General features: G+C 69.4%; 55 protein-coding genes and 1 tRNA gene (1 of these 56 only partly in view). 29 read left to right on the top strand and 27 right to left on the bottom strand.

What is annotated here, in order from left to right; all coding sequences use genetic code 11:
• Nucleotides 1-1,113, top strand: partial view of a C69 family dipeptidase gene (locus tag NXI30_15495; protein MCR9095625.1) — the 3' portion only. It extends 183 nt beyond the left edge of the window; 1,113 of the gene's 1,296 nt are visible here — the last part of the coding sequence; its start codon lies off the left edge, out of view; the stop codon is at nucleotides 1,111-1,113.
• Nucleotides 1,114-1,233: 120 nt separating this feature from the next.
• On the opposite strand, the gene NXI30_15490 is transcribed toward NXI30_15495, so the two are convergent.
• Nucleotides 1,234-1,473 carry a helix-turn-helix domain-containing protein gene (locus NXI30_15490; protein MCR9095624.1) on the bottom strand — a complete coding sequence of 80 codons (240 nt, stop codon included), beginning with the start codon at nucleotides 1,471-1,473 and terminating at the stop codon, nucleotides 1,234-1,236.
• A gap of 239 nt (nucleotides 1,474-1,712) precedes the next feature.
• Here NXI30_15490 and NXI30_15485 point away from each other — a divergent pair, with 239 nt between their 5' ends.
• Nucleotides 1,713-2,396: an alpha/beta fold hydrolase gene (locus NXI30_15485; GenBank protein ID MCR9095623.1), complete on the top strand. Its 684-nt coding sequence runs from the start codon at nucleotides 1,713-1,715 to the stop codon at nucleotides 2,394-2,396.
• Between the two features lie 49 nt (nucleotides 2,397-2,445).
• Here the strand turns inward: NXI30_15485 and NXI30_15480 are convergent, their stop codons facing one another.
• On the bottom strand, nucleotides 2,446-3,324 hold the full coding sequence (locus NXI30_15480; GenBank protein MCR9095622.1) for a hypothetical protein: 879 nt from the start codon (nucleotides 3,322-3,324) through the stop codon (nucleotides 2,446-2,448).
• Between the two features lie 14 nt (nucleotides 3,325-3,338).
• Nucleotides 3,339-4,256 carry a hypothetical protein gene (locus NXI30_15475; GenBank protein ID MCR9095621.1) on the bottom strand — a complete coding sequence of 306 codons (918 nt, stop codon included), beginning with the start codon at nucleotides 4,254-4,256 and terminating at the stop codon, nucleotides 3,339-3,341.
• A gap of 368 nt (nucleotides 4,257-4,624) precedes the next feature.
• Between NXI30_15475 and NXI30_15470 the strand changes: the two genes are divergently transcribed.
• Nucleotides 4,625-5,323, top strand: a complete 699-nt coding sequence (locus NXI30_15470; protein MCR9095620.1) for a class I SAM-dependent methyltransferase — start codon at nucleotides 4,625-4,627, stop codon at nucleotides 5,321-5,323.
• Here the strand turns inward: NXI30_15470 and NXI30_15465 are convergent.
• Complete coding sequence (locus NXI30_15465; protein ID MCR9095619.1) at nucleotides 5,320-6,429, bottom strand: mitochondrial fission ELM1 family protein; 1,110 nt, start codon at nucleotides 6,427-6,429, stop codon at nucleotides 5,320-5,322. The two genes, NXI30_15470 and NXI30_15465, sit on opposite strands and share 4 nt — an antisense overlap.
• Before the next feature lie 98 nt (nucleotides 6,430-6,527).
• Between NXI30_15465 and NXI30_15460 the strand changes: the two genes are divergently transcribed.
• Together NXI30_15460 and NXI30_15455 are read left to right on the top strand one after the other, a co-directional pair.
• The gene (locus tag NXI30_15460) at nucleotides 6,528-7,337 is read left to right on the top strand and encodes a sugar phosphate isomerase/epimerase (protein ID MCR9095618.1); all 810 of its coding nucleotides are present in this window, start codon (nucleotides 6,528-6,530) and stop codon (nucleotides 7,335-7,337) included.
• 52 nt (nucleotides 7,338-7,389) lie between these two features.
• Nucleotides 7,390-8,595: an amidohydrolase gene (locus tag NXI30_15455; GenBank protein ID MCR9095617.1), complete on the top strand. Its 1,206-nt coding sequence runs from the start codon at nucleotides 7,390-7,392 to the stop codon at nucleotides 8,593-8,595.
• 54 nt (nucleotides 8,596-8,649) lie between these two features.
• On the opposite strand, the gene NXI30_15450 is transcribed toward NXI30_15455, so the two are convergent.
• Entirely contained in the window at nucleotides 8,650-9,822 is a 1,173-nt protein-coding gene (locus NXI30_15450; protein MCR9095616.1) for a cytochrome P450, read from the bottom strand.
• Nucleotides 9,823-9,924: 102 nt separating this feature from the next.
• On the opposite strand from NXI30_15450, the gene NXI30_15445 reads away from it, so the two are divergent.
• Nucleotides 9,925-10,527, top strand: a complete 603-nt coding sequence (locus NXI30_15445; GenBank protein ID MCR9095615.1) for a class I SAM-dependent methyltransferase — start codon at nucleotides 9,925-9,927, stop codon at nucleotides 10,525-10,527.
• A gap of 47 nt (nucleotides 10,528-10,574) precedes the next feature.
• On the opposite strand, the gene NXI30_15440 is transcribed toward NXI30_15445, so the two are convergent.
• From NXI30_15440 to NXI30_15420, 5 genes are all read right to left on the bottom strand, one after another.
• A complete protein-coding gene (locus tag NXI30_15440; protein ID MCR9095614.1) occupies nucleotides 10,575-12,497 on the bottom strand; it encodes a TonB-dependent receptor in 1,923 nt (640 codons plus the stop codon).
• Nucleotides 12,498-12,632: 135 nt separating this feature from the next.
• A complete protein-coding gene (locus NXI30_15435; GenBank protein MCR9095613.1) occupies nucleotides 12,633-13,088 on the bottom strand; it encodes an MOSC domain-containing protein in 456 nt (151 codons plus the stop codon).
• The gene (locus tag NXI30_15430; protein ID MCR9095612.1) at nucleotides 13,085-14,308 is read right to left on the bottom strand and encodes a dipeptidase; all 1,224 of its coding nucleotides are present in this window, start codon (nucleotides 14,306-14,308) and stop codon (nucleotides 13,085-13,087) included. The genes NXI30_15435 and NXI30_15430 overlap by 4 nt, the downstream gene beginning before the upstream one ends.
• Before the next feature lie 24 nt (nucleotides 14,309-14,332).
• Nucleotides 14,333-14,500, bottom strand: a complete 168-nt coding sequence (locus NXI30_15425) for a hypothetical protein (GenBank protein MCR9095611.1) — start codon at nucleotides 14,498-14,500, stop codon at nucleotides 14,333-14,335.
• Nucleotides 14,497-15,375, bottom strand: a complete 879-nt coding sequence (locus NXI30_15420) for a TauD/TfdA family dioxygenase (protein ID MCR9095610.1) — start codon at nucleotides 15,373-15,375, stop codon at nucleotides 14,497-14,499. Before NXI30_15420 ends, NXI30_15425 begins: the two co-directional genes overlap by 4 nt.
• Nucleotides 15,376-15,539: 164 nt before the next feature.
• Between NXI30_15420 and NXI30_15415 the strand changes: the two genes are divergently transcribed.
• A tRNA-Arg gene (locus NXI30_15415) sits at nucleotides 15,540-15,616 on the top strand.
• A gap of 89 nt (nucleotides 15,617-15,705) precedes the next feature.
• On the opposite strand, the gene NXI30_15410 is transcribed toward NXI30_15415, so the two are convergent.
• The 5 genes from NXI30_15410 to NXI30_15390 all read right to left on the bottom strand — a co-directional run bounded on the left by NXI30_15410 (nucleotide 15,706) and on the right by NXI30_15390 (nucleotide 19,298).
• Nucleotides 15,706-16,320 carry a VOC family protein gene (locus tag NXI30_15410; protein ID MCR9095609.1) on the bottom strand — a complete coding sequence of 205 codons (615 nt, stop codon included), beginning with the start codon at nucleotides 16,318-16,320 and terminating at the stop codon, nucleotides 15,706-15,708.
• Between the two features lie 142 nt (nucleotides 16,321-16,462).
• A complete protein-coding gene (locus tag NXI30_15405) occupies nucleotides 16,463-16,996 on the bottom strand; it encodes a PilZ domain-containing protein (protein ID MCR9095608.1) in 534 nt (177 codons plus the stop codon).
• A gap of 137 nt (nucleotides 16,997-17,133) precedes the next feature.
• Nucleotides 17,134-17,823 carry a cupin domain-containing protein gene (locus tag NXI30_15400; GenBank protein MCR9095607.1) on the bottom strand — a complete coding sequence of 230 codons (690 nt, stop codon included), beginning with the start codon at nucleotides 17,821-17,823 and terminating at the stop codon, nucleotides 17,134-17,136.
• A 93-nt stretch (nucleotides 17,824-17,916) separates the two neighbouring features.
• Entirely contained in the window at nucleotides 17,917-18,261 is a 345-nt protein-coding gene (locus NXI30_15395; protein ID MCR9095606.1) for a nuclear transport factor 2 family protein, read from the bottom strand.
• 56 nt (nucleotides 18,262-18,317) lie between these two features.
• Entirely contained in the window at nucleotides 18,318-19,298 is a 981-nt protein-coding gene (locus NXI30_15390) for a glutathione S-transferase family protein (protein MCR9095605.1), read from the bottom strand.
• Nucleotides 19,299-19,438: 140 nt separating this feature from the next.
• Here NXI30_15390 and NXI30_15385 point away from each other — a divergent pair, with 140 nt between their 5' ends.
• Nucleotides 19,439-20,338, top strand: coding sequence for a LysR family transcriptional regulator (locus tag NXI30_15385; GenBank protein MCR9095604.1), 900 nt, complete (start codon nucleotides 19,439-19,441; stop codon nucleotides 20,336-20,338).
• Between the two features lie 25 nt (nucleotides 20,339-20,363).
• Here NXI30_15385 and NXI30_15380 read toward each other — a convergent pair whose 3' ends face one another.
• From NXI30_15380 to NXI30_15370, 3 genes are read right to left on the bottom strand one after another with little or no spacing between them, the layout of a single operon-like run.
• Entirely contained in the window at nucleotides 20,364-21,710 is a 1,347-nt protein-coding gene (locus tag NXI30_15380) for an NAD(P)-binding protein (GenBank protein MCR9095603.1), read from the bottom strand.
• Nucleotides 21,707-22,207: a hypothetical protein gene (locus tag NXI30_15375; GenBank protein ID MCR9095602.1), complete on the bottom strand. Its 501-nt coding sequence runs from the start codon at nucleotides 22,205-22,207 to the stop codon at nucleotides 21,707-21,709. The genes NXI30_15380 and NXI30_15375 overlap by 4 nt, the downstream gene beginning before the upstream one ends.
• Before the next feature lie 10 nt (nucleotides 22,208-22,217).
• Complete coding sequence (locus NXI30_15370; GenBank protein ID MCR9095601.1) at nucleotides 22,218-23,105, bottom strand: TauD/TfdA family dioxygenase; 888 nt, start codon at nucleotides 23,103-23,105, stop codon at nucleotides 22,218-22,220.
• Between the two features lie 221 nt (nucleotides 23,106-23,326).
• Here NXI30_15370 and NXI30_15365 point away from each other — a divergent pair, with 221 nt between their 5' ends.
• From NXI30_15365 to NXI30_15350, 4 genes are all read left to right on the top strand, one after another.
• Complete coding sequence (locus NXI30_15365; GenBank protein ID MCR9095600.1) at nucleotides 23,327-24,247, top strand: PEP-CTERM sorting domain-containing protein; 921 nt, start codon at nucleotides 23,327-23,329, stop codon at nucleotides 24,245-24,247.
• Between the two features lie 150 nt (nucleotides 24,248-24,397).
• Nucleotides 24,398-25,501, top strand: a complete 1,104-nt coding sequence (locus NXI30_15360; GenBank protein MCR9095599.1) for a Gfo/Idh/MocA family oxidoreductase — start codon at nucleotides 24,398-24,400, stop codon at nucleotides 25,499-25,501.
• Nucleotides 25,502-25,584: 83 nt separating this feature from the next.
• Complete coding sequence (locus NXI30_15355) at nucleotides 25,585-25,887, top strand: PilZ domain-containing protein (GenBank protein MCR9095598.1); 303 nt, start codon at nucleotides 25,585-25,587, stop codon at nucleotides 25,885-25,887.
• A 198-nt stretch (nucleotides 25,888-26,085) separates the two neighbouring features.
• Nucleotides 26,086-27,045, top strand: a complete 960-nt coding sequence (locus NXI30_15350; GenBank protein ID MCR9095597.1) for a DUF4394 domain-containing protein — start codon at nucleotides 26,086-26,088, stop codon at nucleotides 27,043-27,045.
• A 118-nt stretch (nucleotides 27,046-27,163) separates the two neighbouring features.
• On the opposite strand, the gene NXI30_15345 is transcribed toward NXI30_15350, so the two are convergent.
• Entirely contained in the window at nucleotides 27,164-28,408 is a 1,245-nt protein-coding gene (locus tag NXI30_15345; protein ID MCR9095596.1) for an alginate export family protein, read from the bottom strand.
• Nucleotides 28,409-28,706: 298 nt separating this feature from the next.
• Here NXI30_15345 and NXI30_15340 point away from each other — a divergent pair, with 298 nt between their 5' ends.
• Genes NXI30_15340 through NXI30_15330 form a run of 3 tightly spaced genes read left to right on the top strand, consistent with a single transcriptional unit; the run spans nucleotide 28,707 to nucleotide 31,053 of the window.
• Nucleotides 28,707-29,603 carry a DUF4394 domain-containing protein gene (locus tag NXI30_15340; protein MCR9095595.1) on the top strand — a complete coding sequence of 299 codons (897 nt, stop codon included), beginning with the start codon at nucleotides 28,707-28,709 and terminating at the stop codon, nucleotides 29,601-29,603.
• A gap of 47 nt (nucleotides 29,604-29,650) precedes the next feature.
• The gene (locus tag NXI30_15335; protein MCR9095594.1) at nucleotides 29,651-30,307 is read left to right on the top strand and encodes a sigma-70 family RNA polymerase sigma factor; all 657 of its coding nucleotides are present in this window, start codon (nucleotides 29,651-29,653) and stop codon (nucleotides 30,305-30,307) included.
• Between the two features lie 32 nt (nucleotides 30,308-30,339).
• On the top strand, nucleotides 30,340-31,053 hold the full coding sequence (locus NXI30_15330) for an anti-sigma factor (GenBank protein ID MCR9095593.1): 714 nt from the start codon (nucleotides 30,340-30,342) through the stop codon (nucleotides 31,051-31,053).
• A 31-nt stretch (nucleotides 31,054-31,084) separates the two neighbouring features.
• On the opposite strand, the gene NXI30_15325 is transcribed toward NXI30_15330, so the two are convergent.
• Complete coding sequence (locus tag NXI30_15325; protein MCR9095592.1) at nucleotides 31,085-31,927, bottom strand: tetratricopeptide repeat protein; 843 nt, start codon at nucleotides 31,925-31,927, stop codon at nucleotides 31,085-31,087.
• Between the two features lie 144 nt (nucleotides 31,928-32,071).
• Between NXI30_15325 and NXI30_15320 the strand changes: the two genes are divergently transcribed.
• Entirely contained in the window at nucleotides 32,072-32,836 is a 765-nt protein-coding gene (locus NXI30_15320) for a glucose 1-dehydrogenase (protein MCR9095591.1), read from the top strand.
• An 18-nt stretch (nucleotides 32,837-32,854) separates the two neighbouring features.
• Here the strand turns inward: NXI30_15320 and NXI30_15315 are convergent, their stop codons facing one another.
• Nucleotides 32,855-35,104 carry a molybdopterin-dependent oxidoreductase gene (locus NXI30_15315; protein ID MCR9095590.1) on the bottom strand — a complete coding sequence of 750 codons (2,250 nt, stop codon included), beginning with the start codon at nucleotides 35,102-35,104 and terminating at the stop codon, nucleotides 32,855-32,857.
• A gap of 106 nt (nucleotides 35,105-35,210) precedes the next feature.
• Between NXI30_15315 and NXI30_15310 the strand changes: the two genes are divergently transcribed.
• The 4 genes from NXI30_15310 (at nucleotide 35,211) to NXI30_15295 (ending at nucleotide 39,377) form a co-directional block, all read left to right on the top strand.
• Nucleotides 35,211-36,767, top strand: a complete 1,557-nt coding sequence (locus NXI30_15310; GenBank protein ID MCR9095589.1) for a PLP-dependent aminotransferase family protein — start codon at nucleotides 35,211-35,213, stop codon at nucleotides 36,765-36,767.
• A 180-nt stretch (nucleotides 36,768-36,947) separates the two neighbouring features.
• Nucleotides 36,948-37,250 (top strand): hypothetical protein, encoded by a 303-nt coding sequence (locus NXI30_15305; GenBank protein MCR9095588.1) that lies wholly within the window; start codon nucleotides 36,948-36,950, stop codon nucleotides 37,248-37,250.
• Between the two features lie 234 nt (nucleotides 37,251-37,484).
• Nucleotides 37,485-38,555 carry a 3-deoxy-7-phosphoheptulonate synthase gene (locus tag NXI30_15300; GenBank protein ID MCR9095587.1) on the top strand — a complete coding sequence of 357 codons (1,071 nt, stop codon included), beginning with the start codon at nucleotides 37,485-37,487 and terminating at the stop codon, nucleotides 38,553-38,555.
• A 24-nt stretch (nucleotides 38,556-38,579) separates the two neighbouring features.
• A complete protein-coding gene (locus tag NXI30_15295) occupies nucleotides 38,580-39,377 on the top strand; it encodes an enoyl-CoA hydratase-related protein (GenBank protein ID MCR9095586.1) in 798 nt (265 codons plus the stop codon).
• Here the strand turns inward: NXI30_15295 and NXI30_15290 are convergent.
• A complete protein-coding gene (locus tag NXI30_15290) occupies nucleotides 39,374-40,555 on the bottom strand; it encodes a sterol desaturase family protein (protein ID MCR9095585.1) in 1,182 nt (393 codons plus the stop codon). The genes NXI30_15295 and NXI30_15290 overlap by 4 nt on opposite strands.
• 293 nt (nucleotides 40,556-40,848) lie before the next feature.
• On the opposite strand from NXI30_15290, the gene NXI30_15285 reads away from it, so the two are divergent.
• The 3 genes from NXI30_15285 to NXI30_15275 are packed head-to-tail and all read left to right on the top strand — an operon-like array spanning nucleotide 40,849 to nucleotide 43,502.
• Nucleotides 40,849-41,523 (top strand): methyltransferase domain-containing protein, encoded by a 675-nt coding sequence (locus NXI30_15285; protein ID MCR9095584.1) that lies wholly within the window; start codon nucleotides 40,849-40,851, stop codon nucleotides 41,521-41,523.
• A complete protein-coding gene (locus tag NXI30_15280; protein ID MCR9095583.1) occupies nucleotides 41,524-42,213 on the top strand; it encodes a TetR/AcrR family transcriptional regulator in 690 nt (229 codons plus the stop codon).
• Nucleotides 42,210-43,502, top strand: coding sequence for an amino acid permease (locus NXI30_15275; GenBank protein MCR9095582.1), 1,293 nt, complete (start codon nucleotides 42,210-42,212; stop codon nucleotides 43,500-43,502). Before NXI30_15280 ends, NXI30_15275 begins: the two co-directional genes overlap by 4 nt.
• 74 nt (nucleotides 43,503-43,576) lie before the next feature.
• Here NXI30_15275 and NXI30_15270 read toward each other — a convergent pair whose 3' ends face one another.
• Complete coding sequence (locus NXI30_15270; protein ID MCR9095581.1) at nucleotides 43,577-44,773, bottom strand: aspartate aminotransferase family protein; 1,197 nt, start codon at nucleotides 44,771-44,773, stop codon at nucleotides 43,577-43,579.
• Nucleotides 44,774-44,907: 134 nt separating this feature from the next.
• Here NXI30_15270 and NXI30_15265 point away from each other — a divergent pair, with 134 nt between their 5' ends.
• Both NXI30_15265 and NXI30_15260 read left to right on the top strand, forming a co-directional pair.
• Nucleotides 44,908-45,585 (top strand): DUF4336 domain-containing protein, encoded by a 678-nt coding sequence (locus tag NXI30_15265; GenBank protein MCR9095580.1) that lies wholly within the window; start codon nucleotides 44,908-44,910, stop codon nucleotides 45,583-45,585.
• A 1-nt stretch (nucleotide 45,586) separates the two neighbouring features.
• Nucleotides 45,587-46,075: an SAM-dependent methyltransferase gene (locus tag NXI30_15260; protein MCR9095579.1), complete on the top strand. Its 489-nt coding sequence runs from the start codon at nucleotides 45,587-45,589 to the stop codon at nucleotides 46,073-46,075.
• Between the two features lie 16 nt (nucleotides 46,076-46,091).
• Here the strand turns inward: NXI30_15260 and NXI30_15255 are convergent, their stop codons facing one another.
• Together NXI30_15255 and NXI30_15250 are read right to left on the bottom strand one after the other, a co-directional pair.
• Nucleotides 46,092-47,804: an FHA domain-containing protein gene (locus NXI30_15255; protein MCR9095578.1), complete on the bottom strand. Its 1,713-nt coding sequence runs from the start codon at nucleotides 47,802-47,804 to the stop codon at nucleotides 46,092-46,094.
• Between the two features lie 96 nt (nucleotides 47,805-47,900).
• Nucleotides 47,901-49,664 (bottom strand): amidohydrolase, encoded by a 1,764-nt coding sequence (locus NXI30_15250; protein ID MCR9095577.1) that lies wholly within the window; start codon nucleotides 49,662-49,664, stop codon nucleotides 47,901-47,903.
• Nucleotides 49,665-49,672: 8 nt separating this feature from the next.
• On the opposite strand from NXI30_15250, the gene NXI30_15245 reads away from it, so the two are divergent.
• Nucleotides 49,673-50,326 carry a GNAT family N-acetyltransferase gene (locus NXI30_15245; protein ID MCR9095576.1) on the top strand — a complete coding sequence of 218 codons (654 nt, stop codon included), beginning with the start codon at nucleotides 49,673-49,675 and terminating at the stop codon, nucleotides 50,324-50,326.
• Nucleotides 50,327-50,523: 197 nt separating this feature from the next.
• Nucleotides 50,524-51,225 carry a TetR/AcrR family transcriptional regulator gene (locus NXI30_15240; GenBank protein ID MCR9095575.1) on the top strand — a complete coding sequence of 234 codons (702 nt, stop codon included), beginning with the start codon at nucleotides 50,524-50,526 and terminating at the stop codon, nucleotides 51,223-51,225.
• A gap of 523 nt (nucleotides 51,226-51,748) precedes the next feature.
• On the opposite strand, the gene NXI30_15235 is transcribed toward NXI30_15240, so the two are convergent.
• Together NXI30_15235 and NXI30_15230 are read right to left on the bottom strand one after the other, a co-directional pair.
• Nucleotides 51,749-52,339: a gamma carbonic anhydrase family protein gene (locus NXI30_15235; protein ID MCR9095574.1), complete on the bottom strand. Its 591-nt coding sequence runs from the start codon at nucleotides 52,337-52,339 to the stop codon at nucleotides 51,749-51,751.
• An 18-nt stretch (nucleotides 52,340-52,357) separates the two neighbouring features.
• Nucleotides 52,358-53,332 carry a TraB/GumN family protein gene (locus NXI30_15230; protein ID MCR9095573.1) on the bottom strand — a complete coding sequence of 325 codons (975 nt, stop codon included), beginning with the start codon at nucleotides 53,330-53,332 and terminating at the stop codon, nucleotides 52,358-52,360.
• A 108-nt stretch (nucleotides 53,333-53,440) separates the two neighbouring features.
• Between NXI30_15230 and NXI30_15225 the strand changes: the two genes are divergently transcribed.
• Both NXI30_15225 and NXI30_15220 read left to right on the top strand, forming a co-directional pair.
• The gene (locus NXI30_15225) at nucleotides 53,441-54,415 is read left to right on the top strand and encodes an NADPH:quinone oxidoreductase family protein (protein ID MCR9095572.1); all 975 of its coding nucleotides are present in this window, start codon (nucleotides 53,441-53,443) and stop codon (nucleotides 54,413-54,415) included.
• Between the two features lie 50 nt (nucleotides 54,416-54,465).
• Nucleotides 54,466-54,663 (top strand): hypothetical protein (locus tag NXI30_15220; GenBank protein ID MCR9095571.1); only part of this gene is annotated, 198 nt, incomplete at its 3' end.

Raw genomic sequence — 54,663 nt, 5'->3', positions numbered from 1 at the left:
CGCGTGATGGGCCACTCGCCGGCGTGGTGCTGGGGGTTCGAGCACGGCGTGAACGAGCATGGTGTCGCGATCGGCAACCACGCGACCTGGTCGCGCGAGCCGCTCGAACCCCAGGCCGGCCTGATCGGCATGGACCTGGTCCGGCTCGGCCTCGAGCGCGGCCGCGACGCGCGCGAGGCCCTCGAGGTGATCGCCGCGCTCCTCGAGACCCACGGCCAGGGTGGCTCGTCCTTCGGCGAGAGTGGCGACGACGGTTACCAGAACAGCTTCGTGATCGCCGACGGGCGCTCGGCCTGGGTGCTCGAGACGACCGCGCGGGGCTGGGCGGGTCGGGCGGTCGACGGCGCGGGGCTGACGAACGCGCTCACCCTCGGCACGGAATGGCAGATCGGCTCCCGGGATCTCGAGCGGAGCGCCCTGCAGCAGGGCTTCTGGGAGCACGACGGCCGCCTCGACTTCAAGGCAGCCTACGCGATCGAAGGCTGGCCCTCGTTCCTCACCGACCGACGACGGCGGGCGAGCGCGCGATCGCTCGCGGGGCCGGCGCTGACGCTCGGCGCCATGAAGAGCTGGCTGCGCGACCACGCGGGCCAATCGCTGCCGCCGGACGCGGGGCGCGCCACGGAGGACCCCGACCGCTACAGCGTCTGCATGCACGCGGATCCGATGTCCATGACGACGGCGAGCCTCGTCGCGCGTCTTCCCGAGGAGATCGGGCGGCGGCCGTGGCCGGTCTGGATCTCGTTCGCGACGCCCTGCACGGGAATCTTCGTGCCGGTCTACCTCGACGGGACGATCCCCGGTCGCTTCGCGCGGCCGCCGGCCGCCGAGGAATCGGAAGGCGTCGGGGTCGCGTGGTCGGCCTGGGAGGCGATGCGTCGTCTGCAGGAGCGGGCGACGACCGACTTCGAGCGCACGATGCCGATCCTTCACGAAGGCTGGAAGGAGCTCGAGCGCGCCGTGGAGCTCGACCGGCTTCGCGTCGAGCAGGAGGCCGCCGTCGCCTACGACGAGCAGCACTTCGAAGAAGGGGAGCGCGTGCTCACGCGTTTCATGGAAGAGACGGCGGACCGCCTGGTGGATCAGGCGAACGCGCTCACTGCTTCGCTCTGAACGCGATCCGGATCGAGAAGTCGGACCGCCTCACGGGTCATCGTCGCGCATTCGTCCACCGGTCGACGCGACGCGTTCGCGGGTGACGGCGGGGGCAAGGTGAACCCTCGCTTGCGGCGACTAGGCCGTGCGGATCTCGGATGCCGCAACGGCGGGACGAACGCTGCGTGCGCGAACGAAATACTCGTCGCGCAGCTCCCACGGCACGCCCAGCGCATTCAGGATGTGCCGCTTGGTCGCCTGTCGGCAGGGTCGTCCCTTCTCGACCGCATGGATCGTTCGGGGGGAGACGTTGGCCTTCTTGGCGAGATCGTTCTGGGTCCAGCCGAGGGCCTGGCGGGCGGCGCGAATGCGATTCATGGGGGTGCTTCTCTGCGTGGGATGCGAAGTCGGGTTCGCTTGGGGTCGCTGGAAGGAGAGAGTCAGGGTGGGGCGAGAATAGCGCCCGGCTCCCGATCCGGCGCCGGTGAATTCCTCCCAAGTGCCTGATTCCCATGGGGCTTTCGAGTCGATTCGCCACGGGATCGAGCTGGGTCCCCAGGGGGTCCAGGCGGGGTGCGCGGCCTGGCGGGGCGGCTCGACGGTGGCACCATCGCGTGATGCCCGACTTCGCGCTGGTCCACGGGGGCGCCCACGGCGCCTGGTGCTGGGAGCGGCTGGTGCCGCTTCTCGAGGCCGACGAGCGGGTGCGCCGCGTCGTCGCGATCGACCTCTGCGGTCACGGGGCCCGGCGAGACGCCAAGCCCCAGGAGGAGATCACGCTGGCCGACTACCACGCCAGCGCCCTCGAAGATCTCGAGCGCCACGATCTGCGGGACTGCGTGCTCGTGGGGCACTCGATGGCGGGGATCACGATTCCGGCCGTCGCCCACCGGGCACCGGATCGGATCCGCCATCTCGTCTACCTCGCGACGACCAATCCGCCGGCCGGGCGGAGCGCTCTGGATTCGATGGACGATCCGCGCTCGCCCGTCGCGTCGGGGATCGACATCGAGGCGGCCTTCTGCAGCGACCTCGACGCTCCGACCTCGGCGTGGCTCATCGGAAATCTGGGGCCCCAGCCCCCCGGCCCCATGGCCGCGCCGGTCGAGATCGTGCGCGGGCCCGAGGGCGTGCCCCAGACCTACGTCCTCTGCGAGGACGACCGGGTCCTTCCGGCGGACTACCAGCTCGACCAGGCGGCGACGATCGGCGCCGATCGGATCCTGCGGCTCCCGACCGGGCACAGCCCCTTCGCGTCGCAGCCCGCGGCGCTCGCCGACTGTCTGCTCGCTCTGCTCTAGTGCGGCGCTCGCCGACTGCCTGCTCGGCCTGCTCTTGCCGGGCGCGCGGCTAGATCCCGATCTCCGCGCGCAGGCGTCCGATCGGGCTGTCCCATTCCGAGAAGTGCGAGAAGAACGCGCTCGGCATCGCGCCGCCGAAGCACTCGCCGCTGACGGCGATGTAGCGCCGCGGGTAGGGCGTGATCGAGCGCGGCGCGACCGCGTGGACGGCGTCCGGGGTGTTCATCCACATCACGACCTGATTGCCGCGATAGGGCACCTTCTTCACCGTCTCGAGATAGCGGTCCGGCACCTTCTTCATCTTGCGCTTCGGGAAGGGGCCACCTCGCAGCCGGAAGAGCTCGTACTCGCCCCCGGTCGACTCGTCCTTCTCATCCCGGATGTAGAGGAGGGCCGAGAAGAGCTTGGCCCCGCGATCGACGTGGGGGCCACGCGGGGAGCCGACCGCCGTCACCGGCGTGTTCACGCCGAACTGGCAATCGATCATCACGTCCGCCCGCCGATTCTCGGGGGAATCTCCCTTTCCGGATCGGCGCGCCGTCGTGAAGTCTTCGAGGGGCTTGCCGAAGTTCGCCTCGAGGCCGGGGTGGCGATCGTGGATGTCGTCGCCCCAGATCCCGCAGGCGCTCTCGAAGACCGGACGGCCGGTGTTGGTCTCGATGAACGAACGCCAGAAATCGGGCAGATCGTGGTCTTCGAGGCTGGCGTCGCTCGACCGAAGGTACGTGCGGTTGTCTTCGGGGCTGTCGGTCTCGGCGACGTACGCCGTGGCCGGAAACTCGCGCTCGATCCTCGCGTAGAGATCCTCGGGCAGGACGTCTTCGACCACGAGATGGGGGAAGGGATCCCGCTCGATCGCGGCGTGGCCTTCGCGAATGGCGCACAGCACGTGATCGAGGACGTTCAGATTCATCGCAGTCTCGGACATGACCGGCTCCGTGGTCAGGAGGACGCGCCTTGCGCGACACCCTCGAGGCCGTATTCCGTCTGGAGCGACGTGTCCTCGACGTCCGCTTCGTAGATCCCCTGAATCGGCATCTGGAAGGGCGTGTCGCGCTCCTTTCGCAGGATCGCGAACGAGAGGAGCTTCGGGTTGGTTCGCTGGAGACGTCGGATCTCCGCGCCGAACTGTCGGGCCTCGGACTTGCCGGCGAATCGCTTCAGCCAGCCGCGCGGGCCGCGCGCGAGGGTCTTGGCCTCGGACATCAACACGTCGATCCCGACCCGGGTCTCCTTCGCGAGGATCGGCGGCGGGTTCGTGCCTGCGCCCGGACCGAAGCCGGTCAGGCCTTCGCCGTCGCGATTCGAAACGCCCATCGCCACGACCGAATAGCCGTTGGCGGCCGCGAGCGCCTGATAGAGGTTCGGGTGGATCGAGAAGAACCCGTGGTTCACGTAGTCGATGAAAGGCTGGGCGTGGATCATCAGCCCGCCCGGCTTCGTCAGCTGATGCGTGTTCTGGTAGATCGTGTGCTGGTTGAACACGTGCTCGCCCGTACCGTTGTTGGTCACGAGGGAGAACGTCTCTCGGTAGTCGTACGCGAGGGTCAGGTCCTTGTTCAGGTCCATCACGAGGCTGCCGTAGCGCTCGTTCACGTCGATCGCGCGATAGTCCGAGAAGCCCAGCAGCCGGTAGTAGTCCTCCGCGCGCTCGCCGCGGTTCGACTCGCCCTGGACGATCAGCTTCTCGAGCCCGGCCGCGTCCACGTCGTCGCGCTCGCCGATCCGCCCGAGCACGGTCCGGAGCGTACGGTCGTTGGCGCGCAGGGTCTGGTTGCCCAGCTCCAGCACGGTCGGCTTCGGGTCGAGACGATCGACCGTGGAGCAGACGAGGAGGGCCATCAGCGAGTTGAAGCTCATTCGGGTGTCCGGGGCAGCGGGCCGCGAGGGGCGCGGCCGAGCGGGTCGAAACGGGGAGTCCGACGGGGGCGGGCACACGAGGGGGCGAGCCCCCCGCGCTCGCGCGCAGGCTACCACACCCGGCTCGTGCGCCGGCATTTGGTCGGGGCCCGGCGGCGTGCTACTCGATCGCCAGCCCGGGCCGGGGGGACCGATCGCCCGAGGCGCCGATTTCCTTCACAGAATCAAAGACCTACGTGCTCTGTGCGGCGAGGCCCGGAACCGGGACGCCACCCCGGACGACGTAGTACCCTGTCGCGGTCCACCGCGGCGGCCCGGCCGGAACCACGCCGCGCCCGACCCGAATCTCCCCCCAGCAAGGACCCGAGATGGCCGAGTACACGCGAGAGAATCCCAGCCCCGAATACCGGGCGATGGTCGAGATGTACGAGACTCTCCACGAGCAGGGGGCCGACAAGGCGCCGGGCGCCGGCAGCGAGGACGAGCACCGGCCGCCGGAAGAGACGTTCGCCGGCAAGATGCTCGCGCAGCACGCGCCGACGATCCGAACCATGATCCAGCGGACCGGGGCGAAGACGCTCCTCGACTACGGCGCCGGCAAGGGCCAGTCCTACCGGACCAAGGACATCAAGATCGGCAACGAGGTCGCTCCGACGATCCAGGAGTACTGGGGCCTCGACGACATCCGATGCTACGACCCGGGCTACGAGCCCTTCAGCCAGCTACCGACCCAGCAATACGACGCGGTGATCTCGACGGACGTGCTCGAGCACATCACCGAGCCCGATCTGCCCTGGATCCTGGACGAGCTCTTCTCCTTCGCGCGCTGCTTCGTCTTCGCGAACATCGCCTGCTACCCGGCGAGGAAGAATCTTCCGAACGGCCAGAATGCCCACTGCACGGTCCAGCCTCCCGAGTGGTGGTGCGGGATGATCCACGCCGTGGCGATGCGACACACCGAAGTGTCGTATCACTTCAGTCTGGCGACCCGGACCGGACCGAAGAAGATCCTCGGTCTCGTCGGCAAGCGCGGGCTCGAGCACCACGTCTCGGAGCGCTGGGTCTAGCGCCCCGCCTGTTCGGGCGTCTCGAGGAGCGTCTTCGCGCGCCCCACGATCCGCGCGAAGTCGTCGTCCGGCAGGACCTCGCCGGGGCGTCCGCCGAAGGCCGGGAAGTCCGCCGCCCAGCCCTGCTCGATCATCTTCCGTGACACGCTCGCCAGATCGCGCCCGAATTTCAGGCCGAGGGCGGAGGCGAGATCGCTGATCGACTCGCCGAGTCCGGTACGCGGCGTTTCCGGCGAGCCGTGCAGAAGCCGCTTGGCCGCGGCGCGCAGGTCCTTCTCGACGGAGCGCACGCGGGTGTGCGGCGCGATCGCGAGGGGTCGCCCGAGCCGCGCGACCTCCACGAGCATCGAGATGCTGTCCGGCGTCACGACGAACTCGTCGCCCCCCGCCAGGAACGCGAGGTACGGGTTCTCCGTCGCCTCGGCGCTCCACGCGTAGAGGAAGACCCGTCCACCGGCTTCCCCGGTCGCCCGCCGCAGGACGTCGAGGGCGGGCTGCGGGGTCCTGCGACTGGTCGAGATGAGCAGGGAACCGCCGGCGTGGCTCGCGCGTTCGAGGGCGCCGTCGAAGAGCGTGCGCGCGTCCTCGGGGCCGAGCTCGAAGGGATGGGAGGATCCGCCCAGGAGGAGGACGGTCCACGGGCGGGGGAGGGAGCCCAGGCGCGCTTCCCACTCGCTGCCGGCCCGCGCCAGGGCCTCGACGTCGGGCGATGGCTGGAGTGGCCAGTCGAGGCGCACGATGTTGGGACGCGCCGGGACGTCGTACTGGGGCGGGGAGAGGACGAGGTCGAAATGGCGCGGACCGGGCGGACGATTCATCTGTACGAGGCGTGTGCGGCCGCCAGACTTCCAATGGACCCATCGCACCACCGGGACCTGGCGCCAGCCCGTCGAGATGACCATGTCCGGCCAGGGGGCCTCGAGGGCGGACGAGCGTTCGCGATCGACGGTGTCGACGCCCGGGCCGAGCATCAGGCGCCAGGTCGCGGCGCGCTCGTTGAAGACGATCTTCTTCTCTTCGAAGGGCTCGCCGAGCGCGGTCGCGAGGCGCAGCGACTGCTTGTCGTCGCCGGTTCGGCCGCTCGTCAGTACCCAGACCCTCGCCATCGGCGCAAGGCTAGCAGGGCGCGGCCGCCCGGCCGGAGCGCGGGGTCGTGGGCGGCGGCCGCGGCGGTCTTTCGCGAACGTAGGGACGAGGAGGCGCCATGAACGAACTCAGCTTCAACACGATGAATCGCTCGCCTTTCATGATCGGCGACGACGACCCCGACCTCCCCGGGCAGATCGAGGCGGCGGGCAAGGCGGGCTTCGCGGGCTTCGGGCCCGACGAGGCCTCGATCGCGAGATACGTCGCGCAGGGCGGGAGCGTCGAAGAGCTCGCCGACCGGATCGAGCGGGCCGGCATGCGGACCTTCGAGCTGCCGACGCTGATGGTGAGCGGAGACCTGGCGGCGACGAGCGCGTCGATCGAACGGCTGGTGGGCTACGCCGCCGTGCTGCGACCCGACTTCGTCCAGGTGAACGTCGAGGGGGAGGTCGACGCGAACGTGATCGAAGGCCTGCGCCACGCAGGGAGAGCGTTCGGCCCGATCGGGGCGCGCCTGGCCATCGAGTACCTGCCCTGGCTGCCCGCGATCAAGGACATGAAGTCGACCCGCGCGCTGCTCGACGAGGCGGGTGTCGAGGGCGCCGGCGTGCTCGTCGACACGTGGCACTTCACGGTCAGCGACGACACCTGGGAGGAGCTCGAAGCGATTCCCCTCGACGAGATCGCCTACGTGCAGTTCGACGACCATCCGGAGTTCGAGAGCGACGACCTCGTGCAGGAGACGATCATGCGCCGGGTGATGCCCGGCGAGGGCCGATTCGAGCTCGAACGCTTCTGCGCCGTTCTCGAGGCGAAGGGATATACCGCCCCGGTCAGCTGCGAGGTCCTCTCGCTCGAGACGCGAGCGATGGACCTCGACGCCTTCGCGCGCCGCGTCTTCGAGACGACGGCGCCCTACTGGCGATAGGCCCGCTCGACCTGCCCCGAGAATCGGGCACACTCGGTCCTGGAGGTCACCCATGTCCGACCGCATGCTTCTCATCTCGTCCGACTGTCACGCCGGGCTGCCGCCCGAGCGCTATCGCGAATATCTCGATCCGGAGTTCCGCGAGGCCTTCGACCACGCGCTTCCGATCCAGATCGCGAATACCCGCGAAGCCGAGAAGATGTTCCTCGTCCAGGAGATCAACGAGGAGTGGCGGCGGGGATGGGAGTACGAGCTGACCGGCGCCTGGGACCACGACGCCCGGACGAAGGTGCTCGACGGCGACGGGATCGCCGGCGAAGTGATCTTCCCGGACGGGATCACCGAGATGAACGCGCCGCCCTTCGGCGCAGGGCTCGGGCTTCCCGCCGGCGGCGTCGACCCGACGCTCCAGTGGGCCGGGGCGCGCGCCCACAACCGCTGGCTCGCCGAGCTCTGCCAGATGGCGCCGGAGCGGCGATGCGGCGTCGCCCTCGTGCTCGCGCTCTACGACGTGGACGAGGCGGTGGCCGAGGTGCGTTGGGCAAAGGAGAACGGGCTGCGCTCGATCATGATCCCGGTCATGTGGGGGCAGCATCCGCCCTACCACCATCCGCGCTACGAGCCGCTCTGGCGGGTCTGCGCCGAGCTCGACATGCCGATCCACTTCCACTCGGGGCCGGCGGAGAGCGAGCAGTACTTCGGGACCTGGCCGCCGGATCCCGAGGTCGGGACGCTGACCGGCGGGATGGGGATCTACGTCTCCGAGGTCGCCTTCTTCGTGAGCCGGCCGCTCACGTTCCTGATCTGGGGCGGCGTCTTCGAGCGGCACCCGACCCTCAAGGTCGCGGTCACGGAAGGTACCGCGGTCTGGGTCCCCGAGCTCCTCCAGCTCCTCGACCATCGCTTCGCCGAGCACGCCGGCAACGCGAAGCTCGGCGACTACCGGAGCCACATGTCGATGAAGCCGTCCGAGTACTTCGCGCGCAACGTGCGCGTCGGCTCGAACATCCATCGGCGCGAGATCGAGCTGCGCCAGGAGATCGGGCTCGGGACGATGATGTGGGGCAGCGACTATCCCCATCCCGAGGGCAGCTGGCCGGAGACGGCGTCGCGGCTCCAGGAGAGCTTCGAGGGCGTGCCGAGGGACGAGCTCGCCGCAATCCTCGGCGGGAACGCGGCGGACTTCTACGGCTTCGACCGGGAGAAGCTCGCTCCCGTCGTCGCCGAGATCGGACCGACCTACGACGCTTTCGCCTGAGTCCGCAGGGCGCGCCGGTGGCGGCGTGCCCTTCCACGGAGGTCGGCGTGCGCGTCAGAGTCGGATCGGCACCTTCGCATAGCCGCGCACGTTGTTGTTGTGGCTCCACGTGAGGTTGGGCTCGTCGACCTCGTAGTCGGGGAAGCGCGCGAGCAGCTCTTCGAACGCGACCCGGCATTCCTGGCGCGCGAGGCTCTTGCCCAGGCAGAAGTGGTGGCCCTGCCCGAAGTGGACGGTGCGGTCGATCTCGCGGTGGATGTCGAACCCGTTGGGATTCTCGAATCGGCGTTCGTCCCGGTGGGCGGCGCCGGTCAGGAGGAGCACTCGGACGTCCTCCGGGATCGTGATCCCGTGTCGGGTCCACGGCTTCGTCGTCCAGCGCCCCTGGACCTGGGAGGGCGGGTCGTAGCGGAGCATCTCCTCGACGGCATTCTCCCGGATCGCGGGATTCGCCGCGAACTCGGCGCGCTGGTCCGGGTGGCGGAAGAGGGTGACGGCGCTGTTGCAGATCAGGCGGGCCGTCGTCTCGTGTCCTGCGTTTCCGAGCAGGATGCAGAAGCCGAGCAGCTCCTCGAACGAGAGCTTCGTCATCTCGCCGGTCTCGACGTCGCGCAGCTCGCTCCCGATCAGCGCCGAGATCAGGTCGTCCTGCGGACGTGCCTGGCGCTCCTTGATGAAGCCGACGAAGTATTCGGCGACACGGCCCGACGCTTCCCGGGCGACCGGCGGGACCTCGAGCATCCCTGCCTCGCGGTGCATCGACGTGTTGGTGTCGTTCCGGACCTGCTCGCGATCGGACTCCGGGATCCCGAGCATCGTCGAGATCACGTCCATCGGCATGACCGACGCGAGCTGATCGAAGAGGTCGATCTGGTCGCCGGGCTCGAGGCCCGCGAGGCGTTCGGCGGTGATCCGGCGGACGGTCGGCTCGAGCTCACCGACGCGACGGGGCGTGAAGACCTTGCTCACGAGCTGACGGACGCGGGTGTGCTTCGGTGGGTCCATCGAGATCATGAGCGGCAGCGGCGTCATGGTCTTCTCGAGGGTCTGTCCCCAGGCCGAGCTGAACGTTGCGTAGTCGAGGTGGGCATCCCAGACGTCGTCGAAGCGCGAGAGGGCCCAGAACCCCATCTTCTCGTTCTGGTAGACCGGTACCTCGTCGCGCAGCCACGCGTAGGTGGGGTAGGGGTCGATCTGCGTGGTCCAATCGGTCGGATCGTATTCCATCGTCGTCGGGGCTCCGTGCGGGTCATGGGATGACCGCTGTCTCCCTGCCGAGTCTATGCGACGCTACCGGCGCTCGCTCCGTCTCTCTCCCGGTTCCGACTCATGCTTCTCTTCGACGATCCCGCGGCGGCGCTCGCCTGGACCCACGAGCGACAGCGCCTCCACCCGACCCTTTCCGACGTGCGCCGCCACGTGGCGGATCGGCTCGGCTACCTGGTCGGTCGCCGCGCGCGGCTGCTCGATCTGGGCGGCGGCGCCGCGCTCCTCGGTGAGGTCGTGTTGGCGCGACTCGCGGACGCGGCGTACGTCTGGATCGACGAGGCAGAGACCCTGCGCGACCTCGCCGAGGCGCGACTGGCCCATCGACCCGACTGCTTCTTCCGGACGGCGTCGCTCCTCGAAGGGCTGGCCACGGTCGAGGAGGGGGCGGCCTTCGATGCGGCCTGGGCGATCGACGTCTTCGCCGCCCGCGGGCCGAAGGACGCTCCGACCGACGTCCATCGCGCGGTCTTCGCCCGGATGGCGCCGGGCGGCCGCTACTTCGTGTGCGAGCCCTTCGCGGGCGGAGCGGGGCCGGACGACGAGACGCGGCTCGAGACCGTCGACGCCCAGGAGCGGGCACTCGCCGCCGCTGGCTTCGAGGTCGGCGCCTCGCTCACGCTGGTCGGCGCCCTCGCGATCCACGAGATGGTTCGACCCGGCTGATCTGGCGTGCCGTCGATCGCGACCCGACTGACGCCGAAGGCCGCGGCTCAGTGGCGCAGCACGAGGCCGGCGCGCGGGAAGATGCCCGGGGACTCGAAGCCGATCGCCTCGCGCGGCGTGGTGTTCGTCAGGTTCTCGACCTCGACGAAGAGCTCGAGCGCGTCGCACGGCGTCCACGCGACGCGGGCGTCGAGGCGCTCGTAGCCGTTGAGGGTCGTCTGGGCGAAGCCGGTCACGAAGCTCTCCGACTTGATCGACGAAACGCCGAGCACGCGCAGGGTGAGGGTCAGCTCGTCGATCGGCCGCCCGATGATCTCGGCGAAGCCGCGCAGACGCGGACGGCTGCGCGGTGCGTCCGGGCTGCCTTCGAAGTCGGTGTAGTTCCAGGTCCCGCCGGCGCGGAGGGAGAGCCAGTCGTTCGCGTCCCACGAGACCTCGGCCTCGATTCCCCGCGAGATCAGCCGCGAGCGGTTCACGAGCGTGGCACCGTCGAAGTCGATCAGGTCGCGCACCCGGAGATCGAAGTACGAGAGCTGGCCGCGCAGGGTCCCGTCCTCGTTGCGCCCGCGGATCCCGATCTCCCACCCGCGACTCCGCTCCTTGCGGAGCGTCGGCGAGCCGACGAGCGGATTGCCGAGGGCGTAGAACGACGGAAGCTTGAAGCCCTCGCCCCAGTTGCCGTAGAGGATCACGGGGGAATCCACATCGCCGATCGTCACTCCGACGGACGGCGAGAGCCGATCGTTCTCCCCCTGGATCGTGTCGTAGCGGAGGCTTCCACTCAGGGTCAGGTAGCGGAGGATCGATTGCTCGAGGGTGCCGAAAACGCCGACGGTTCGGCGGTGATCGTGGAAGGTCTCGTCGTTGGGAGGCGGGCCCGGCGGGCGGACGACGGTTCCTTCGCTCTCTCCGTCTTCCCAGATCACTTCGACGCCGGTCACGAGGCGGGTCTCGTAGGCGAGGCCACCCTCTCCGTCGGCCTTCTCCCAGAGGTCCAGGTCGAGGGTCGTGGCGAGGTCGGTCCGCTCGTATTCGTCCGAGAGTCGGGAGGCGCCGATGAAGATGAAGGGAGGGAAGACCGCGCTCTGGACTCCGGGAGACGTGCTCTCCTCCCGTCGCGTCGCGTGACCCACGCGATAGTGGATCGTCGCGAAGTCGAAGACCGGACGGACGAGGGTCGCGCCGACGAGGATCTCGCGCGCATTGCGATCCTCCATGCCCGGCAGGATCGCGAGCTCTCCGCCGCCGCTCGAGTCGGGGAAGCCGCGCGCGCTGCTCTGATGGATCCGGGTGAAGACTTCGAGCTCGCCGATCGCGGGGACGTCGCTCGTGAGCTTCGCCTTGAGCGACGCCCCGTCGAAGCCGCCGTTCGACTCGGGGTCGTCGAAGGTCTCGATCGCCGCGCCGAGGGAGAGGCCCGTTCGCCGACCGAGGCCGGTGCGCGCCTGCGCGACCGCGCTCCCGGACTCGAAACGCCCGCCCCGGACGCGGACGCTCGCCTCCGGCGGATCGCCGCCGCGGCCCTGCTTCGTGATGACGTTGATCGCCCCGGCCAGCGCGTCGGAGCCGTAGACCGTGGAGAGCGGGCCGCGCACGATCTCGACGCGCTCGATGTCGAGGAGGGCGAGGGTGGTGGGGTCGAAGGAGCCGCCGCGGGAGTTGGTCGGGTCGTTCAGGCGGACGCCGTCGACGAGGACGACGACGTGGTTCGGATCGAGACCGCGCAGCGACAGCTCGCTTCGACCGCCGCGCCCGCCCTGGCGTGTGACCTGGAGACCCGGGACGTAGCGCAGCGCATCGTCGAGGGAGAGTGAGAGGCTCGCTTCGAGGTCCTCGCCCTCGAGGATCGTCGTCGCGTTCGGGATCGTCGCGGCCGGGCGCGGCGCGGGCGTGCCCGACACGACCATCTCCTCCGCGCGCGCGAAGTCCGCCTCGTTCGCGCCGGCGCCGTCCTCGGCGGACGCCGCCATCGGCAGGATGGCGGCCAGGACGAGGCGCGGGAGGAGCCTTCGGGGTCGGACGGGGGAACGCAGGGGGGACTCCGGTTGGGGTGGGCGGGCGCGGCGCAGTGTCGACCATCCTGCGCGGCCTGCAAGGCGCTCGGCTCAGTCCCCCGGCGCGAACTCGACGGGATCGCCGATCCGGAGCGTGCCGCTCGACACGACCCGGCAGACCACGCCCGCGCGCCGCGACAGGGCCAGCCGCGCATCGCGCCCGAGCGCGTCCTCGAGCAGCTTGCAGGGTGCCGCGTCACGGACGACCTCGACGTCGATCCCGCCCACCCGGAACCGCGTTCCGGGCTTGCGCGGCACGGCGTCGGCCTCGACGGTGACGTTGCGGCGCGTCGCGCCGGGGTCGATCGGCCCGCCGTGTCGTCGCGCGGCCTCTGCGAGCTCCCCGGTCGCCTGGATCGTCACGTGGCGGTGGCGCGTTCCGTGGTAGCGGTCGCCGACGAGTCCACGTCCCGCTTCGACCTCGACCGCTTCGACCGCGCGCATCGGGAGCCGGCTGGCCTTCGCGACGTGGATCGCGATGACGCGCGGCTCGGCAGCGTCGCTCACTCCTGTGTCCTCGCTTCGGTCGCCATCTCCGCCGCCACCCGCTCCGCCGCTTCGAGCGCCCGGAGGACGTTCTCCCCGAGGACCTTGCGGACCGTCTCCGGCGGGTGCCCCCGCGCGAGGAGCCCCGCGGTCAGGTCCGGCAGCTTCGTGACGTCCTCCATGCCCGCCGGCATCGAGATCACGCCGTCCCAGTCCGCGCCGAGCCCCACGTGGTCCGGTCCGGCGACCTCGATCGCGCGGTCGAAGTGATCGAGCAGGACGTCGAGGTCGCAGACCGGGACGGGGTTCGCTTCGAAGAAGGCGGTGCGTTCCGCGGCGAGCCGTTCGGGGTCGTCGGCGAGCGCCTCGCGACGCTCCATCAGGGTCGGGCCGTGCGTCCGGAACCAGGCGCTCGTGGCCTGCGCCGTCTCCTCGTCGATGTAGGCGGGGTAGAAGTTGATCATGACGACTCCGCCGTTCTCGGCGAGGGCGCGGAGCATCTCGTCGCTCATGTTGCGCGTGTGGTCCGCGACGGCACGGACGGAGGAATGGGAGGCGATCACCGGGGCGCGGCTCGTCTCGATGGCGTCGAAGAAGGTCGCGTCCGACACGTGGGAGACGTCGACGAGCATGCCGAGGCGGTTCATCTCGCGGACCACGTCGCGACCGAAGTCGGTCAGGCCGCCGTGGGTCGGTTCCGGGATCGTCGTCGTGCCGGAAGAGTCGGCCCAGGTCGTGTTGAAGGAGTGGGTGAGCGTCAGGTAGCGGACGCCGAGGCGGTGGAAGAGGCGCAGGGCGGGGAGGCTCTCCTCGATGATGTGCCCGCCCTCGATCCCCATCAGGCTGACGAACTTGCCTTCGGCGACCGCCGCGCGTAGCTCCGCGACGGAGTGGGCGACGACGACGTCGTCGGGATTGCGACGCGCCATCTCGTGGACCGCGTCGATCCGCTCGAGAGCGATCCGCAGGCCGTCGCCCGGGGCACCGAGCTTCCCCGTGTAGACGGACCAGAACTGCACGTCGAGGCCGCCCTCGCGGATCCGCGGCAGGTCCATGTCGCCATCGCCGTCGTCGTGGCGCTCGGTGAAGCTCCATCTCGGGTCGGCGAAGCGCGGCGTCGTATCGGAGTGGCCGTCGACCACGATCGCGTCGAAGTGGAGCGCGACCGCCGGGTCACGCGTCCCGGTCGTGGCGCAGCCGGCGAGGCTCGCGATCAGGAAGAGGAAGAGCAGACGAGACATCGGAAGACCTCGGGGGCGTCGCGCTCAGGTTGCTTCCGGGCGCGAACGACCAAAGTCGGCGCCAGAGAGCGACAGGAGCGCGGGGAGGAGGAAGAGATCGGCGAGGACCGCGGTGCCGAAAGCGATCGCGATCAGGAAGCCGAAGTGGGCCATGCCCTGGTGGTGACGAAGTCGCGGGACACGATCCGTCACGCGGGGGGTTCGCCTTCGATCGTGCATCGCCGCAGGACCCGCGCGAGGCCGCGGTGGTCCGCGCTCCCCGAGTGCTGCGTCGAGCGCTCGTCCCACACGACGATCGCGCCCTTCGTCCAGTGGAAGCGACACTGGATGCTCACGTCGTCGACCCGGCTCGCCAGGAATTCGAGGAGGAAGCGGCCTTCTTCGTCGGGCAGGCCGTCGATCCTCGTGAGATACGACTGGTCGACGAAGAGGCTCTTCGCACCGGTCACGGGGTGGGTCCGGACGAGCGGATGATGGGCGCCGTCGCCCACGAGGTCCATGACCTTGTTCGCGAGCTCTTCCGGCAGGTGGCGTCGGATGTAGTCGACGAAGCCGCCGTCGGTCGCGTGATGTCCGGTCAGCCCTTCGAGCAGGGCCTTCATGGGCTCCGACAGCTTCTGATAGGCGAGCTGCATGTTCGCCCAGAGCGTGTCGCCTCCGGCCTCGGGCGTCGCTTCGCAGCGCAGGACTGCCGCCGCCGGCGGGCGCGGCTGGTAGGTGACGTCGGTGTGCCAGCCGTCGCGGTCGGGCACGCTGTCTTCGGTGTCGACGATGTCGGCGAGGACCTCCGGGTTGCCGAGCGCCGCCTTGATCGGATGGACCTCGGGCTCGCCGAAGACCCGCGCGAGCGCGAGATGGGCCTCGTCGTCGAGGAACTGGTCCCGGAAGGCGATCACGTGGAAGTGGTAGAGCGCGGCGCGAAGCTCCTCCTGGACGGCTTCGTCGAGGGGCGCGTTCAGGTCGAGCCCGTCGATCTCGGCGCCGATCGACGCGGTCATCGGCTCCGCGCGGAAATGCTCGAAGACGGGCATCGGGCGCGCGTAGGGAACGGTCGGGGCGGCGGACATGGTGGGACCTCGCGCCGTCACGGGCGCGGGACGGGCAGACGGATGGTGCTGCAAACGTCGGCGCTTCGCCCGCGGTGAGGCGGGTCGGACGAAGGGCCGCAGACGGCGCTTCGCTACACTGCGGCGCGATTCGCGTCCTCGCGGCGCCAACGTCGAGTCGCGCTGCCCCGATAGCTCAGTTGGATAGAGCAGCTGCCTTCTAAGCAGCAGGTCCCAGGTTCGAATCCTGGTCGGGGTGCCATTCCGCCGCAGATGCGGATCCCGGCCTCGTTCCCGGATCCGATGCCGCGCCCGAGAGCCGCCTCGCCTCGGAGCGCGGACGACGGAGGCCTACTCCTCCGCTCCTTCGTGGTAGAAGACCGTCCCCGAGTCGACGATCTGCACGAGGATTCCGTCCGGATCCGCCGTCAGCAGGTTGTCGTGGACGACGACCGCTTCGTGGCCCTCGGCGAGCAGCTCGTCCTTCGTCGTCTCCAGGTCGAAGTCGTCGACCTCGAGGCAGAAGTGTTCGAGGATGCCGGGGGGCTCGTTCGGAGTGCGCGCCCACTCCCGAGCCTCCGGGACGGTGCGGAAGGATTCGAGGTCGATGTCGGCCTTGGTCTGGAGACTCAGGAAGGTTCCGCCGCCACAGTCGAGGGCGTTGTAGGTCGGGGTCTCGACGAGGCCCAGGCCGAAGAAGCGCTGGTAGAAGGCGAAGCTCCGGTCGACGTCGGCGACGCGAAGGTTCACGTGGTTGAGATGCGCGCGACCCGCGCCGCGCGCTCGCAGGACCGGCGGGGGGATCTCGACGGTCGGTTCGGAAGGCGCCTCGGTCTGGGCTGGCGCTTCCCCGGCGCAGGCGAGGGCGCCGCCTCCGACGAAGCCCGCGATGGCGGCGAGGACGTCGCGGCGGGAGAGCTGGCCCCGTTCGTAGGCGTCGAAGATGCGGTCGATCCGGTCACTCATGGAGATCCTCCTCGTTCTGGAGGCTCCTCGATCGTCCCTCGACGCTCAACCCCGGACTGGCGGCCGGCCCTCCGCCGCGAGTCCTGCGGAGTCGTCGGATCGTCCGGTCGACGCGCGATCCGCGTGCGTCGTGCCGACCTCTTCAGGCCGCGGCCACGTCCACGATCGACCAGGAGTCGTCCAGATCGTTCAGCGTGAGCCGTCTGGCTTCGGCCTCGTCGCGCGCGGTCAGGCTGAGCAGCCGCGAGCGCGGCCCGTTCTTCTTCTTCACGCGCACCTTGAAAACGGTCAGGTCCCCGGCGTTCACGCCACCGACCGCGGCATCCTGATTGCCCTCGGACGCTTCGAGCAGGATCCCCTCCTCGCGGAGAAGCGAGGTGTAGCCGGGGTCGGCTTTCACGAGCGCCGCGCCGACCGCCCAGGCTCGTTTCCCGCTGCGGGCGCCCTGGACACGCCGGACGTGCCAGGCGAGTGCGCTGACCGTGACACGACCCAGGCCCGGGACGTCGATGTGAATCCGGAGCGAATCGTGCTGCTGGACGGCTTCGGGTGAGAGCAGGCAGAGGCCGCCCTCGGACACGTCGAGCAGGCAGCCGGTCAGCTGCTCGTCGCCGACGTGGACGGTGCAGCGAATCCGGCACCTCACACGCTCACTCTGACGGCGATCTTCTTCCACGCGACTCATTCTCCGTCGAGGACGCTCGGTCCACCCCCCTCGATCGCTTCGGCATCCCGGGGGTCCGAGTCGAGCGAATTCTCGCCGGCGAGTGCGCGCTCGCCGCGGTCGGGAACCGTCGAAGCAGGGGGACCTCGTCAGGCCGAACGCAGTGCCGCCACGCCGTCGGCCTTGAGATAGAGCTCGGTCTCCTCGCGCGCGGTCAGCGCGAGGGATTCGCCCGGCGGCACGCGGATCCAGCTGCCTTCGCCGTGGACGCGGTCCGCGTCCTCGAGCGAACCGCGGATCACGAAGACCTCGGCCCCGCCTTCGAAGACGCGGGCGCGGGTATCGGTCCCCGGCTGCCAGCGCTCGAGCGAGGTGCGATCCGGGAAGCCCGGCTCGTCGAAGAGGCGCTTCTCTTCGATCCCGGGGTGGGCGGTCGCGCTCCACGGCATTTCCAGTGTGTCGATCCGCTGGTACGGACGGCCGTCGCCGTCGTATTGCCGGAGCTTCACGAGAATCAAGCAGCCCTCCTCGGAGAAGGGCGCGTGTCGATGGCCCTCCGGGTTGAGCAGGTGCATGCCGCGCGTGCCGTGGCCCAGCTGGTCGGAGAACACGCCCTCGAGGACGAAGATCTCCTCGCCATCGGGATGGTCGTGCTCGGGAAAAGACGCGCCGGGCAGGTATCGGACCAGGCTCGTGACCTGTCCCGACTCCTGAGGGCCGACGCGGTGGAGTCGCTTGCGTTCGACCTGACCGGAGGGGCTCGCCGTCCAGTCGAGGCGATTCGTGTCGACGGCGACGCGCTCCCCGAGGTCGCCATGGAGCGGAGCGTCTTCGGACATGTCGTCCTCCGGTGGGCGCGCGGGGATCGGAAGCGTAGCCGGCGCCAGACCGCGTCGGGCAGGATTCCGCGACGCGGCCCACGGCCCGGCGGGCTAGCCGTGATAGAAGACCTCGCGGACGATCCGGCCATCACGCCAGGTCTGGACCGCCGCCTGCTTCTGGAGGACGCGGTCCCCGCCGTTCGGCGTCAGGTCGAAGACCCACTCGACGACCGAGCGGTCGCCATCGACCAGGACCTCGCCGACCTCGGCGCCGTGGAAGGTCACGCCGTTCACGAAGGCTTCCTCGTACTCGCGGTTCGAGGCCTTGCCGACGCGCTCGTCGACGCCGTTCTCGCTCATGACCACGTCGTCCGAATAGAAGCGGTCGAAGGTCTCCAGGATCTCGCCCTTCAGAATGCCGTCGATCACGGCCTGCACGTCGTTTCGAATGCTCATGTTCGTTCTCCTCGTTCTCTCTTCGTTTCGTTCGATGGTTTCGGGAGCAGTGGGAATCAGGAGAGCGCGGCTCGACCGTGCGGCCGGTCGAGGCCGGGATCCGCGCCGATCGGCACGACGCCGGTCGGGTTGATCGTCGGATGGCTCTCGTAGTAGTGCCGGGTGATGTGCTCGAGATTCACCGTCTCGGCGACGCCCGGCGTCTGGTAGAGATCGCGCAGGTACTCCGAGAGCGCGGGGTAGTCCTCGATCCGCCGCAGGTTGCACTTGAAGTGGCCGACGTAGACCGGGTCGAAGCGGACCAGCGTCGTGAAGAGGCGCCAGTCGGCTTCGGTCGGCGCGTCGCCGACCAGATAGCGCTGGCCCGCGAGCCGCGCGTCGAGCACGTCGAGGGCGGCGAAGACCTCGCGGACCGCTTCGTCGTAGGCTTCCTGCGTCGTGGCGAAGCCGGCGCGGTAGACGCCGTTGTTCACGTTCGGGTAGATGAACGCGTTGACCTCGTCGATCTCCTCGCGGAGCGCTTCGGGGTAGAGCTGCACGTCGTTGCCGGAGCCCTTCGCGAGTACGCCGAACTCCGAGTCGAACATGCGAAGGATCTCGGACGACTCGTTGTTCACGATCGTCCGATGCTCGCGGTCCCAGAGCACCGGGACGGTCACGCGGCCCGTGTACTTCGAATCCGCGTGGGTGTAGACCTCGTGGAGGAACGATGCGCCGTGGAGCGGGTCGGCGATCACGCCGGCGGTCGCGTCCTCGTTCACGAAGGTCCAGCCGTTCTCGCCCATGTACGGGTGGACGACCGACACGGTGATCGCGTCCTCGAGGCCCTTCAGCTTGCGGGCGATCAGGGTCCGGTGGGCCCAGGGGCAGGCCAGGGACACGTAGAGGTGGTAGCGGCCGGCCTCCGGGGCGAAGGGGGTCGAGCCGTCGGCGCGAACCGCGTCCCGGAAAGCGCTGTCCTTGCGCACGAAGCGGCCTCCGGTCGACTTCGTGTCGTACCAGTCCGTGCTCCACTTGCCTTCGATCAGCAGTCCCATCGTGTCTCTCCTCCGTGTGTCGCGCCGCGGGGGCGTCGATTCGTACTCTCTCGATGGAAAGAGGATCGTCCAGTCCCGTGGAAGAACAATTACGTCTGTGGGACAATTACTGTTTCCCTCATAGACACAGTGAGGCCAGCATGTCCTTCGTCGAGATCGAGGCGTTCGTGAAGGTGGTCGAGGTTCGCGGCTTCCGCGCCGCAGCCAAGGAGCTCGGCGTGACCGCCTCGGCGGTCAGCAAACGCGTCGGTGCGCTCGAGACGAGGCTCGGGGCACGGCTCTTGAACCGGACCACGCGCCAGGTCGCGCCGACCGAAGACGGCTTTGCCTTCTACGAGCGTGCGCGCGCCGCGATCGAGGATCTCGCCGAAGCCGAGTCGGCGGTCGGCGAGGCGCAGGGCGTCGCGCGCGGCCGCATCCGCATCAACTCCCCTGTCGATTTCGGCCGCCAGTTCCTCGTCGACCCCCTCGCCGAGTTCGCCCGCGCGCAGCCGGAGGTCGACCTCGACGTCTCGTTCAGCGATCGCTTCGTCGACGTCGTCGCCGAGGGCTACGACGTCGTCCTGCGGATCGGGGACCTCCCGGACAGCGGGCTCGTGGCCCGGCGACTCGCGCCGGTTCGCCGGGTCCTGCTCGCGTCGCCGGACTTACTCGAGCGCGAGGGCCGGCCGGCGTCCGCGGACGATCTCGCCCGATACGAGGCAATCCTCTATGCCTACGACCAGCGCGGGGCGGTCGACGTCGACGGGCGTCGCGTTGCGCTCAGCGGCCGCCACGTCTCCGACAACGGCGCGCTGATCGCGTCGATGGCCCGCGCCGGGCTCGGGATCGCCTTCCTGCCGACTTTCCTCGTCTGCGACGATCTCCGGAGCGGGGCGCTCGAGGTCCTGCTGCCGGGGCGAACGGGCGGAGACCTGAGCCTCCACGCGTTGACCGCCCATCGCAAGCTGTTGACCACGCGGGTCCGACTCCTGCTCGATCACCTTCGCGGCGCGTTCGGCCCGATGCCGCCCTGGGAAAGAGATCTCGCCGCGTCGTGACCGGGCGCGGCCTGATCGCCCGCGCCTAACCCGCTTCGATCAGGACGGCCAGACGTTCGTCGTCGGGCACGGGGTTCCGCCAGACGCGCCATACGAAGCGCAGGATCCCGAAGAAGCCCATGTGGTGGACCGCGGAGAGGCGCGCTCGGAAGGCCCAGAGGCCCAGCTTCGAGACGCTCCGCTCCTGGTTCTGGATCGTCGTCTGCGTACAGCGGAGAAAGTCCGGGGGCAGGAGCGGGTGGGGCACCGGCCGGAACGTCTCGTTCTTCCTCGTGTCGTCGGGCTCGGCGAGCTCGAGAGCGGCGATGGCGGCGGCGCTCATCACCTGCTGACACATGCTGACCGATTGCAGCGTGATCCGGTCGCCGTCCCAGATGGGCCTCGGCGGGCGCTGGGCGAGACCGTCGGCGCTGCAGTCCACGTAGAGAAGATCGTCGACGGCCTCGTCGAAGCTGCGCTCGCTCGAGGCAAAGACGATCTTCGAACCCTCGATCCGCTCGACCCGTCCGCTTCGGTCGACGTCCGCAATCCGCCGGAGATTCGCGAGTTCGGCCTCGTTCACCGTCGCGCAGCGGTATTTCGTCGGCCAGACGTCCCCGTCGAGGCGCAGCAGCCGTCCGGCGGCCTCGAGGCGTTGCATCACGTCGGTCAGGCTCTGTGCGTCCTGCAGGATCTCGAGCTGGGTGCCGAACTCGTCCGCGAGCCCGTCCGGGTAGAGCGCCTCCCGGTTCAGGAACCAGGCGTCGTTCGGCATGATCCAGGTGATCTTCGCGGGATCGACCCCGCGTTCGAGCAGATAGAGCGCCGCATCGATCCCGGTCTTGCCGGCGCCGATCACGACGTAGCGCGCGTAGCCGCGCTCGAGGTCGGCGAGCCCGTTGATCGGGACGAGGGTCGCGCCGCTGCTGGTCTCGTATTTCGGGGGCGTGGTCGACGGGACCCGGACGTCCATGTAGGTCGCGTCGACGGTCTTTTTCGCGCGGACGGCGATCTCGTCGCCACCGCTGGCGATCGCGCGGATCACGCTGTCTTCCCCGACCTCGCACTTCGGGAGGAAGGTGAAGCGCCCCGTCCGTTCGAGCTTCTTCAGGACCCGTTCGTAGTAGGCGAGGATCTGCGCCTGGGAGACGAGGTCGCGCTCGTCTTCGCCGAGGGGCTCCGAGTTCACGCCGTAGTAGAGCGCGGGCTGGTGGAGCGTGACGAAGCGGTAGGCGCTGTTCCAATGGCCGCCGGGCTTCGCGCGCCGTTCGACGACGACGACCCGAGCGGTCTTCGAGCGGTGGAGGATCTCGTCCGCGAAGGCGATGCCCATCGCGCCGCCGCCGATCACCAGATAGTCGGCTTCGAGGGGGGAGGAGGCCTCCGGGCTCACTCCGGGCCCGCCTCCAGACCGAGGCTCGCGCGGATCGTCGCGACGTCGCTCGCGTGCTCGACCCGCTCGATCCGGAGCGCGTCGAGGTGGATGAGCGTCGCCTGCCGGATCGCATCGGGCAGGCGTGCCGTCACGTCCCCCTCGCGGTCGAGGAGCAGGTCGTAGGGCCGCCGGCGCATCGCCGGGACCGCCATCAGGCGCGACACGAGGGCGGGCATGCCGCTGATGTCCGAGACGTAGACGGCGCCCCGCGCTTCGAGCGTTTCGGCCGCGACGTCCTCGAGGGCTTCCTTGAGGAGGTCTCCCCCCGGCATGTCCCGGCTGAACAGGATCACGCGCGTGGTCGCGTCGACCGCGCCGGCGTCGCCGTGCTGATCTTCCAGGGTGAACCCGGCGATCGTGTCGCCGACCGCATACGGCGTCGGCTCCGCTTCGGCGAGCGCCGGCGCGGCGACGAACGCGGAGAGGAGTCCGAGGAAGGCGAGGGCGCTTCGCATGTCGGTTCGCCTAACGCGTCTGAAGGAACTTCTTGAGGGGCTGGTCGCGCCACGTCGCGGCGCTGAACTTGTCGTCGAAGGGCGCATAGCGGAGATCGCCGCCGGCCTCGGGGTGGTCGCCCATGACCGTGACGCGCTGGATCACGCGCTCGCCTTCGAAGTCGTTCAGGACGTGGTGCTGCGTACACCGGTTGTCCCACATCGCGATCGTGCCCTCGGTCCACGAGTAGCGGACCGTGAAGCGGTCCTCGGTCGCGAAGCTCGTCAGGAAGGCGAGCAGGTTCTCGCTCTCGGCGTGGCTCATCTCGACGATGCGACGGGTGAAGTGGTGGTTCACGAAGAGTGACTTGCGGCCCGTGTCCGGGTGCCGTCGGACGACCGGGTGGATCGCCTTTCGCTCCGGCGTCATGTGGGGACTCGCGTCGTGGAGCGCGGTGAGGCCGTCGAGCATGTCCTTCATGGGCGGCGAGAGCGCTTCGTAGGCCTTGTACATGTTGGCCCACAAGGTGTCGCCGCCGAACTCGGGGCACTTCTTCATGTGGAGGATCGCGAAGATCGACGGCTCGGCTTCGCAGGTGAGATCGCTGTGCCACTCGTCGGCGACCGCGCCGGCGCCGCCGACCGCCTTCAGCTCGAAGAACTCGGGTCGCTCGGCGTCGAGGGCCAGGTTCGGATGGCCTTCGAGGCGACCGAAGAGACGCCCGAAGGCGATGTGCTCGTCGGGCGTGAGGTGCTGGTTCGGGAAGAACAGGACGAGGTGTTCGTGCAGCAGCGAGGTGATCGTCTGCGCCTCGTCCGGGCCCGCCGCCCGGAGGTCGAGGCCGGTCACCTCGGCGCCGAGGGAGCCTGCGAGGCGGCGGACGGCGAGGTCCTGGGTCTGATCGAGCGCAGTGGCCATGGGCGATTCCTCGTGAAGCGGGTTTGCGCCCAGAATACCCCGCACGCCGGCGACAGGGGCCTGCCCGGCTCGACCCGGGGTCGCGCCGCGGCGCCCCGGGAACGCGACGGGACCGCATGAACGAGGGGAATGCGCCGCGGTAGCCGCCCGGTTTTTCTGTGCTTTTCCGGACACATTCGCGCCGCGGTCGCCACGACACCCCAGCCGGAGGTGACCCCATCGTGACGCGACGTTCGTTCCCTGCTCGATCCTGGCGATCGCTCGCTCTGGCGGGGGTTTCGGCCCTGGCGTTCGCCGCCGGTGCGCCGGCGGACGCGCTCACCTTCGATTCGGACGCGATCGTCGAGGTGCTCTGCAACGGCGACTGCTCGACGCTCGCCGTGCCGGACGCGCCGAGCGACTTCGACTTCGCGTTCGGCGCCCGACTCGCCCGGGACGGCGCCCACGTCGAGCTGAACGCCGCCGGCAACATCTTCGTGCGTGGACCCGTCGACGCGACGGGCGACATCTTCATCGCCTCCGGCAACGCCGAGTTCGACGGCGGAACGATCGCCACGCGCCCGCCCGGGGCCGGGATCGACGCCGGCAACATCGAGCTCGTCACGAGCGGCACGATCACGATCGAGAGCGGTCGGCAGATCGTCACCGACTGGACACGCTTCGACCTCTCGTCGGCGGGGGAGATCACCCTGCGTCATCCGTCCTCGGTCCGCGTCGGCGCGGGTGTCTCGCTCGTGGCGGCGGGGGCGCGACTGGATCGGAGCGGGATCGTGCGAGGGGGCGGCGAAATCGTCCTCACGGGCGGAAACCTCGTGACGGCTGCGGTGCCGGTGTTCACGGGAGATCTCGTGAGCGCATCGGCGCTCCGGGCGATCGACGCGTCATCATCATCGGCATCGTCATCGGCATCGCCGCCGGCTCCGAAGAGCCCCGGCGGCTCCGACGACGCGCTGATCTGGCGCGTCACCCTCGGCGGTGACGTCTACCTCGACCTGTCGGACCATACGCTGGCTTCGCTTCGGCTGACGTCGAAGAAGACGATCGTGTTCACGGACGATCCGACGACGCCCGTCCCGGAGCCGGGGACCGCGCTCCTGCTCGGCCTCGGTCTCGCGGCGCTCGCGACCCCTCGGCGCGCCTAGCGCGGAGCGCTCGGAGCACAGCACCACGGAGCACCAGGGAGCGCCTTCGCGGGCGCGCTCCGTACGCGCTCCGACCCGCGAGCGCGCCTGAGGATCGCGCTAGCGTCTCGGCTCGCCGCGCATGCCGCGCGCGATCTCGCGGAGACCTCCATGTCCGATCCTTCCCTCGGTGCCGTCGTCGTCGGCACCGGCTTCGGTGTCCTGACCCACCTTCGCGCGCTGCGCGCCGCCGGCTTCGACGTGAAGGCGCTCGTCGGGCGCGACGCGGCCAAAGCCCAGAAGCGCGCCGACCTGATGGGGGTCCCGCTCGGGACGGGCTCGCTCGACGAAGCCCTCGCGCTCCCCGGTGTCGATGCGGTCGCGGTGTCGACCCCGCCGCACACCCACGCCGAGATCGTGCTCGCCGCGATCGCGGCGGGGAAGCACGTCGTCTGCGAGAAGCCGTTCGCGGCGAATGCCGAAGAGGGCCGGAAGATGCTCGCGGCCGCCGAAGCCGCGGGCGTCGTGCACGGGCTCGGCTGCGAGTTCCGCTGGGCGACCGGTCAGGCGACCGCCGCCCGAGCGATCGCCGAGGGTCTGATCGGCGAGCCGCGTCTCGCGACGTTCCTCTTTCACATGCCCGCGCTCGTCGAGCCGGACGCCGACGTTCCGGACTGGTGGCGCCGGGAGGAGGACGGCGGCGGCTGGCTCGGGGCCTACGGCTCCCACGTGATCGATCAGATCCGCGTCTCCGCCGGCGAGTTCATCGGGGTCTCCGCCTCCGTGCAGACCGTGGCGGAGCGCAGCCCCGAGCTGCCGTGGACCGCCGACGACACCTACACCGTCCACTTCCGGACCGAGTCGGGCCTCGAAGGCATCCTGCAGTCCTGCACCGCCGCCCGCGGCCCCTTCGCGGCGGCGAGTCGGTTCGTCGGGTCCAAGGGCACGCTCTGGTTGGAGGGGGACACCGTCGGCGTCGCCGATGCCGACGGCGAGCGCACGCTCGAGACGCCGAGCGACCTCGTGTACCCGGCGCCGATCCCGCCGCCGGCGGAGCTGCTGACGGCGTCCTCCGCGTACGACAACTTCCACGCGATGGGCATCGACCTGGCGCCCTACACCCGGCTCTACGAGGCCTTCGGATCGAGGATCCAGGGGCGCGAGATTCCGTCCGATCCGGTTCCGCCGACCTTCGCCGACGGTGTCGCCGTACAGGCAGTTCTGGACGCAATCCGCCGGTCTTCCAAGGAAAGGCGCTGGATCGAGATCGGCTGAGGGGCGGCGCCAGGCCTCCGTTCTCTCAAGCCATCCGGGCGTCTGCCCGATCCAGGGGTCAGCCACCGCCAGTGGGGAATCCCGTGGATCGACGCAATCACCCTCGTTTTCGCGCCAAGTTCGACGTGCTCTGTTCGGCTGGAGAGACCGAGGGGGCGGGGACGCTCGTGAACATCTCGCGTTCCGGTGCCCGCCTCGACAGCGCGAGCCACGTGCCCGAGATCGGAACGAAGGTCCGGCTCTACGTCTTCATCCAGCCGGTCTGCCCCTTCGAGCTGGCGGGCGAGGTCACCCGCGTCGACGGAACGACCTTCGCGATCCGCTACGGCAACCTCGATCCCGAGATCGGCCGCCTCGTCGACGACGTCGCGGCCCTGGTCGGCTAGGTGCGTCGCTGGCGATGAACTCGCGGCCGGTCCCGCCGGTTTCGGGCCCGCGCCCCTCACGGCCAGCCCCGTAGCTTTCAAGCGACTATTCGTGTCGGGACGGAAAAATCCCGAATGATCCACATCCGATCGCCTCGCTGATGCGTAGTTCCCGTATCGAGGGACACGCTCGTCCCGCGAATACGAGGAGAGATCGGAATGCTGTTGAAGCTGCTGAGGGGGCCACGAAACTGGCCCAACGTGGGAGTACTCGTCCTGGTCGGAGTCCTGGCCGGGAGCACGGCCCAGGCGGAGATCATCTACGGGGTGACCGAGGTGGGGAACCGCCTGGTCTCCTTCGACAGTGCCGCGCCGACGGCATTGCTCTCGGGAGCCGCGATCACCGGTCTCGCGCCCGGCGAGGACGTGATCGGCATCGACTTCCGCCCGAACGCGCTTTCCCCGGGCGGCGGGGGGCCGAACGTGCCCGCGCCGGGAACCGGAACGCTCTTCGGTCTCGGGAGTCAGAGCAACCTCTACACGATCGATCTCGCGACGGGCGCGGCGACGCGCGTTGGCGATGGATTCGACACGCCCTCACTGAACGGCGGCGCGTTCAGCTTCGATTTCAATCCGACGATCGATCGGATCCGCAACGTCGCGGATACCAACGTGAACATCGTCCTGAACCCGAACTCGGGCGACTCGGGTCGGTTCACCGACGTGTTCTATCAGGCCGGCGATGACAACGCGGGCGTCGACCCCAACATCGTGCATTCCGCGTACACGAACAGTTTCGTGGGATCGACGTCGACGCAGCTCTATGGAATCGACTCGGGGCTCGACGTGCTCGTGACGCAAGCGAACAACGCGGGCACGCTGGCGACCGTCGGGCCGCTCGGCGGCGACGTGACTTCGCTCGGAGGCTTCGACATCTCGGGGAGCACGGGCATCGCCTACCTCGTCGCCCTCGTCGACGGGGACAATGATTCCACGCTGTGGACCGTCGATCTGGCGACGGGCGGCGCGAGCTTCGTGAACTTCACGCCGGACGCCAGCGCGATCGGCGGAGGGACCACGCTCGCCGCGATCGCCGTGATTCCCGAGCCTTCGACCGCGCTGCTGTTGGGCCTTGGCCTGGGAGGTCTAGGTATCGCTCGAAGGACCCGCGAGGGCTGAGGGAAGGGGCCCGGACTTCGCGAGCGTGCTCGTGAAGTCCGGGGTCGGGGCGGCGCCAGTCGCCGCCCCGAAACCCGCCCGACGCGTCGCCTCGCGACTGCCTCCGTCGTGGATGTGCTCATCGCGAGTAGCGATAGGTGATCTCGGAGAAGAAGTAGCCGGCGTCGGCCCGGGCGAACGTGTTGCGCGGCACCGATCGGCCGAAGGCGTGTCCGTAGTAGACCGACCAGGTGAGTCCCTCCCATGGACCCAGGGTGAGTCCCACGTCTACGAGATGTGCAAGCGATCGCCCCCCGGCCGAGGACAGGCCGGCGAAGCCGAAGACACGCTGGTTCGTCGCGCCTCCGCCGGCGTACCAGAGATCCCGGGACTCGGTCAGGGAGAGCCAGTGATGCTCGACCTGGAGCCGAACGAGTCGATGCGGCTTCACCATCAGCTGGGTGAAGACGTCGTTGTTGTTCATCAGGTTGTAGAACGGCACCCGCGCGTAGATCCGCGCCGTAGGCAGCATCTGAAAGAAAGTGCGGTGATCCGAGTCGTTCGGATCGTCGTCCCCCGACGAACGATTCCAACCGATCCGGATCCAGGGTGCGCCCGGCACGCGCGCAAACCGAAATCCGAGTTCCGCGGCGAACGCCCATCCGAAGTGGTCCTGTCTCCCCCACTCGCCGGCCTGGATCGTGCCCCAGACGAGCGCGTCGAAGACCCCGGGTCCCCATTCGATCGCGGTGATCGCATGCCCACCGAGACTGTGGATCGCGATGTTGCCGTCGTCGGATTGACGCTCGGCGAGCGTTCGGTTGTCGACGCGCGTCGTCCGATCTCGCGCGTCGCGGTAGAACAGGTAGAACGCCTGGAGATCGAGCGGGGCCGCTCCCGGGATCGACTTGAGCGTCGCGGAGGCACCCGCCAGCTGGAGGTCTTCGATGCCGCGATTCGCGTCGACCTCGAACCCACCGCGGGTCGGTCGCCCCGCATAGGCCGTGAGGTTCCATCGAGGTCGGTCCCAGCTGATGCGGCCGGCGTCGAAGCTGCGTGACACGTGCGTGTAGCCGAAGGGGCCGACGAGTCGTTGACCGACGCGATTCTTCTTGAGCCAGGCGAGCGTCCGGTTCCCGGGCACGGACTCGACACCGCTGGCGATCTCCATCCGCCCCCCGCTCACTGCGACGCCGCTCCGCCGCAGGGTCAGGTAGGCCTGCTTGATGAAGAAGGCACCCTGATTGCTGCTGGGCGTATTCGCGTAGTACACGGCCCCGGGGCCCAACGCGCCAAAGGGGGCGCCCGGATTCGCGTCGGTCGGCAGATCGAAGAGGCGCGTGTCCTGGAGTTCCACCGCGGCTTGCCAGCTGGGGTACGTCAAGCTCGCGCCGAATCGAAAGCGGTTGGCCGCGAACAGGTAGCGCCCTGGGTCTCCGGAGCCTGCGCTTCCGGTCGGTTCGAACCAGTCGACGTGCTCAACGCGAAAGCGGTCGCTGAACCAGAGCTTGAGGTGCTCCTCCCATTCCAGTTCCGACGCACCCGCGGTGGTCGATCGAAGAAGGGCCCATGTGAAGAGCAGCGGCCGGGTCCACCCTCTCCTTCGCATGATCCGTCGCATGTGTAGGGGACTCCTGGTGCGCCTTGACTCGCTTCCGCGGAAACGCGAGCGTAGCGGGTGCATGAGGTCCGCAGCGATCATCTTCTTTCTTGCGGTCGCACTCTCTTTCTCGCACGCCGCTCAGGCGGAGAGGAGCGAGGACGAGGCTCGGGACGAGTGGGCGAATTCGAAGGTCTCGGCGGAAGGCGATCCCTCGGCTCGACTGGATACGCTGCTCGACGGCGCGTCGCTCTGGCTACTGACGGATCGCAATGCTCTGCTGATTCGCGGCGCGCCCTTCTCCCTGTCCACATGGGCGCGCCGGGCCGTCACGGGCGTCGGCGGTCGGCTCCTCGGCGTCGATTGGCGCCCGGCGGATGGCCGCGTATACGCGATCGACGACCGAAACGACCTCTACCGACTCGACGGGACGCAGGGTCGGGCGGAGCGGGTGAGCGCCCTCACGGCAGGCTTCGAAGGCACGCCGCGCTCCTGCTTCGACTTCAACCCCCAGGCCGACCGGCTTCGTCTCGTCGCCGAGAGCGGTCAGAATTTGCGCGTGCACGTCGGGTTGGGCGCCGTGGCGATCGATGGGCCCCTTTCCTATGCGCTCGGGGACGAGAACGCGGGCCGAAGCCCGCGCATCACGGCCTGTGCCTACACCGACAACGTTGCCGAGGCGCCGGTGACGCGTCTCTTCGACATCGATTGGATGCGTGACGTGCTCGTGCTCCAGGACCCGCCGAACGACGGCGAGCTTCAGACCGTGGGCCCGCTGCGGGTCGACTTCAGCGAGCACGGGGCGTTCGATATCCTGACGAAGGCAGGTGGCGAGGAACTCGCCCTTGCGGTGTCGGACGGGCAGATCCATCTGATCGACCTCGAGACCGGTGCTTCCACCGCGATGGGCGATCTCGGCCTCGAGAACACGCAGATCATCGGCATGTCGGTCGTTCCGTCGCGCGCCCCGGGCCGATGACGAAGATCGGCTGATCCAATCGCCGGGCCGTGTCGTACCCTTCGGGTGTGGCTCGAGACGAGAAGCAGACCGAACGGACGGGCGGCGAGGCGAACGCGGCGAGGACGACTTTGCGGTCGTCGATGACGCCGGACGACGACCCGACCGCGCTCTCGGACGTCGACCTCTTGCGTCGCCTGCACGCGGATCATGATGAGCCCGAAGTGGCCCTCGCCGCCCTCTACGACCGATACGCGGGCCTCGTCTTCGGCTTGAGCATGCGAATCCTGCGCGACCGCGCCGAGGCGGAAGACGTCACCCACGACGTTTTCCTCTCGCTCATCGAGCGTGATCGATACGACCCCAAGCGTGCGCAGTTTCGCACTTTTCTCACTCTGCTGACGCGCTCGCGGGCGATCGACCGCGTGCGGTCGCGGAGCCGAGCCGTCTCGACTCGAGCAGAAAGGCAGATCGACGAGGTTCTGAGCGCCCGCGGACCGTCGCCGTTCGACGACGCCGGCGTCCGGGAGAACGCGCGGCTGGTTTCCGATGCGATGTCCGAGCTCTCCGAACGCCAACGCACGGCACTGGAGATGGCCTACTACCGCGGAATGAGTCACAGCGAGATCGCCGGTGAGATGGAGGCGCCGCTCGGCACCGTCAAGGGGCTCTTGAGATCCGGTTTGGGCGTTCTGCGACGAGTGCTCAAGCGAGCGACGGGATGATTCAGGTGTCGGACGAACTCGTACAAGACGACATGAACGAGAGAGAAGATGCGATCATTCGCTTCGTGCTTGGCGATATGGCCGAGCACGAGGCGCGCCGATTCGCGCGCCGATTGCGCGTCGACGCTGCGCTCCGCGAGGAGGCACGCCAGGTTGCGGAGGCCTGGACAGCGATCGGCCATGCGAATCCGGAGATGCCCCCGGCGCGTCTGCGAGAGCGCGTTCTCGATGCCGCGATCGAGGGAACACTTCCGGCTCCGAACCGGGCACAGCCCCGGACTTCGTTCCGGTCCCTGGCGGCCGGCACGGCCGCAGCGGCTGCCGCGATCCTCCTCGTCGTGGTCGGTCTCGACGATCTTCGCCTCCGGCGAGAGATCGCCGTGATGGCGGAAGTGTCCGAGACGCTCAGTCAACCGAACGTCGTGCTCTCGTTCTCGCTCGCCGGTGAGGGTCCGTTCCAGTCCGCGGGGGGGCGTGCGAGCCTGGATCTCGACGCGAAGAAGGCAGCGATCGTCGTGAACGGACTCCCGCAGTTGGCGAACGGGATGGGGTATCGGCTGTGGGCGATCGTGGGAGACGAAGAGGTTTCCTGTGGGCACTTCCTGGCGGATGACGAGGAGCGCGTCGTCCGGCAGTTCGCGATCCCGGTGCGGGACTACCGCGACCGGGTGAGTGGACTCTTCATCACGATCGAAGCGGAGCGCGCGACTCGTCCCTCCGGCGAGATCGTGATGACGAGCATCTGATCCGCCGCTTCAGGGTCGCGTGGCTCGGGCGCTAGTTCAGCGCCGGCTTCCGCTGCGACAGCGCGTCGCGGCGAGCGCGGATCGGTCGGGCACTCTCGTCGTCCGGGGCGAGCTCGAGGAAGCGCGTGTAGTCGTCGATCGCGGCGTGCACGCAGTCCATTCGCTCGAGGAGCATCCCGCGGTCCCGGAACTCGTAGGCCGCTTCCGGGATCAGCACGACGATCCGGTCGAAGCAGCCGAGCGCGCCGAGCCCGTCGCCCTGGCGCAGGTAGCCCATCTTCAGGTTGTTGAGCATGCGCGTGTAGATCTCGACCGCGGTCACTGGGCGCAGCCAATCGGGGTCGAGATCCACGGGCTCGCCGGCGGCGGCGCGGATTCGCTCGGCGCAGTCGTCGAGGGAGAGGACCTTGCCGAAGAAGGGGTCGATGATCACTTCTCGATCGGGCACGTCGTTCACGCCGACGACCTTCGAGAGGAAGTGTCCGGGGAAGCCGATCCCATAGGCCTCGAGACCGAGCTGGCGCGCGATCTCCACGTAGAGGACCGAGAGGGTGATCGGCAGGCCGCGCCGGCGTTCGAGGACCTCGTCCAGGAAGCTGTTGCGCGGGTCGTCGTATTGCTCCTGGTTGCCGCGGAAGCGCTCGAGCTCGAAGAGCGCGTGATTGAGCGCATCGACCGCGGCGCTCGGCGTGGTCGCGTGCTCGACCAGGGGTCGCGATCGCTCAGCGATCTCGGCGACGGTCTCGAGTCCCGAAGCGATGTCGACCTCGGGGCGGACCTCGGCGGCGAGGATCAACGCCCCTTCGGCGAGGCCCTGCTGGCTCTCGGGAAGGAGCGCCAGCTCGTGGAATCGATCGGAGATCACGCTCTGCACGGCGGCCTAGCCTACTTCGCGGAGCGGGGAGCCGCACCAAGGGAATGCCCGAACCGTCGCCGTGGGGACGCGCGGCGGCGGCGCGGTGTCTACGCGATGCTCCGAAGACCGGTCGGAAGCCGGCGGAACGAAGGAGGAGCGGGCATGGGCAGACTCGACGAACGGGTGGCCGTCATCACCGGGGCCGGGCGGGGCGTGGGCCGAGGGGTCGCGCTCGCGATGGCCGAGGAGGGCGCACGCGTCGGTGTGATCGACATCGACGGGGCGACCGCGAAGGAGACCGCAGCACTCGTCGAGGCCGCGGGGGGCGAAGCGATCGCGATCCCGGGCGACGTCGCGGTTCGGGGCGATTGCCGACGCGGCATCGAGGAGACCGTCGCCGCGTTCGGGGGACTCGACATCCTGGTGAACAACGCCGCCTGGACGCCGACTCCGGGCCGGCTCCTGATGGACTTCGACGACGAGACCTTCGAGCGGGTCCTCGCGACGAACCTGTGGGCGACGTTCTTCTGCATGCAGATCGCGCAGCCCCATCTCCTCGAACGGGGCCGCGGCGCGATCATCAACTTCGCGAGCGGCTCGGGCACGATCGGCAACGAAGCGCAGGGCGCCTATGCGGCGGCCAAGGAGGGCATCCGCGGTCTGTCGCGGACGGCGGCCCGCGAGTGGGGCCCGCTCGGCATCCGCGTGAACATCGTCTGCCCCTTCGCGAACTCGCCGGGCATGATCGACTGGGCGGCGCTCGATCCCGAGGGCCACGAGGCCGCGATCCAGCAGATCCCGCTCCGTCGGGTCGGGGACTGCCGGGACGACGTGGGCCGGGTCTGCGTCTTCCTTGCGAGCGACGAGGCGGACTACGTCACGGGCCAGACGATGTGGGTCGACGGCGGTTCCGGATCCGTCCGCTAGGCGCGGGCGCACCCGTGATCAGACGCGGGTCACTTCGACGGGCACACCGTTCAAGACGCTCGTGCCGGACGGCACGTCGATCTCCGCGTCGTCGACCACGCGGTTGGCGTTCGCGCCGGGACGCGCGGTCGCGACCGAGAGCCGGACCCCGGGCAGGTCGTGTCCCCATCCGTGGGGCAGGCTGACGACGCCTTCGGCCATCGCGTCGGTCACTTCGACCGGGACGACGATCGCCCCCACGCGGCCCTTCAGCTCCGCGCGATCGCCCGTCGACAGTCCGAGTCGCTCCGCGTCCGGTGGGGCGACCTGGAGCGTGCAGCGTTCGCGCCCCTTGACCATGCTGGGCAGGTTGTGGAGCCAGGAGTTCATCGAGCGGATGTCGCGCCGCCCGATCAGGCTGAGCCGGGGGTCCGGGCCGGCGTCGACGAAGCGTTCGAGCCGGGGCAGGTCGCCGAGGATGCGATCGGGAGCGAGATCGATCCGCCCGCTCTTCGTTTCGAGGGCCTCCGGCAATCGCGGCGCCGGCGTCCCGAGCGAGAGTCCGTGGGGGGCCGCCTCGAGTCGATCCACCGACAGCCCGTCCGGCACGCGCCCGAAGCCGTCCCCGTAGGCACCGAGCCGGAGCAGGAGATCGATCAAGCGGCGTGGCCCGGGGGTGTCGCCGAGGCCTGAGACGATCTCTTCGACCTCGATCTCGCCGGCGAATCGGCTGCCTGCGAGGACGCGGCCCGCGAGCTGGGCGACCACGATCGCGTCCACCTCGTCGTCGGCCATCCCGCCCAGCCCCATCAATCGCTTCGACAGTCCCAGCAGCGTCCGCCACACCTCCTGCTCGCCTTCTTCCGGGGGGACCGCCGCCGGCGACCACTTGGCGACGTTCTCGACCGCGAAGTGGAGGAGCGCCACGTCGTAGGTCGCGTGGGAGAGCGGCGCCGTGGGCGGCAGGATCAGGTCGGCGTGCCGCGTCGTCTCGTTCACGTAGTAGTCGAAGGCGACCATGAACTCGAGACGCTCGAGGGCCGCATCCACGCGTTCCGCGTTGGGGGCCGAGGCGACGGGGTTGCCGGCGATGATCGCGAGGGCGCGGATCCGGTCTTCCCGGTCGCTCTCGATCTCCTCGGCGAAGGCGGCCATCGGCCACTCGCCCAGCACCTCGTCGTAGCCGGAGACGGGGCTCTTCGCGCGGCCGACCTCGAAGCCGGATGCCTTCGAGGGGCCCGCGAATGCGAGGCTCGCCGCCGGCAGGGGAAAGAGCACGCCGCCTTCGCGATCGAGGTTGCCGGTCAGGATGTTGAGCAGGTCGATCGCCCAGTGGGCGAGGGTGCCGAAGGTCTGGACGCTCGTGCCCATCCGGCCGTAGACGACGGCTCGGTCCGCCTCGGCGACCTCTCGCGCGATCCGGCGGATCGTCTCGGGCGCGACGCCGCAGGCCTCGGTGACGCGTTCCGGTGTATAGGGGCGGATCGCCGTCAGGGCGCGATCGAGTCCCTCGACGAGCCCTTCCGCGCGTCCGAGGTCGACGCGCTCCTCCTCGACGACGACCTGGACCATCGCCAGGACGAGCGCTGCGTCGCCGCCGGGGCGGACGAAGAGGTGCTCGTCGGCGATCGCCGCGGTCTCCGTCCGGCGCGGATCGACGACCACCAAGCGCCCGCCGCGCGCGCGGATCGCCTCGAGCCGCTTCTTGATTCCGGGGGCCGTCATCAGGCTGCCGTTCGACGCGAGCGGGTTCGCGCCGAGCATGAGCAGGTAGTCGCAGCGGGCGAGATCCGGGACCGGCGTGTTCAGGAAGCCGCCGTACATGAGCCCGGCCTGGACCCAGCGGGGCCAGGTGTCGACGGAGCCGGCGGAGAACTGGCTGCGCGTGGGAAGCGCCGTCTGGAGGACGTTCCAGTAGAGCAGCGATTGCGCGTCGTGGGTCGTGGGGTTGCCGCGGTAGAGCGCGATCGCGTCGGCCCCCGCCTCGGCCCGGATCGCCCCGAGCTTCTCGGCGGCGAGGTCGAGGGCCTCGTCCCAGCCGATCGGCTCGAAGCCCTTCGCCGTCTTGCGGACGGGCGTTCGCAGTCGGTCGGGATCCGCCTGGAGCTCGATCAGCGCGTGGGCCTTGGGACAGATGTGGCCCTTCGAGAAGGCGTCGTCGGGGTCGCCTTCGACCCGGGTGACGCGGCGCCCGCCGCCGTCGTCCGCGGCCGTGTGGACCCGGAGGCCGCAGGTGGCTTCGCAGAGCGTGCAGATGCGGTGGACGATCGACGGGTCGGCGGCAGCCATGGGCGGGGATCTCCTCGTTCGGGCGGGTCTCGCTGGACGGGAGCGAGGATAGATCCATTTGGTACTGTCACTGAGTCCAATTCGTACCAAGATCGAGGATCCAATCATGGTCAGTGTCCTCCCTCCGCGACCGGCCCTCCGAGAGCGCGCGACGCTCCTCCGCGACCTGCCCCTCGACGGACAAGGCGCGCTCTACGACCAGATCTACCGCTCGATCCGGGACGCGATCCTGTCCGGCCGCGTCGCCGCCGGCACGCGTCTGCCGACCACCCGCGCCCTCGCCGAGGAGCTCGGCGTCTCCCGGAACACCGTCGTGTCCGCCTTCGAGCCGCTCCAGGCGGAGGGCTACGTCGTCTCCCGGGTCGGCGCGGGCACCTTCGTCGCGCCGCAGCTCGATCCGGAGGGGCACGCTGGCCGCCAGACGAGCGGCGACCGGAAGGGCGAGCCGTCGAGACCTGCGCACCCGCCGGTTCGACTCTCGCGCTACGGACAGCGCCTCGCCGAGCGCTCTCCGCGCACGCCCTACGACCTGCTCGAGGCGCAGACCGACCTCGCGATCGACTTCCGTCCCTGTGTCCCGGACCTCGAACGGCTCTCGTACGAAGCGTGGCGGAGACATCTCGCGCGCACGGCCCACTACGCGCCTCCGCTCGCGTTCGACTACGCGGATCCGAGCGGCGTGCCCGAGCTGCGCGAAGCGATCGCCGGCTACCTGGCCCGCGCACGCGCCGTGTACTGCGAGCCCGACGAACTCGTCGTGGTCGGCGGCGTCGCCCAGGCCCTGGACCTCGCGACGAGGCTCTTCGTCGACCCGGGCGACGCGGTCCTCCTCGAGGATCCGCACTATCTCGGCGCGCGCCGCCACTTCGAGGCAGCGGGGGCCGAGATCGTCGGCGCGCCCGTCGACCGGGAAGGGCTCGATCTCGGCCGCGTCGATCGGGAGGCGCTCGCGCAGGCCCGGCTCGCGTACGTGACGCCCTCCCACCAGTACCCAACGGGCGTCGTGCTCTCCCTGCGTCGGCGACAGGCCCTGCTCGATTGGGCGGGCGCGAACGACGCCTACGTGGTCGAGGACGACTACGACTCGGAATTCCGGTACAAGGGTCGCGCGATCCCGTCGCTCAAGAGCCTCGACGAGGGCGGTCGCGTCCTCTACGTCGGGACGTTCTCGAAGACGCTCCTGCCCTCGATGCGGATCGCGTATCTGGTGGTCCCGCCGGCCCTTCGAAACGTCTTCCGCAATGCGAAGTGGCTGGCCGATTGGTCGACCCCGAGCTTCGAGCAGCACGCCCTTGCGCGCTTTCTCGAGAGCGGTGACTTCGAACGTCACCTTCGCCGGGCGCGCACGCTCTACGGGACGAGTCGGGAGGTGCTGGTCGAAGCACTGGGGGCGGCCTTCGGCGACGGTGCCGCGCGCTTCGACGACAGCGGGGCGGGGCTCCATCTGCTGGTTCGCTTTCCGGGGATTCCGGCGGCGCGGCTCCGGGCCATCGTCGAGCGCGCTTCGGCGCGGGGCGTGGGGGTCTATCCGGCGGCGCCGAGCTACCTGAAGCCCGACCCGGGCGCCGACCTCGAGCTCGTGATGGGGTTCGCGCGTCTCTCGCCCGAGTCGATTCGGGAGGGTGTCGGGATCCTCGCCGACGTGCTCGGCGAGGTGCGCTGATCGCCGGCGTCGCCGCGCTCCGACACTGCAGCTCATCGACTGCACTGCAGCGCGGCGGGTGTCGCGCGATCGCGACACTTCCCGCAGGCGGGCGGATGCAGGCGGTGCTCGTGCTCGGCACGCCCCTTGCTCTATCGGGGACGACGGCCGCGAACGCGGCGCGCCCGAGGAGGGCGGATCGTGGACGGAACAGCGGATCGACGACGGGGCTTCAGCCTGCGCGAGGAGCTCGAGGACCTGGAGCGACGGCTCGACGGGCCGGGGGAGGTGCGCGTGCGGCGCCTGCCGAGCCCGGGGATCGCGGCGGTGCTCTCGTTCTTCTGGCCCGGGCTCGGCCATCTCTACGCCGGGCGCCTGACCGCGTCGCTCGGATGGTTCGTGGGGACGGCGATCGCCTACTGGCTCTTCTTCGTGCCTGGCTTCGTGGTGCACGCGTTCTGCATCTGGTCTGCCTACCGCGCCGCGGAGGACGACGGCGGCTGAGCCGGGCGCGCCGGGGCCACCGAAAAATCACGTGATCTCGCGGGGTTGGCGCCGGGGCCGGGGTTGTCCGGACCCCGGCGTCCCGGTATACAACCTCGTCCGGGCGCCGGAGAGGGGTGCCCCGGATCTCCGAACGAGGCCGATTCGGACGCCTTCCCAGCCTCCGACGCGACCTTGAGGCCGCGCTCCCCAGATCGGGCAGAGCGCAGGCCGGAGAGCGAGGACCCGACCCAAATGGTTTTGCACGAGATCGATGACGTCCGGATCCAGAACATCCGGCCCCTGATGGCGCCGGAGATCCTGCTCGAGGATCTCCCCGTCTCCGATAGCCAGAACGAGACCATCTTCGCCGGTCGCCGCGAAATCGAGCGGGTCATCGACGGCGAGGACGATCGCCTCGTGGTGATCGTCGGCCCCTGCTCGATCCACGATCCCGAGGCCGGTCTCGAATACGCCCGGCGCCTCGCGCCACTCCGCGAGAAGTACCGGGACGATCTCGCGATCATCATGCGCGTCTATTTCGAGAAGCCGCGCACGACCGTCGGCTGGAAGGGACTGATCAACGACCCCGAGCTCGACGGGAGCTTCTCGATCCGGAACGGTCTGCGCACGGCGCGGCGCTTCCTGCTCGACGTGACGGACCTCGGGCTGCCGACCGGCAGCGAGTTCCTCGATCCGATCATGCCCCAGTTCTATGCCGACCTCGTCTCCTGGGGCGCGATCGGCGCGCGGACGAGCGAGAGCCAGGTCCACCGCGAGCTCGCCTCCGGTCTCTCGATGCCTGTCGGCTTCAAGAACGGGACCTACGGCACGGTCCAGATGGCGATCGACGCGATCGGCGCCGCCGCCGGCGAGCACCACTTCCTCTCGGTGACCAAGCAGGGCATCGCGGGGATCGTCGCCACGAACGGCAACCCCTACTGCCACGTCATCCTGCGCGGTGGGACCAGCGGGCCGAACTACGACGCGGAGTCGATCGAAGGTGTCTCGAAGCTGCTCGCCGCCGCGAGTCTTCCGAATCGGATCATGGTCGACTGCAGCCACGCCAACAGCGGCAAGGATCACGAGAAGCAGCCCGCCGTGGCTTCTGCTCTCGCCGCGCAGGTCGCCGACGGCAACCCGGCGCTCTTCGGGCTGATGATGGAGAGCTTCCTGCTCGACGGGAACCAGAAGCACTCGCAGTCCCAGGGGCGCGAGGGGCTCGTCTACGGCCAGAGCATCACGGACAAGTGCATGAGCTGGGAGCGGACGGAGCCGATCTTCGACGAGCTGGCCGAGGCGGTCAGGAAGCGACGCGCGCGTTAGGCGCGCGCCGGGAGGAGGGGCACGATGGCCGAGACGACGACGCGCGAGTTCTGCACGACCGAGGTGGACGGCCACGTCCTCACGGTGACGATCAATCGGCCCGAGCGGATGAACTCCCTCCATTGGATGGCGAACGAGGAGCTCGGGGCGGTCTTCGACGAGTTCGTCGCGGACCCGGAGCTCTGGGTCGCGATCATCACGGGCGCCGGCGATCGTGCCTTCTCCGCCGGCAACGATCTCAAGTACCAGGCCCAGGAAGCCGGCGGCGAGATGAAGTCCGGTCCCGCGAGTGGATTCGGTGGATTGACCGGGCGCTACGACAACACGAAGCCGGTGATCGCGGCGGTGAACGGCGTCGCGATGGGCGGGGGCTTCGAGATCGCGCTCGCCTGCGACCTGATCATCGCTTCGAGCAACGCCGTCTTCGCGCTTCCCGAGCCGAAGGTCGGACTCGCGGCCCTTGCCGGCGGCGTCCATCGGCTCCCGCGCCAGATCGGCCTCAAGCGCGCGATGGGCATGATGTTGACCGGCCGCCGCGTCTCCGCGGAGGAGGGCGAGCGCCTGGGCTTCGTGAACGAGGTGGTCGAGCCCGGCGAGTTGATGGCGGCGGCGCGACGCTGGGCCGATCAGATCGCCGAGTGCGCGCCGCTCTCGGTTCGCGCGACCAAGCAGGCAGCGATGGACGGGATGCGCCACGGCTCGGTCGAGGACGCGATGGCCGACAAGTACCCCGCGATCCGCGACATGGTGAAGAGCGAGGACTTCGTGGAAGGCCCGCTCGCCTTCGCCGAGAAGCGGGCGCCGAACTGGAAGGGGCGTTAGGCCGCTTCCGCGCCAGCCTGGCCTTCGCCTTCGACCGCCTCCGCCTGCCGCTTCGGCTTCGCGATGAACGGGTAGAGGTGCTGGCTGACGAAGCCGTGGGGCAGGGGCTTGCCGACGACGCCATAGGTCTCGGGCCAGCGATCCTGTGCGCCCGCGTGGTACGTGCCGAAGAGCATGTCGAGGAGCGGCAGGTTCGCGGCGTAGTTCTTGTCGATCGCCTCCGAGTCGGCGGCGTGATGCCAGTGGTGGAAGTGGGGCGTCGTGAAGACGTACTCGAGGAAGCCGAAGCGAAGGCCCGTATTCGAGTGGATCAGCACGCCCTGGATCCCGACCCAGACGACGTAGGCGTTGATCGCCGCCTCCGAGAAGCCCAGCAGGTAGATCGGGAGGAGGACCGTCGACCGGGTGAAGAGCACCTCCGCGAAATGGATCCGCGAGCCCGACAGCCAGTCCATGCGCGCGGGGCAGTGGTGCACGGCGTGGAAGTTCCACAGCCACTTGTTCTCGTGCATGAGGCGGTGGCCCCAGTACTGCGCGAAGTCCGCGACGAAGAGCACGAGGCCGAACTGGAGCAGGACGGGAAGGCTCCGCACTGCGCCCTGGACGCCGTCGTGGACGGCCCATCCGAAGAGTCCCTCGGAGAAGAACGTGGTGCAGATCAGGATCACGCTGATCATCACGTGGTTGAACGCGTAGTAGAGCAGGTCCAGCTTCCACTCCTTGCGCAGCGTCAGCTGGTCGGGATCGTGGGGCCAGACGCGCTCGATGAACACGAAGACGATCGTGTTCGCGAGGAGCGCCAGGACGAGCCAATCGAAGCCGAAGCTGACGACCGGCGCCGTCGTGTGCTCGATCTCGATGTTCGCGCCGCCGAGCCACTGGGCGGCCAGCGTGAGGCCGATCCCGGTCAGCCCGAGGCGCTTCGAGCGCGAGAGGAAGACCGAGAGCGCACCGCAGGCGACCGAGAGGAGCATGCCGCCCATCAGCAGGTCGCGGAGGAGTTCGAGGGGGTAGCCGGCGCGGAGCTCCGGGGTCGTCAGGTACTCGGGGAAGTGGAAGCAGAGCGCTGCGACGAGGGCGCAGGCGCCCAGGAAGATCGACGCGAGGCCGCTGATGCGGCCTTCGCCGAAACGGAGCGGGACGTCTTCGGTTCGGGACGGTCGGGTGTTCGGGCTCATCGGGGTCTCCTCGGAGGATCGGCCGCGTGGCTTGTCGGGATTCTCTGGCGGCCGACCTCCTCGACAGCAGCGATCGTGCCAGTTCACGGATTCGAATGATTCCAGGGACTTACGCGCGAATCTGCCGGTCGGACGCGGGCATGACCGGACACTGGATGTCCGTCTCTCGACATTCAGTGGCGTCCCTTGCCATCGCTTTCATCGAAACCTTTCCCCGATCGGCGGCCCTGCCGTTGTAAATGACCGAATGAGTCGGTTATATATGACCCGCCCGTTCGGGAAGGAGACCCATCATGCTCAAGCTCATCCCCCTCATCCTCTGGCTCACGATCGCCCTGTCCTCGGTCGGCTGTAGCGGCGGCCTCGCGAAGGTCGACGTCGGGAAGGTCCTCACGTCCGGCCGCGACGGCTGGCAACACCCCGATCGCGTGATCGAAACGCTCGACCTCCGACCCGGCGATCGGGTCGCGGAGATCGGCGCGGGGGACGGCTACTGGCTCGCCCGGCTCTCGGAGGCCGTCGGGCCGGAGGGGCGCGTCTACGCCGTCGAGGTCGAAGCCGAGCTCGTCGAGGCGCTCGAGGCCCGGGTCGCGCGCGACGGGTTCGACAACGTCGAGGTCGTGTACGGTGCCTACACGGATCCACGGCTGCCGGACGGAGGGATCGACGTGGCGCTCACCTGCTTGACCTATCACCACATCGAGGACCACGTCGCCTATTTCCGCGCCCTCCGGACCGACCTCGCGCCCGACGCCCGTGTCGTGCACCTCGACGACCGGCCGGACGCGCCGGCCCCGATCTCCTGGTTCCAGACGCGCGGCCATTGGACGGCGCCGGCGCGGATCGCCTCCGAGATGGACGAGGCCGGCTACACGCGCACCGGGAGCTTCGACTTCCTGCCCTCCCAGAGCTTCCAGGTCTTCGTCCCGCACGAGTCGTCGGTTGCCGGCGTCGCGTCGGGGCGTTAGGTGGCGCGGCGGATCCCCGAAGATCGCTTCGACGACCTCGTGCGCGGCGCGACGCAGGTCTTCATCGAGGCTGGCTATCGCCGGACCCAGATGGCGGACGTGGCGAACGCCGTGGGTGTCGCCAAGGGAACGCTCTACGGATACGTGGAGAGCAAGGATGCGCTCTTCCTGCTGTGTCTGGCCTCCGCCGATGCGACGAAGCCGATCGCGCTTCCGGAGCCGCTCCCGCTTCCGGCGCCGGCGCCGGGAGAGATCGCCCGACGCGTCACCGAGGCGATCGGGCAGGAGGTGCGGCTGCCGCGGCTCGAAGCGGCCATGGCGATGCGCGGCGTCGACGACGCCGCGGCGGAAGCGCGCGCGATCGTCGGCGAGCTCTTCGACCTGATGTACGCGAAGCGCTTCGGGATCAAGCTTCTCGACCGCTGCATGGACCACCCCGAAATCCAGGGGCTCTGGCAGACCCACGGCCGCGAGGACGTGCGGACCCGGATCCTCGCCTACCTCGAGGCCCGCGCCCGGTCCGGCGATTTCCGGACCTTCGAGGACGTGCGTCTGGCCGCGCGGATGGTGATCGAGATCTGTACGACCTGGGCGGTTCACATCCACTGGGATCGCGCGCCGGAGACCTACGACGAAGGGCTCGCTCGCGCCAACGCGATCGACTTCGCCGTGCGCGGACTCCTGGCATGAGCCGAGAACGATCCGGCGGCATCGGCCTCCGCGCCGCGGCGCTCCTCGTCGCGGGCAACATGATCGGTGTCGGCGCCTTCACGACTTCGGGCTTCGCGCTCGCGGACCTCGGGTCGCCGACGCAGGTGATCGTCGCCTGGGTGGTCGGGGGCGCGATCGCGCTCTGCGGCGCGCTCTCGTATGCGGGGATCGCGGCGCGCCTACCGGGGAACGGCGGCGAGTATCTCTTCCTCTCTCGCGCGGTTCATCCCCTGCTCGGCTTCCTGGCCGGTTGGGTCTCGCTCTTCGCGGGGTTCACGGCGCCGATCGCCGTCGCCGCCCACGGCCTCGAAGCCTATCTGGCGGCGGCGCTGGGGCTCGAGGGACTGCCCGCCGGGCTCGGCGCCCTGGCGATCCTCGCCTGCGGGCTCCTCCATGCGGCGAGTCGCGCCGGCGGCCTTCGGCTCCAGAGTGGCGCGGTCGCGGCGAAGCTCGTCGCGATCGTGCTCTTTCTCGTCCTGGGCGCTCTCGCCGTCGCGCGTCCGGAGTCGGGCACCGTCGCCTCGACTGCGTCGCCGCCGCCGTTCCAGCTCCCGGCCTTCGCCGTGACCCTCGTGTGGATCTCCTTCGCCTACTCCGGCTGGAACGCCGCCGTCTACGTGGCCGGCGAGCTCGACCGACCGACCTGGACCCTTCCGCGCGCGCTCGTCCTCGGGACGGTCGCCGTCTCGCTCTTCTACGTGGCGCTCAACGCCGTCTTCGTGCTGGCGGCGCCGGTCGAGGCTCTGGCCGGGCGCGCCGACGTGGGCGCCGTCGCGGCGGAGGCGATCGGGGGCGCATGGGCGCGAACCGCGCTGGCCGGGATCGTCGCCCTCGGTCTCTTCACGTCCATCTCGGCGATGGTCATGGTGGGCCCCCGCGTCTACGCGCAGATGGCGTCCGACGGTCTGCTTCCATCGGCCCTCGCCGGAGGCGACGAGAGTCCGCGCGCGGCGATCGCGCTCCAGGTCGCCCTGTCGGTGTTGGCCTACTTCGTTGCCGACCTGCGTGCGCTCCTCGACTATGCCGGCTTCATGCTGGGGCTCTCCGCCGCGGCGACGGTGGCGACGCTCTTCCTTCCGGCGGTCCGGCGGCTCGAGGGCCCGCCCGTCTGGGGGGCGCCTCTGGTTCCGCTCGTCTTCATCGGCGCGACCCTCGGCAGCAGCGCCTTCCTCGTGATGCGCGAGCCACGGGAGGCGGCGGTCGGCCTCGGCACGGTCGTCGTCGGCGCCGCGGTCTACGCGCTCATGCGTCGTGAAAGGTGGGACTGAAACCGCGAAGCGGAGAGCCCCGCGATCCGCGCCGATCGTGCGCGTCCCTCGGTCACATTGGCCGCGAGCGAACGCTAGGCGAGCTCGAGCAGGACGTCGCGCAGGACGCGGAGCCCGTGGTCCAGCTCGTCGGCCGCGATCGTGAGCGGCGGCGCGAGTCGGAGCACGTTTCCGCCCGCGGAGATGACGAGGACGCCGCGTTCGCGGCAGGCGTCGATGATCGCGCCGGGCGCCTCCTTCATGGCGAGGCCACGGAGCAGGCCACGTCCACGCGCCTCGAGGACCTTCTCGGGGCCGGCGGCCGCGGCGATCTCGGCGAGGCCGTCGCCGAGGCGCTCGCCCATCGCCTTCGCGTGGTCGAGTACGCCTCCGAAGAGCTCGTCGAAGACGGCGCAGGCCACCGCGCAGGCGAGCGGGTTGCCGCCGAAGGTCGACGCGTGCGTGCCGGGCACGAGCGCCTTCGAGAGCGTGCGCGTGGTCGCCATCGCACCGATCGGGATTCCGCCGCCGAGCGCCTTGGCGAGGGTCATCACGTCGGGCGTGACCCCTTCCTGCTCGTGGGCGAAGAGTGTCCCCGTCCGTCCCATGCCCACCTGCACCTCGTCGAACATCAGCAGGCAGCCGTTCTCGTCGGCCAGGTCCCGCAGGCCCTGCAGGAAGCCGGGCGGTGCGGTCCGGATTCCGCCCTCGCCCTGGATCGGCTCCACGAGGATCGCGGCGGTCTTCTCGGAGAGGAGCGCCCGGACGGAGTCGAGGTCGCCGAAGGTCGCATGATGGACGCCCGGGACCATCGGGCCGAAACCTTCCCAGTAGGCGGGCGTGCCCGTCGCCGTCACCGTGAAGAGCGTGCGTCCGTGGAAGGCGCCTTCGAAGGCGATGATCTCGTGACGCGGGTCGCCGCGGTCGTGGTGGTGGCGGCGGGCGAGCTTGAGTGCGGCCTCGTTCGCCTCCGCGCCCGAGTTGCAGAAGTAGACCGCTTCGGCGAAAGAGTTCGCGGTGATGCGCTCTGCGAGCTGGATCTGCGGCTCGGTCGTATAGAGGTTCGAGACGTGCCAGAGCTTGCCCGCCTGTTCCGCGAGCGCGGCCTGGAGCTTCGGGTTCGCGTGACCGAGGGTCGCGGTCGCGATTCCGCCCATCAGATCGAGAAACTTGTTGCCTTCGGCGTCGAAGAGCCAGGAGCCCTCGCCGCGCACGAGCGCGATGGGCTGCGGGGCGTAGTTGCCGACGAGGACGTCCTGTCCTCGCTTTTCGATTTCTTCGTTGGTGCTCATGGCCTGTTCTGCTCTCGGGGGAATCCGCGGGGATCCGGTGGCGGGCCTACTATACGGCGCGCATCGGAGCGCCGCGATTCGCGGCATCGGCCCCCGGGTCGCGTCGCGTAGACTCTCCGAGACGAGGAGACGGCATGCTCGAAGCGCTCGGCGAAGGAATCTGGACTGCAGACGCCCCTCTCTCGCTCGCAGGGGCGCGATTCGGTACGCGCATGACCGTCGTGCAGCTCGGTGACGGGGGCGTGGTGTTGATCTCGCCCATCCCGATCGACGACGCCGCGGCGGCCGAGATCGAAGCGATCGGCCCGGTCCGCGCGATCGTGGCCCCGAACGCCTTCCACCACTTCTACTTCGTCGCGGCGGCGAAGCGCTTTCCGGAGGCGGCTTGCTTCGTCGCTCCGGGGACGGAGCCCAAGCTGAAGGGCGACGTTCCGCCGCTCACGGTCCTCGGAGGAGAGACCGAGTCGCTCTGGACGGATGCGCTCCGACAGGTCGCGCTCGAGGGAACGCCGGCGACGAACGAGATCGTCTTCTTCCACGCCGCTTCCCGCACGCTGATCGTGACCGACCTCTGCTTCCACTTCGAGCCGGCGCCCGGCGGCTGGACGGGGATCTTCCTCTGGCTGGCGGGGGCTCGCGGGGGCCTCAAGGTCTCCCGACTGATGCGTTCGATGATGAAGGACCGCGTCGCCGTGCGTGCGTCGATCGGGAAGATGCTCGAGTACGACTTCGACGACCTGGTCGTCGCGCACGGCTCGGTCGTTCGGGGCGCCGCGAAAGAGAAATTCCGCGTCGCGACGGGGGACCTCTAGGGTGGCCGCGGAGATCACGCTGCGCCCGATCGGGATCGTCGCCTGTCCGCGGAGCGAGGCGATCGACGACGGTTGGGGAGCGATCGAATCGACGATCACCCTCGATGCCGAGCGCTTCGGGCCCGAGGTGCTCGCCGGCCTCGATGCCTTCTCGCACGTCGAAGTCGTGTTCCACTTCGATCGGGTCGACGAGTCGAAGGTGAACCTCGGGAGCCGTCATCCACGCGGCAACGAGGCATGGCCGAAGGTCGGGATCTTCGCCCAGCGCGCGAAGGGGCGACCGAATCGGCTCGGCATCACGACGTGCGAGCTGCTCGGCGTCGACGGTCTCACCCTCCGCGTGCGAGGTCTCGACGCGATCGACGGGACGCCGGTCCTCGACCTCAAGCCCTTCATGACGGAGTTCGCGCCACGCAGCGCGACGCGGCAGCCGGACTGGAGCTCCGAGCTGATGGCGGGATACTGGGCGCTCGCGGACGACGAGTCCTAGGCGGTTCCGGTCGCGCTCAGAGCGCCCGCGTCGGGCCGGTGTCGGCGCCGACCCTTCCCGTCACGAGATAGGGCCGCACGCTCTTGCGCTTGCCCTTGAGCAGGACCTCGTCGAGGGCTTCCGCCGTGTATGCGTGGCGCACGGCTTCCCAGGTCGACTCGCCGATCACCACCTGGCCGGGCCGGGCGACGGAGGACTCGAGGCGGCTGGCGATGTTCACCACGTCGCCGATGACCGTGTAGTCCTTGCGGGCGGGGGAGCCGATGTCGCCGACGACGACCGAGCCCGAGTTCACGCCGATGCGCATCTGGATCGGACGGACGCCTTCGCGCGCGTCGTTCAAGCGCGCGAGGGCCTCCTGCATCTGCAGCGCCGCTTCGACGGCGCGCTCCGCGTGGTCCGCCATCGGGAGCGGTGCGCCGAAGAAGGCCATCATGCCGTCGCCGCGGAACTTGTCGAGGGTGCCGTCGAGGGCGAAGACGGCGCTCGTGAGGCGCTCGAAGACCTGGTTGAGGATCAGCACGACCTCCGAGGGCGGGAGCCGTTCCGCCATCGTCGTGAAGCCCGTGAGATCGGCGAAGAGGATGGAGACGTCGCCTTCGTCGGCGACCATGCTGCCCATGCCGGCCTCGGGGTCGGCGATGATCCGTTCGACGACCGCCGGCGAGCTGTAGCGGGCGAGGCGCACGCGGCGTTCCTGCTCCCGACGTACGTCGTCCCGCAGTCCCGCCTGCTCCACCGCGATCGCGGCGAGGAGCGCGAGGATCGAGAGCGCCTGGAGCTGGGGCATGTCGAAGGGGTGGGCGCTCGACTGACGGTCGACGTAGATGTAGCCGCTGACCTTGTCGTCCCGGAGGAGCGGCGCGCACATCGCCGAGTGGATGTCCATCATGATCACGCTCTCGGCGCCGCCGAAGCGTTCGTCCATGGCGGTGTCCTTGATCAGGACCGCCTGCTTCTCCTCGATCGCGACGCCGGTGATGTTCGTGCTGATCTCGATCGGCGCGTCCGGGACTCCCTCGCGGTTGCGCATGGCCATCGGCTCGATCCCGCCGGAGGCCTCGTCGTACAGACAGATCACGCCGCGCTCGACGGGGATGTTCGCGAAGACGAGGGAGAGGATCCGGTCCAGGGTCTCGGGCAGCGTCGTACACGAGAGCAGGCTCTCGGCGGACTCGGAAACGAGGCGGAGCAGCTCCGGGCTCGTGCCGCCTTCGGGAATCGGCGTGCGGAGCAGATCGTCGTCGACGCCGGCGAGCACGTCCTTGTCGGTGAAGGGCGACGGCTGCGGGGCCAGTTTTCGCTCGCCTGCGGCCTGGAGCAGGTGATCGAGGCCCTGGAGATCGAGCACCTCGGTGTGCATCGCCGGTGCCTTGTCTTCGTCGAAGATCACGCGGGCGCGGGAGGCGGCGGACTCGGGGCCGATCTCGACGAACATGCGGATCGATCCGAGGTCGAGGCGGTCCCCGTTCCGGAGGACCTGCTCCTTCACGTGGAAGGTGTTCACCCGCGAGCCGTTCTTGCTCTCGAGGTCGGTGAGGAGCCAGCCATCGTCTTCGAAGGCGAGGCGCGCGTGCTGGCGCGAGATGCTGTCGTGGGCGAGCAGCAGATCGCACTCGGGCGCGCGCCCGATCACGACCGGTCGATCGCTCACGGTGAAGACCCGGTCGCGTCCCTCGTGCTGGAAGCGCAAGCGGCAGACGATGCGATCTCCCTGCTCCGTGGACATGCGTGCGCTCCGGGTTCGAGGATGGGACGGTCGGGGGAGATCCCCTGTTCTCAATCGGCGGAATGGGCCGGGAACTCAAGCCGCGGCCCGGCGGCCTCACGGCGCCTCGAAGACGCGCCCTTCGTAGACCGTGCCCCAGACGCCGATGTCCTTGATCCGGGCCGGTCGGACGTCGTAGGGATTCTTCTCGAGGACCACGAAATCGGCCTTCTTGCCCGGCGCGATGCTGCCCACCTCGTCGTCGAGGCGGAGGTTCCAGGCGGCGTCGATCGTGACGGCGCGAAGCGCCTCGTCGACGGTCACACGCTGCTCCGGGGCCATGATCCGACCTTCCTGGGTCCGTCGCGTGACCGCGGTCGTGACGGCGAGCAGGGGTTCGAGCGGCCCCATCGGGCAGTCCGAATGCATCGTGAAGGGAATTCCTGCCCGGGACAGGGAGCCCAGGCGGGTCATCTGCGACGCGCGCGCGTAGCCGAGTCCGTGGCGCGCGTACTTGTCGGCGAAGTAGTGGGCATAGTAGCCGTTGATCGAGACCGAACCGCCGCCGAGTCGGGCGAAGCGCTCGACCTGATCGTCCCGGGACATGCCGAAGTGTTCGAGGCTGAAGCGGAAGTCGCTGCGCGGATGCTCGGCCTTCAGCCGTTCGAAGACATCGAGGACGACGTCGAGGCCCTCGTCTCCGTTCACGTGGTAGTAGACGTCGAAGCCCTGCTTCCACCACGGCTCGACGACGCCGTACTGGAGCTCCGGCGGGATCATCCACTCGCCTTCGTGCCCGTCGAGGTAGCCGGGCGGTCCCATCCGCATGAGCTGCGAGATGAAGGCGCCATCGGCCAGCGACTTGATCGCCTTCGGCCAGCGCAGCTGGTCGTTGGCTTCCGCGCGGATCGACTGGAACTTCGTGACCGCCGCTTCGCCCGCGGCGATCTGCCAGCCGGCGGGGGCGTGGATGAAGAGCGTGCGGAAAGGGACGTCCTCGCCCTGGAGATGGGCCTTCGACGCATCCCATTCGACGTCGATCCCGATCGTGCTGCCCGCGACCATGTCCGCTGCCGTCGTGAGGCCGCCACGCTGCATGAGCACGCGAAACGTCTCGAGCCCTTGCTCGATCTTCTCGGGGGTCTCCGTGATCGGCGCGATCGCCATGTTCGCGACGCCCATGCCCATTTCGGCGAAGTGCCCGCGCTCGAGGTCGATCTGGTTCCCGAAGCGCTCGAGGGCCTCGTCGGGAATCGGGATCATCGCCATCGCCTTCGAGTTGGCGACGATCTCGTGATACGACCGGTGCCAGAGGAGCAGCGGCTTGTCCGGTGCGATCGCGTCGAGATCGTCGCGTCCGAAGTCGCCGTGCCAGAGCCGGTGCCAACCCCAGACGATCTGCGGCACGTCGTCGTGGGGCCACGCGGCCGAGAGCGTCTTCAGACGCGCGACGAAGTCCTCGCGGTTCGTGACCGACTCGACCCGGCCGCTCGGCAGGTTCCAGGCTTCCGGCGCCGCGATGTCTACGGTCAGGAGCTTTCCGGCCAGGAAGGGGTGGACGTGGGGGTCGACGAAGCCCGGGAGGAGGACCTGCTTCCGAAACTGGCGATCGATTGTGTGGGGCACGTCCTCGAGCCAGGGCGCCATCGTGTCGAGGCTGCCGACGTCGATGATCCGACCGGTCTCGCCGTCGACGGCGACCGCGGTGGCCTCGGGCTGTCCCGGCTCCATCGTGACGATCTGCTTCGCGACGAAGACCGTCACGTCCTCGAAGGGCGGTGCCGTCGGGGCGTTCGCGCGGGCGAGGGCCGAGGTGGGCGCCGCGAGTACGAAGAGGAGGACGAGAACGGACACGCAGGCGTGCGAGCGAGCGAGTAGCATGGCGGCGCATGATACTCGAAGGCGATGTGCCCCCTGCGCTGGAGCCGAGCCGTCTGGCGATCGGGGCGCCCGACCGCGCCGCGCGACGGTCGCTGGTCGACGTGCTCGCGCGTGCTTTCCGGGACAATCCGATGAACGCGCGGATCCACGGACCGGATCCGCCGCGGCGCGTGCGGGCCAACGCCGCCGGCCTGCGGTCCCTGGTGCTCGACCATTCCGACACGGTCGTTTCGAGGGTGATCACCTACGACTCGGGCGTCATCGGCGGCTTCATCGTGGCGCCGCCCGGTACTTTCCCCCTGCCGCGGCCGTCGATCCGGCGGCAATTCGAGTGCTTCTGGCTACAGGGTGCGGGGGCGATGGGCGCATGGTCGGCGGTGACGGCTTCGCTCGCTCAGTACCGACCCCGGGAGCCCCATTGGTACCTCTCGGTCCTTGGGGTCGAGCCGGTGTGGCAGGGGCGCGGGATCGGCGCGGCGCTGCTCGGATCGATCGAAGACCTCGTCGCGGCCTCGCCCGCCCCGCTCTGCCTCGAATGCGATCGGCCGGAGAGCGTGCGCTTCTACCGCGCCCACGGCTTCGAGGTGCGCGCCGAGGACGTCGTGCACGGCGTGCCGTGCTGGTGCCTCGGCCGCGGCTTCCCGTCGGGAGATTCCGCCTGAGGCGGGCGATCGGGGCCCACTTCGCTGACGAAACAGCGCTTCTATGCGATCCTGTTCGCCAAGCCCGTGGCCTGTGGCCTCCCTCGGTCGCATGCCGGGCTGATCCCCCCACAGCATTTCGGGGCCTCTGCGGCCCCGAATTCGGAACGATCGGAAGTCGCGCCATGAGCACGGGTCTTTCGTCTCCTCATCCGGCTGTGTCGGGAACCCAGGATCGCGGTGCGCCGACGGTCGCGCGCACGCCGCGAACCGGTCAGGCCGCGCCGCCGCGGTCCGCGAGCGGTGAACGCACGCGTCTGCGGGCCGATGACGGCCGACTCGTCCGCGGTCGGCGAAGCCGCGCGCGCATCCGCGAGGCGGCTCGCGAACTGTTCCGGGAACGGGGCTTCGATGGCGCCACGCTCCGGGCGATCGCCGAGCGCGCCGGGATGGGCGCGAGCTCGATCTACCGCCACGTCCAGTCGAAGGAAGAGCTCCTGATCGACGAGCTCACCGAGATGCAGGAGGAGGCCTGGACGCGCTTCCGCGCCGTCGACGATCGCGACCGGCCGACCGACGTGCGGCTGCGCGAGTTCTTCGATGTCCAGCACGAGCTGCTCGTCGCCGACCGCGACCTGACGACGATCGCCCTGCGCGCGACGACCAAGACCGAGGCGCGCGTCGCGAAGCGCGTGCTCCAGCTCTACGACCGCACGATCGGCCTCCTGATGGAGATCCTCCAGCGAGGTCGCCAGAAGCAGCACCTCGCCCGCGAGGTCGACGTCCTCGAGACCGCTCGCGTCCTCTTCCACGTGTCGAACGGCGCGCGGATCCCGTGGGCGAACGGGCTGGTCACCGATGACGCCCTCCGGAAGTCGATGCACCAGGCGGTGGATCTCCTGTTCAGAGGCGTGTCGTAGGTTCGACGTGCGCATCCGGTGGAGGCCCAGCCATGGTCGCGAGACGGTGCGCCCCGCGGCGAATGGCTCGGCCTTCGTAGGCGGGGCGTCTTCGATTCCGTGGTTCACGCTGGCCGTACGACCCGCTAGCGGGTACGGGGCGCGGGCCTGCGCTTTATTTCGCCGCGAGACACCCCGCCTCGCTCCCGCGGATCGTGTTGCTCGCTGGGGATGCGCGCGTGCTCGGTTTTCTCGATCGAACGCGGAGCTGGGGCGTGTCGTCTTGCTTCGGCGGGAGTGAGCGGCTCGGGGGCGGCCGCAGTGGAATCAAGCGCAGCCCAGCCGACGGGGTATTCAGTGGGTCGTATGGTCAGCTCGAAGCGCGGGATGCGGACACGCCCCGCCTATGGGGCGAGCCATCCACTGCGGACGTCCACGGGCCGCGAACGGCGGACGAGCGACCGCGGCGCGTTCATTGGCGAAGCGAGCCATCCACTGCGGACGTCCACGGGCCGCGAACGGCGGACGAGCGACCGCGGCGCGTTCAGCGGCGGATCCCTTCGAGGTCCTCGTCGTTCTCGATCTTGACGAGGAGCTCGCGCATCCAGGTCTTGTACTCGTCGCTGTCCCAGGCGCGGTGGTCGCCGCGGCGGTAGGCCTGGGCGTTCCAGTGGTACTGCCAGGCGTTCTGGCGGTTGGGGCGGGCGGAGTCGCGTTCGGCGATCTGCTTGGCGGGGACGCCGGCGATGATCGAGCCGGCGGGGAAGACGTCGCCTTCCTTGATCATGGCGCCGCCCGCGACGATCGAGCCGCGGCCGATCCGGGCGCCGTCCATCACGACGGCGTTGATGCCGATCAGGCAGTCGTCTTCGATCGTGCAGCCGTGGATCGTCGCGTGATGGGTGATCGAGCAGAAGTCGCCGATCACGGTCGGGAAGTCGTACCCGATGTGGATCATCACGAAATCCTGGAGATTCGTGTAGCGACCGACCTTCACGTGGTGCGACTCCGAGCGGACGACGACGTTCGGCCAGACCGACGACTCGGCACCGATCTCGACGCGTCCGTAGAGCTGCGCGGTCGGGTGGACGAAGACGCTCGCGTCGATGTTCTGGAGATCGTCCTGGCTCATCATCGGGGTCTCGATCGGGCGCTAGTGGATGCGGTTGACGGTATAGCCGGCTTTCCGGAGGAGGGCGGGGACGCCGACGTCGCCGACGACGTGGAGCGCACCGACGGCGACGAGCACCGTCTGCCCCTTGCGTGCCGGATCCCTGGCGATCGCTTCGAGGGGCACGAGCCACCTCTCGTTGCGATCGTCGAGCAGGAGCGTGTACACGGCTTCGAGCTCCGGGAGTTCGTCGACGCCTGCACGCGCCTGATCGAGGAGCGTCGCGCGATCGGCCTCGCGCCACGCTTCGACCAGCAGGGCCAGCTCCGCATCGGCCTCGTCCAGTCGGGAGAGCGCGTCCCGGAGCATCAGGTCCTGGAGCGGCAGGGGGAGTCCGTCGAGCATGTCGAGTTGCTCGACGTAGGTCTCGAGCGCGAGCATCTCGTCGCCGCCGAAGCGCTCGAGGAGGGCACTCTCGACCGATTTCGAGAGGCTCAGGTCGGAACGCTGCGCGGACAGCTCGCCCAGCCCGACGAAGAGGAACCAGGGCTCGTAGAGGCTTCGTGCACGGGCCGTCAGTCCGATCTCGGAGAGCTCGGCGTCGCGCGCCTCGAGGACCGCGTTCGTCTCCGGCGAAAGGACGTCGGGTAGACGTCGTCCGCCCTGAAGGATCACCCGTTCTGCGGTCGCCGTCGCGACTTCGTCGGCGTCGAGACCGGCGACGTCGATCTCGAGGACGAGGGTGTCGGCTTCGGCGACGACGCGTTCGATTTCCGGGGAGAAGCGCCAGCCGTCGGGCGGCCCGAGATGGATCGTGCCGAGAAGGAAGAGTGTCGGCCCCGTTTCGGTTTCGACCCGGACGAAGGGCGGACGGGCGAGGCCGTCGGGCTCGGGGGGCGACGCGTGGTCGGCGGTCCGGCCGCAGGCGGCGCCGAGCAGGACGACGAGCGCGAGGACGAGACCGCGTCGGAGCCGGCCGAGACCGACGTCGAAGATCGTGTGCTGGCATCGAGCCACGAGAACCCCCCTTGGCCGGCAGTCTACTCGTCGCCCGCGGGTTTCTGCTACCGATGGGCCGCGTCGCAGCTGGAACGTTGGCGGCGAAGGACCCAGGAGACGCCCCCCATGCGCGCCGTCGTCGTCGATCGACTCATGACTCCCGAAGAGCTGTCCGTGCGGGAGATCGATCCCCCGAGCCTCGGAGAGGGCGAGCTGCGAATCGAGGTTCGCGCGGCGGGCTGCAACTTCTCCGACGTGTTGATGCTGAAGGGCGAGTACCAGGTGAAGCCGCCGCTGCCCTTCGTGCCCGGCGGTGAGGTCGGGGGGCTCGTCAAGGAGGTCGGGCCCGGCGTGAGCGGGTTCGCGGTGGGCGATCGCGTGCTGTCGCGTTGCGCGCTCGGCGGGTTCGCGGAAGAGGTCGCTGCTCCGGCTTCGCAGACCTATGCGCTTCCGGACGCGCTCCCCTTCGAAGCGGGGGCGGCGCTGCCCACCGTCTATCCGACGTCCTACGCGGCGCTCGTCTGGCGCGCGCCGGTCGCCACCGGGGAGACGCTCCTGGTGCACGCGGCAGCGGGGGGCGTCGGCCTCTCCGCCGTGCAGATCGGCAAGGCCCTCGGCGCCCGGGTGATCGCCACCGCCGGCGGGCCCGAGAAGCTCGAGATCGCGCGCCGGGCCGGGGCGGACGTATTGATCGACTATCGAAAGGACGACTTCGTCCCGATCGTGATGGAGGAGACCGGAGGGCGCGGGGCCGACGTGATCTACGACTCCGTCGGCGGGGACACGACCGACCGCTCCCTCAAGTGCATCGCCTGGAACGGTCGCCTGCTCGTGATCGGCTTCGCGGGGGGCGACATCCCCAGCATCAAGATGAACCGGGTGCTGCTCAAGAACATCTCCCTCGTCGGACTCCATTGGAGTGCGTATCCCGAGAAGGAGCCCGAGGCGATCGATGCGTGCATGGAAGGGCTCTTCGAGATGGCAGCAGTCGGCGGGATCGATCCGCTGATCGGTGCGCGGCACCCGCTCGAGGAGGCCGGTGAGGCGCTGACCGCGCTCGCCTCTCGCAAGACCGTCGGCAAGGTCGTCCTCGTTCCCTGAGACGTGGACCGTAGTCTGCACCCGGCACGCATCCTGCGATGTCGGCCTGCATGCCGACTCCGCCCTTCCTGCGTCGCCCACCCCACTGCCCCAACCCCGACTGCGATTTCCATGCAGATCCAACCGGTTGGCGCTTTCAGAAGAAGGGCTTCTACGAACGAGAGGCCCGGCCCCGCCGGATCCAGCGGTATCGCTGTACTCATTGCGGCAGCTACTTCAGTTCACAGACCTTCTCCCCGTCCTACTGG

It is taken from the genome of bacterium (assembly GCA_024742285.1).
Taxonomy (GTDB): domain Bacteria; phylum Myxococcota_A; class UBA9160; order UBA9160; family UBA4427; genus UBA4427.
Note: the sequence above shows the minus strand (reverse complement) of the source record. Positions and strands in the feature narration are given on the sequence as shown.

What these genes read in the sequence shown, in the direction of transcription:
- NXI30_15490 (MCR9095624.1), bottom strand. Translation starts at nt 1,473, where the DNA reads ATGAATCGCATTCGCGCCGCCCGCCAGGCCCTCGGCTGGACCCAGAAC.
- NXI30_15485 (MCR9095623.1), top strand. Translation starts at nt 1,713, where the DNA reads ATGCCCGACTTCGCGCTGGTCCACGGGGGCGCCCACGGCGCCTGGTGC.
- NXI30_15480 (MCR9095622.1), bottom strand. Translation starts at nt 3,324, where the DNA reads ATGTCCGAGACTGCGATGAATCTGAACGTCCTCGATCACGTGCTGTGC.
- NXI30_15475 (MCR9095621.1), bottom strand. Translation starts at nt 4,256, where the DNA reads ATGAGCTTCAACTCGCTGATGGCCCTCCTCGTCTGCTCCACGGTCGAT.
- NXI30_15470 (MCR9095620.1), top strand. Translation starts at nt 4,625, where the DNA reads ATGGCCGAGTACACGCGAGAGAATCCCAGCCCCGAATACCGGGCGATG.
- NXI30_15465 (MCR9095619.1), bottom strand. Translation starts at nt 6,429, where the DNA reads ATGGCGAGGGTCTGGGTACTGACGAGCGGCCGAACCGGCGACGACAAG.
- NXI30_15460 (MCR9095618.1), top strand. Translation starts at nt 6,528, where the DNA reads ATGAACGAACTCAGCTTCAACACGATGAATCGCTCGCCTTTCATGATC.
- NXI30_15455 (MCR9095617.1), top strand. Translation starts at nt 7,390, where the DNA reads ATGTCCGACCGCATGCTTCTCATCTCGTCCGACTGTCACGCCGGGCTG.
- NXI30_15450 (MCR9095616.1), bottom strand. Translation starts at nt 9,822, where the DNA reads ATGGAATACGATCCGACCGATTGGACCACGCAGATCGACCCCTACCCC.
- NXI30_15445 (MCR9095615.1), top strand. Translation starts at nt 9,925, where the DNA reads ATGCTTCTCTTCGACGATCCCGCGGCGGCGCTCGCCTGGACCCACGAG.
- NXI30_15440 (MCR9095614.1), bottom strand. Translation starts at nt 12,497, where the DNA reads ATGGCGGCGTCCGCCGAGGACGGCGCCGGCGCGAACGAGGCGGACTTC.
- NXI30_15430 (MCR9095612.1), bottom strand. Translation starts at nt 14,308, where the DNA reads ATGTCTCGTCTGCTCTTCCTCTTCCTGATCGCGAGCCTCGCCGGCTGC.
- NXI30_15420 (MCR9095610.1), bottom strand. Translation starts at nt 15,375, where the DNA reads ATGTCCGCCGCCCCGACCGTTCCCTACGCGCGCCCGATGCCCGTCTTC.
- NXI30_15410 (MCR9095609.1), bottom strand. Translation starts at nt 16,320, where the DNA reads ATGAGTGACCGGATCGACCGCATCTTCGACGCCTACGAACGGGGCCAG.
- NXI30_15400 (MCR9095607.1), bottom strand. Translation starts at nt 17,823, where the DNA reads ATGTCCGAAGACGCTCCGCTCCATGGCGACCTCGGGGAGCGCGTCGCC.
- NXI30_15395 (MCR9095606.1), bottom strand. Translation starts at nt 18,261, where the DNA reads ATGAGCATTCGAAACGACGTGCAGGCCGTGATCGACGGCATTCTGAAG.
- NXI30_15390 (MCR9095605.1), bottom strand. Translation starts at nt 19,298, where the DNA reads ATGGGACTGCTGATCGAAGGCAAGTGGAGCACGGACTGGTACGACACG.
- NXI30_15385 (MCR9095604.1), top strand. Translation starts at nt 19,439, where the DNA reads ATGTCCTTCGTCGAGATCGAGGCGTTCGTGAAGGTGGTCGAGGTTCGC.
- NXI30_15375 (MCR9095602.1), bottom strand. Translation starts at nt 22,207, where the DNA reads ATGCGAAGCGCCCTCGCCTTCCTCGGACTCCTCTCCGCGTTCGTCGCC.
- NXI30_15370 (MCR9095601.1), bottom strand. Translation starts at nt 23,105, where the DNA reads ATGGCCACTGCGCTCGATCAGACCCAGGACCTCGCCGTCCGCCGCCTC.
- NXI30_15360 (MCR9095599.1), top strand. Translation starts at nt 24,398, where the DNA reads ATGTCCGATCCTTCCCTCGGTGCCGTCGTCGTCGGCACCGGCTTCGGT.
- NXI30_15350 (MCR9095597.1), top strand. Translation starts at nt 26,086, where the DNA reads ATGCTGTTGAAGCTGCTGAGGGGGCCACGAAACTGGCCCAACGTGGGA.
- NXI30_15340 (MCR9095595.1), top strand. Translation starts at nt 28,707, where the DNA reads ATGAGGTCCGCAGCGATCATCTTCTTTCTTGCGGTCGCACTCTCTTTC.
- NXI30_15330 (MCR9095593.1), top strand. Translation starts at nt 30,340, where the DNA reads ATGAACGAGAGAGAAGATGCGATCATTCGCTTCGTGCTTGGCGATATG.
- NXI30_15320 (MCR9095591.1), top strand. Translation starts at nt 32,072, where the DNA reads ATGGGCAGACTCGACGAACGGGTGGCCGTCATCACCGGGGCCGGGCGG.
- NXI30_15315 (MCR9095590.1), bottom strand. Translation starts at nt 35,104, where the DNA reads ATGGCTGCCGCCGACCCGTCGATCGTCCACCGCATCTGCACGCTCTGC.
- NXI30_15310 (MCR9095589.1), top strand. Translation starts at nt 35,211, where the DNA reads ATGGTCAGTGTCCTCCCTCCGCGACCGGCCCTCCGAGAGCGCGCGACG.
- NXI30_15300 (MCR9095587.1), top strand. Translation starts at nt 37,485, where the DNA reads ATGGTTTTGCACGAGATCGATGACGTCCGGATCCAGAACATCCGGCCC.
- NXI30_15295 (MCR9095586.1), top strand. Translation starts at nt 38,580, where the DNA reads ATGGCCGAGACGACGACGCGCGAGTTCTGCACGACCGAGGTGGACGGC.
- NXI30_15290 (MCR9095585.1), bottom strand. Translation starts at nt 40,555, where the DNA reads ATGAGCCCGAACACCCGACCGTCCCGAACCGAAGACGTCCCGCTCCGT.
- NXI30_15285 (MCR9095584.1), top strand. Translation starts at nt 40,849, where the DNA reads ATGCTCAAGCTCATCCCCCTCATCCTCTGGCTCACGATCGCCCTGTCC.
- NXI30_15275 (MCR9095582.1), top strand. Translation starts at nt 42,210, where the DNA reads ATGAGCCGAGAACGATCCGGCGGCATCGGCCTCCGCGCCGCGGCGCTC.
- NXI30_15270 (MCR9095581.1), bottom strand. Translation starts at nt 44,773, where the DNA reads ATGAGCACCAACGAAGAAATCGAAAAGCGAGGACAGGACGTCCTCGTC.
- NXI30_15265 (MCR9095580.1), top strand. Translation starts at nt 44,908, where the DNA reads ATGCTCGAAGCGCTCGGCGAAGGAATCTGGACTGCAGACGCCCCTCTC.
- NXI30_15255 (MCR9095578.1), bottom strand. Translation starts at nt 47,804, where the DNA reads ATGTCCACGGAGCAGGGAGATCGCATCGTCTGCCGCTTGCGCTTCCAG.
- NXI30_15250 (MCR9095577.1), bottom strand. Translation starts at nt 49,664, where the DNA reads ATGCTACTCGCTCGCTCGCACGCCTGCGTGTCCGTTCTCGTCCTCCTC.
- NXI30_15245 (MCR9095576.1), top strand. Translation starts at nt 49,673, where the DNA reads ATGATACTCGAAGGCGATGTGCCCCCTGCGCTGGAGCCGAGCCGTCTG.
- NXI30_15235 (MCR9095574.1), bottom strand. Translation starts at nt 52,339, where the DNA reads ATGATGAGCCAGGACGATCTCCAGAACATCGACGCGAGCGTCTTCGTC.
- NXI30_15225 (MCR9095572.1), top strand. Translation starts at nt 53,441, where the DNA reads ATGCGCGCCGTCGTCGTCGATCGACTCATGACTCCCGAAGAGCTGTCC.